Annotated in this window: 59 protein-coding genes and 1 pseudogene (1 of these 60 running past the window's edge); 41 read left to right on the top strand and 19 right to left on the bottom strand. The window is 50.6% G+C overall.

Annotation, left to right across the window (positions count from 1 at the left end; translation table 11 throughout):
* The 4 genes from EDM58_RS15280 to EDM58_RS15265 all read right to left on the bottom strand — a co-directional run.
* A protein-coding gene (locus tag EDM58_RS15280) for an ABC transporter permease (protein ID WP_122914106.1) crosses the window boundary here: on the bottom strand, positions 1-539 show its 5' portion. The gene continues 241 nt to the left of window position 1, outside the view; only the first 539 of its 780 coding nucleotides appear in the window; the start codon lies at positions 537-539; the stop codon falls past the left edge of the window.
* A 1-nt stretch (position 540) separates the two neighbouring features.
* Positions 541-1341 carry an ABC transporter permease gene (locus EDM58_RS15275; RefSeq protein ID WP_246000782.1) on the bottom strand — a complete coding sequence of 267 codons (801 nt, stop codon included), beginning with the start codon at positions 1339-1341 and terminating at the stop codon, positions 541-543.
* Positions 1342-1451: 110 nt separating this feature from the next.
* Entirely contained in the window at positions 1452-2528 is a 1077-nt protein-coding gene (locus EDM58_RS15270; protein WP_122914104.1) for an ABC transporter ATP-binding protein, read from the bottom strand.
* A gap of 138 nt (positions 2529-2666) precedes the next feature.
* A complete protein-coding gene (locus EDM58_RS15265; RefSeq protein ID WP_246000769.1) occupies positions 2667-4493 on the bottom strand; it encodes a sigma-54-dependent Fis family transcriptional regulator in 1827 nt (608 codons plus the stop codon).
* A gap of 298 nt (positions 4494-4791) precedes the next feature.
* Between EDM58_RS15265 and miaB the strand changes: the two genes are divergently transcribed.
* The 9 genes from miaB to hfq all read left to right on the top strand — a co-directional run bounded on the left by miaB (position 4792) and on the right by hfq (position 15609).
* The gene (gene miaB / locus EDM58_RS15260) at positions 4792-6303 is read left to right on the top strand and encodes a tRNA (N6-isopentenyl adenosine(37)-C2)-methylthiotransferase MiaB (RefSeq protein WP_122914102.1); all 1512 of its coding nucleotides are present in this window, start codon (positions 4792-4794) and stop codon (positions 6301-6303) included.
* A 4-nt stretch (positions 6304-6307) separates the two neighbouring features.
* Positions 6308-6751: a YlbF/YmcA family competence regulator gene (locus EDM58_RS15255; protein ID WP_023557056.1), complete on the top strand. Its 444-nt coding sequence runs from the start codon at positions 6308-6310 to the stop codon at positions 6749-6751.
* A 134-nt stretch (positions 6752-6885) separates the two neighbouring features.
* A complete protein-coding gene (gene cotE, locus EDM58_RS15250; RefSeq protein WP_023557055.1) occupies positions 6886-7446 on the top strand; it encodes an outer spore coat protein CotE in 561 nt (186 codons plus the stop codon).
* 138 nt (positions 7447-7584) lie between these two features.
* Complete coding sequence (locus EDM58_RS15245) at positions 7585-8871, top strand: putative amidoligase domain-containing protein (protein ID WP_246000763.1); 1287 nt, start codon at positions 7585-7587, stop codon at positions 8869-8871.
* 79 nt (positions 8872-8950) lie between these two features.
* Positions 8951-11527, top strand: coding sequence for a DNA mismatch repair protein MutS (gene mutS, locus EDM58_RS15240; protein WP_122914101.1), 2577 nt, complete (start codon positions 8951-8953; stop codon positions 11525-11527).
* Between the two features lie 30 nt (positions 11528-11557).
* A complete protein-coding gene (mutL, locus tag EDM58_RS15235; protein ID WP_122914100.1) occupies positions 11558-13549 on the top strand; it encodes a DNA mismatch repair endonuclease MutL in 1992 nt (663 codons plus the stop codon).
* A 49-nt stretch (positions 13550-13598) separates the two neighbouring features.
* Entirely contained in the window at positions 13599-14384 is a 786-nt protein-coding gene (locus tag EDM58_RS15230; protein WP_122914099.1) for a class I SAM-dependent methyltransferase, read from the top strand.
* Positions 14381-15340, top strand: coding sequence for a tRNA (adenosine(37)-N6)-dimethylallyltransferase MiaA (miaA, locus tag EDM58_RS15225; protein WP_031305817.1), 960 nt, complete (start codon positions 14381-14383; stop codon positions 15338-15340). The genes EDM58_RS15230 and miaA overlap by 4 nt, the downstream gene beginning before the upstream one ends.
* Before the next feature lie 29 nt (positions 15341-15369).
* Positions 15370-15609, top strand: coding sequence for an RNA chaperone Hfq (gene hfq / locus EDM58_RS15220; RefSeq protein WP_007719110.1), 240 nt, complete (start codon positions 15370-15372; stop codon positions 15607-15609).
* Between the two features lie 71 nt (positions 15610-15680).
* On the opposite strand, the gene EDM58_RS15215 is transcribed toward hfq, so the two are convergent.
* Positions 15681-16910 (bottom strand): multidrug effflux MFS transporter, encoded by a 1230-nt coding sequence (locus EDM58_RS15215; protein WP_031305815.1) that lies wholly within the window; start codon positions 16908-16910, stop codon positions 15681-15683.
* A 49-nt stretch (positions 16911-16959) separates the two neighbouring features.
* A complete protein-coding gene (locus EDM58_RS15210) occupies positions 16960-17442 on the bottom strand; it encodes a MarR family winged helix-turn-helix transcriptional regulator (protein WP_246000761.1) in 483 nt (160 codons plus the stop codon).
* A 145-nt stretch (positions 17443-17587) separates the two neighbouring features.
* Here EDM58_RS15210 and infC point away from each other — a divergent pair, with 145 nt between their 5' ends.
* From infC to EDM58_RS15165, 9 genes and pseudogenes are all read left to right on the top strand, one after another.
* Positions 17588-18076, top strand: coding sequence for a translation initiation factor IF-3 (gene infC, locus EDM58_RS15205; protein ID WP_122914098.1), 489 nt, complete (start codon positions 17588-17590; stop codon positions 18074-18076).
* A gap of 9 nt (positions 18077-18085) precedes the next feature.
* The gene (locus EDM58_RS15200) at positions 18086-18862 is read left to right on the top strand and encodes a DUF4184 family protein (RefSeq protein ID WP_122914097.1); all 777 of its coding nucleotides are present in this window, start codon (positions 18086-18088) and stop codon (positions 18860-18862) included.
* 40 nt (positions 18863-18902) lie between these two features.
* A complete protein-coding gene (locus EDM58_RS15195) occupies positions 18903-19859 on the top strand; it encodes an AAA family ATPase (RefSeq protein WP_122914096.1) in 957 nt (318 codons plus the stop codon).
* A gap of 50 nt (positions 19860-19909) precedes the next feature.
* Positions 19910-21202, top strand: a complete 1293-nt coding sequence (hflX, locus tag EDM58_RS15190) for a GTPase HflX (RefSeq protein ID WP_122914095.1) — start codon at positions 19910-19912, stop codon at positions 21200-21202.
* 7 nt (positions 21203-21209) lie between these two features.
* On the top strand, positions 21210-22487 hold the full coding sequence (locus EDM58_RS15185) for a methionine gamma-lyase family protein (RefSeq protein ID WP_122914094.1): 1278 nt from the start codon (positions 21210-21212) through the stop codon (positions 22485-22487).
* Positions 22488-22647: 160 nt separating this feature from the next.
* On the top strand, positions 22648-23058 hold the full coding sequence (locus EDM58_RS15180) for a MerR family transcriptional regulator (RefSeq protein WP_023557042.1): 411 nt from the start codon (positions 22648-22650) through the stop codon (positions 23056-23058).
* A gap of 33 nt (positions 23059-23091) precedes the next feature.
* Positions 23092-24426 (top strand): type I glutamate--ammonia ligase, encoded by a 1335-nt coding sequence (gene glnA / locus EDM58_RS15175; protein ID WP_122914093.1) that lies wholly within the window; start codon positions 23092-23094, stop codon positions 24424-24426.
* A gap of 713 nt (positions 24427-25139) precedes the next feature.
* Positions 25140-25637, top strand: coding sequence for an SRPBCC family protein (locus EDM58_RS15170; RefSeq protein WP_122914092.1), 498 nt, complete (start codon positions 25140-25142; stop codon positions 25635-25637).
* Between the two features lie 345 nt (positions 25638-25982).
* A pseudogene (locus EDM58_RS15165) lies at positions 25983-26836 on the top strand (manganese catalase family protein).
* 148 nt (positions 26837-26984) lie between these two features.
* Here the strand turns inward: EDM58_RS15165 and EDM58_RS15160 are convergent.
* On the bottom strand, positions 26985-27620 hold the full coding sequence (locus EDM58_RS15160; RefSeq protein WP_122914091.1) for a LysE family translocator: 636 nt from the start codon (positions 27618-27620) through the stop codon (positions 26985-26987).
* Between the two features lie 202 nt (positions 27621-27822).
* On the opposite strand from EDM58_RS15160, the gene EDM58_RS15155 reads away from it, so the two are divergent.
* Positions 27823-28305: a DUF456 domain-containing protein gene (locus EDM58_RS15155; protein WP_122914090.1), complete on the top strand. Its 483-nt coding sequence runs from the start codon at positions 27823-27825 to the stop codon at positions 28303-28305.
* 70 nt (positions 28306-28375) lie between these two features.
* Here EDM58_RS15155 and lexA read toward each other — a convergent pair whose 3' ends face one another.
* A complete protein-coding gene (lexA, locus tag EDM58_RS15150; protein ID WP_023557036.1) occupies positions 28376-28999 on the bottom strand; it encodes a transcriptional repressor LexA in 624 nt (207 codons plus the stop codon).
* A 176-nt stretch (positions 29000-29175) separates the two neighbouring features.
* Between lexA and yneA the strand changes: the two genes are divergently transcribed.
* The 4 genes from yneA (at position 29176) to EDM58_RS15130 (ending at position 32609) form a co-directional block, all read left to right on the top strand.
* Complete coding sequence (gene yneA / locus EDM58_RS15145; protein ID WP_122914089.1) at positions 29176-29559, top strand: cell division suppressor protein YneA; 384 nt, start codon at positions 29176-29178, stop codon at positions 29557-29559.
* 84 nt (positions 29560-29643) lie between these two features.
* Positions 29644-29841, top strand: a complete 198-nt coding sequence (locus EDM58_RS15140) for a DUF896 domain-containing protein (protein ID WP_023557034.1) — start codon at positions 29644-29646, stop codon at positions 29839-29841.
* Positions 29842-29953: 112 nt separating this feature from the next.
* A complete protein-coding gene (gene crcB, locus EDM58_RS15135; protein WP_246000759.1) occupies positions 29954-30331 on the top strand; it encodes a fluoride efflux transporter CrcB in 378 nt (125 codons plus the stop codon).
* Positions 30332-30374: 43 nt separating this feature from the next.
* Positions 30375-32609, top strand: a complete 2235-nt coding sequence (locus EDM58_RS15130; protein ID WP_122914088.1) for a HelD family protein — start codon at positions 30375-30377, stop codon at positions 32607-32609.
* A 66-nt stretch (positions 32610-32675) separates the two neighbouring features.
* Here the strand turns inward: EDM58_RS15130 and EDM58_RS15125 are convergent, their stop codons facing one another.
* Entirely contained in the window at positions 32676-32978 is a 303-nt protein-coding gene (locus EDM58_RS15125; RefSeq protein ID WP_023557031.1) for a HesB/IscA family protein, read from the bottom strand.
* Positions 32979-33091: 113 nt separating this feature from the next.
* On the opposite strand from EDM58_RS15125, the gene ltaE reads away from it, so the two are divergent.
* Complete coding sequence (gene ltaE, locus EDM58_RS15120; protein WP_122914087.1) at positions 33092-34129, top strand: low-specificity L-threonine aldolase; 1038 nt, start codon at positions 33092-33094, stop codon at positions 34127-34129.
* A 94-nt stretch (positions 34130-34223) separates the two neighbouring features.
* Positions 34224-34415 (top strand): hypothetical protein, encoded by a 192-nt coding sequence (locus EDM58_RS15115; protein WP_122914086.1) that lies wholly within the window; start codon positions 34224-34226, stop codon positions 34413-34415.
* Between the two features lie 8 nt (positions 34416-34423).
* Here the strand turns inward: EDM58_RS15115 and EDM58_RS15110 are convergent, their stop codons facing one another.
* Complete coding sequence (locus EDM58_RS15110; RefSeq protein ID WP_122914085.1) at positions 34424-35158, bottom strand: alpha/beta hydrolase; 735 nt, start codon at positions 35156-35158, stop codon at positions 34424-34426.
* 289 nt (positions 35159-35447) lie between these two features.
* Between EDM58_RS15110 and pdhA the strand changes: the two genes are divergently transcribed.
* The 5 genes from pdhA to EDM58_RS15085 all read left to right on the top strand — a co-directional run bounded on the left by pdhA (position 35448) and on the right by EDM58_RS15085 (position 40743).
* A complete protein-coding gene (pdhA, locus tag EDM58_RS15105; RefSeq protein ID WP_122914084.1) occupies positions 35448-36533 on the top strand; it encodes a pyruvate dehydrogenase (acetyl-transferring) E1 component subunit alpha in 1086 nt (361 codons plus the stop codon).
* Between the two features lie 3 nt (positions 36534-36536).
* Positions 36537-37517: an alpha-ketoacid dehydrogenase subunit beta gene (locus EDM58_RS15100; protein ID WP_122914083.1), complete on the top strand. Its 981-nt coding sequence runs from the start codon at positions 36537-36539 to the stop codon at positions 37515-37517.
* Between the two features lie 104 nt (positions 37518-37621).
* On the top strand, positions 37622-39028 hold the full coding sequence (locus tag EDM58_RS15095) for a dihydrolipoamide acetyltransferase family protein (RefSeq protein ID WP_122914082.1): 1407 nt from the start codon (positions 37622-37624) through the stop codon (positions 39026-39028).
* Positions 39029-39034: 6 nt separating this feature from the next.
* On the top strand, positions 39035-40444 hold the full coding sequence (gene lpdA / locus EDM58_RS15090; protein ID WP_122914081.1) for a dihydrolipoyl dehydrogenase: 1410 nt from the start codon (positions 39035-39037) through the stop codon (positions 40442-40444).
* Positions 40445-40578: 134 nt separating this feature from the next.
* The gene (locus EDM58_RS15085; protein WP_023557023.1) at positions 40579-40743 is read left to right on the top strand and encodes an aspartyl-phosphate phosphatase Spo0E family protein; all 165 of its coding nucleotides are present in this window, start codon (positions 40579-40581) and stop codon (positions 40741-40743) included.
* 26 nt (positions 40744-40769) lie between these two features.
* On the opposite strand, the gene EDM58_RS15080 is transcribed toward EDM58_RS15085, so the two are convergent.
* Together EDM58_RS15080 and EDM58_RS15075 are read right to left on the bottom strand one after the other, a co-directional pair.
* Positions 40770-41495, bottom strand: a complete 726-nt coding sequence (locus tag EDM58_RS15080) for a hypothetical protein (RefSeq protein ID WP_122914080.1) — start codon at positions 41493-41495, stop codon at positions 40770-40772.
* Positions 41496-41636: 141 nt separating this feature from the next.
* Complete coding sequence (locus EDM58_RS15075; protein ID WP_122914079.1) at positions 41637-41786, bottom strand: small acid-soluble spore protein P; 150 nt, start codon at positions 41784-41786, stop codon at positions 41637-41639.
* A 174-nt stretch (positions 41787-41960) separates the two neighbouring features.
* Here EDM58_RS15075 and EDM58_RS15070 point away from each other — a divergent pair, with 174 nt between their 5' ends.
* Both EDM58_RS15070 and EDM58_RS15065 read left to right on the top strand, forming a co-directional pair.
* Complete coding sequence (locus EDM58_RS15070) at positions 41961-42824, top strand: HEPN domain-containing protein (RefSeq protein WP_122914078.1); 864 nt, start codon at positions 41961-41963, stop codon at positions 42822-42824.
* A 25-nt stretch (positions 42825-42849) separates the two neighbouring features.
* Entirely contained in the window at positions 42850-44421 is a 1572-nt protein-coding gene (locus EDM58_RS15065) for an ABC-F family ATP-binding cassette domain-containing protein (RefSeq protein WP_122914077.1), read from the top strand.
* 54 nt (positions 44422-44475) lie between these two features.
* Here EDM58_RS15065 and EDM58_RS15060 read toward each other — a convergent pair whose 3' ends face one another.
* On the bottom strand, positions 44476-45561 hold the full coding sequence (locus EDM58_RS15060) for a phosphodiester glycosidase family protein (protein ID WP_122914208.1): 1086 nt from the start codon (positions 45559-45561) through the stop codon (positions 44476-44478).
* A 129-nt stretch (positions 45562-45690) separates the two neighbouring features.
* Between EDM58_RS15060 and EDM58_RS25755 the strand changes: the two genes are divergently transcribed.
* The 6 genes from EDM58_RS25755 to EDM58_RS15040 all read left to right on the top strand — a co-directional run bounded on the left by EDM58_RS25755 (position 45691) and on the right by EDM58_RS15040 (position 50299).
* Entirely contained in the window at positions 45691-45834 is a 144-nt protein-coding gene (locus EDM58_RS25755; protein WP_183187528.1) for a hypothetical protein, read from the top strand.
* Between the two features lie 114 nt (positions 45835-45948).
* Positions 45949-47229 (top strand): DEAD/DEAH box helicase, encoded by a 1281-nt coding sequence (locus EDM58_RS15055; RefSeq protein WP_122914076.1) that lies wholly within the window; start codon positions 45949-45951, stop codon positions 47227-47229.
* Positions 47230-47287: 58 nt separating this feature from the next.
* Positions 47288-47443, top strand: coding sequence for a hypothetical protein (locus EDM58_RS25750; RefSeq protein WP_183187527.1), 156 nt, complete (start codon positions 47288-47290; stop codon positions 47441-47443).
* Positions 47444-47585: 142 nt separating this feature from the next.
* Positions 47586-48722 carry a DUF3900 domain-containing protein gene (locus EDM58_RS15050; protein ID WP_122914207.1) on the top strand — a complete coding sequence of 379 codons (1137 nt, stop codon included), beginning with the start codon at positions 47586-47588 and terminating at the stop codon, positions 48720-48722.
* A gap of 20 nt (positions 48723-48742) precedes the next feature.
* Complete coding sequence (locus tag EDM58_RS15045) at positions 48743-49345, top strand: DUF1444 family protein (protein ID WP_122914075.1); 603 nt, start codon at positions 48743-48745, stop codon at positions 49343-49345.
* A gap of 27 nt (positions 49346-49372) precedes the next feature.
* The gene (locus tag EDM58_RS15040; protein ID WP_122914074.1) at positions 49373-50299 is read left to right on the top strand and encodes a sugar phosphate isomerase/epimerase; all 927 of its coding nucleotides are present in this window, start codon (positions 49373-49375) and stop codon (positions 50297-50299) included.
* Here EDM58_RS15040 and EDM58_RS15035 read toward each other — a convergent pair.
* Positions 50266-51327, bottom strand: coding sequence for a DUF2515 family protein (locus EDM58_RS15035; RefSeq protein ID WP_122914073.1), 1062 nt, complete (start codon positions 51325-51327; stop codon positions 50266-50268). The genes EDM58_RS15040 and EDM58_RS15035 overlap by 34 nt on opposite strands.
* Before the next feature lie 88 nt (positions 51328-51415).
* Positions 51416-51556 (bottom strand): hypothetical protein, encoded by a 141-nt coding sequence (locus EDM58_RS25745; RefSeq protein ID WP_183187525.1) that lies wholly within the window; start codon positions 51554-51556, stop codon positions 51416-51418.
* A 99-nt stretch (positions 51557-51655) separates the two neighbouring features.
* Between EDM58_RS25745 and EDM58_RS15030 the strand changes: the two genes are divergently transcribed.
* On the top strand, positions 51656-51982 hold the full coding sequence (locus EDM58_RS15030; protein ID WP_122914072.1) for an iron-sulfur cluster biosynthesis family protein: 327 nt from the start codon (positions 51656-51658) through the stop codon (positions 51980-51982).
* Positions 51983-51988: 6 nt separating this feature from the next.
* Here EDM58_RS15030 and EDM58_RS15025 read toward each other — a convergent pair whose 3' ends face one another.
* The 4 genes from EDM58_RS15025 to EDM58_RS15010 all read right to left on the bottom strand — a co-directional run bounded on the left by EDM58_RS15025 (position 51989) and on the right by EDM58_RS15010 (position 54792).
* Positions 51989-52438, bottom strand: coding sequence for a DUF441 domain-containing protein (locus EDM58_RS15025; protein WP_122914071.1), 450 nt, complete (start codon positions 52436-52438; stop codon positions 51989-51991).
* Between the two features lie 129 nt (positions 52439-52567).
* Positions 52568-52876: a YfhH family protein gene (locus tag EDM58_RS15020; protein WP_023557008.1), complete on the bottom strand. Its 309-nt coding sequence runs from the start codon at positions 52874-52876 to the stop codon at positions 52568-52570.
* 399 nt (positions 52877-53275) lie between these two features.
* Positions 53276-53902 (bottom strand): cell wall hydrolase, encoded by a 627-nt coding sequence (locus EDM58_RS15015; RefSeq protein WP_122914070.1) that lies wholly within the window; start codon positions 53900-53902, stop codon positions 53276-53278.
* Between the two features lie 191 nt (positions 53903-54093).
* Complete coding sequence (locus EDM58_RS15010; protein ID WP_122914069.1) at positions 54094-54792, bottom strand: peptidylprolyl isomerase; 699 nt, start codon at positions 54790-54792, stop codon at positions 54094-54096.
* Positions 54793-54935: 143 nt separating this feature from the next.
* Here EDM58_RS15010 and EDM58_RS15005 point away from each other — a divergent pair, with 143 nt between their 5' ends.
* Together EDM58_RS15005 and EDM58_RS15000 are read left to right on the top strand one after the other, a co-directional pair.
* On the top strand, positions 54936-56084 hold the full coding sequence (locus EDM58_RS15005; RefSeq protein ID WP_183187524.1) for a trans-sulfuration enzyme family protein: 1149 nt from the start codon (positions 54936-54938) through the stop codon (positions 56082-56084).
* 124 nt (positions 56085-56208) lie between these two features.
* Entirely contained in the window at positions 56209-56766 is a 558-nt protein-coding gene (locus EDM58_RS15000) for an RNA polymerase sigma factor (protein ID WP_122914067.1), read from the top strand.
* Positions 56767-56843: the final 77 nt, after the last annotated feature.

The following is a 56843-nucleotide window of genomic DNA, read 5'->3' as shown; positions in this document are numbered from 1 at the left end:
GTGACTTTGATGAACGTTCCCCATGGCGTCGCACCGAGATCCATAGCCGCTTCCTCGATGCTCCGGTCAAATCCAGCCATGCGAGCACGCACGACAACCACGACGAAAGGAATGGAAAACGTAATGTGGGCAGCGATCAGCGTAAGATAACCAAGCGGGATCTCGAATTGGGAGAATAACGCGAGCAAGGAAATGCCCATGACGATCTCGGGAATGACGATCGGCAAGTATAGCATGGCATCAAGCGCTGTTTTGCCGCGAAATTGGTATCGATACATCCCTACTGCGGCAAGTGTGCCGATCATAGTGGCCGCAATCGTGCTGATCAGTGCGACGACAAGCGATGTCTTCATCGCCTCAAGCACCTCGGTGTTTTGCATCAGCTTTAGGTACCAATCAAAGGTGAAGCCCGTCCAGACTGCATTGAGCTTGGATTGGTTGAAAGAGTACAAGATCAGGATCGCAATGGGCATATACAGAAACAAATAGATCAGGGACGCATAGAGAAAAGAGAGCTTGTTTGCCAGTGAGAGGCGCATACTATACCAAATCCTTTCCCTGTTTGTCTTTGGTAATCTTGATGTAAACTGCAATAAACACCAGAGTCAGGACCATGAGAATGATCGAGCTGGCAGAACCGAAGGGCCAATCGCGTGCGGTAAGGAATTGGTTTTTGATGTGGTTGCCGATAAGGATGGTTTTGCTTCCTCCCATCAGGTCAGGAATGAAAAACAAGCCCAATGAGGGGATGAAGACCAGCAGAGAACCTGCCAGAATCCCTGGTGTCGTGAGCGGCAGCGTCACTCGCCAAAACGTCTGCCATGGCTTGGCACCCAAATCCTTGGATGCTTCCAGCAAGGAACGATCCAGCTTCTCGATAGAAGCGTATAAAGGCAAAATCATGAAAGGGAGCATGGTATAGATAAGTCCGATCATGACTGCGGACTCGTTGTACAAGAGGGAGAGCGGTTGTTCAATCAGTCCAGACTGCAAAAGAAAGGTATTGATCACGCCTTCTGTCCGTAAAAGTACAATCCAGGCATATGTTCGGATCAGAGAGTTAGTCCAAAATGGCACGATGATGAGGAGTAAAAGGATGTTGCGATACTGCGTCGGGGATCGAGCGATGATGTAGGCGAAGGGATAACCTAGTACGAGACAGCAGATTGTTGTATAAAAGGCGAGAACACAGGATATCCAGATGATTTTTAAGTAGAGGGGATCAAAAAATCGCGAGTAATTTTCCAACGTCAACGGGAATCCAATTCCACCAAAGGAACTCCGTGAAAAAAAGCTGACGGCAAAAACCAAGATCATCGGCAAGAGAAAGAGCAGGATCATCCAGATAAATACTGGCCAAATCGTCCAAGCTTTGCCGTAGTCGATCTGGTACTTGAGCTTGGTCTCATTTTGCAGTTGATTTGCAGGAGCACTGTCAAGTACTGGGGGATTCATCGTGTTACCACCACCCCGTGATTGGGTTGCCAGTGCACAAACAATTCATCGCCGACAGCTGCGGGCAGGAGTTGATCCGTCTTTTCCAGTGCAACGAATGTTTGACCACTATGTAAAGTGACGATGGTACGAGTAGAACCGCCGCAGTAAATCCGTTCGGTCAATCTTCCATTGAGTTGAACGAGCTGCTCATTGCGGGACGGCTCCAAGGATAGAACTGATTTTTCCGGTCTGATGGCGATCGTGACCGATTCATTTTCCGCAACGTTTGCAGAGGGCGCCTTTACCTGCACCCCTTCACATTCGACCAGCAGATGCTGATGATCACGCGTTCTTACTGTTCCGTGCAAGAGATTCGTTTCCCCAATAAAACCTGCTACAAATTTCGTGGTAGGGCGCTCGTAAATTTCAGCCGGGGTACCTACCTGCTCCAGGAATCCTTGGTTCATGACTCCGATGCGGTCCGACATCGTCAGCGCTTCCTCCTGGTCATGCGTGACGAAGACAAAAGTGATGCCAAGCTGTTTTTGCAGGTGCTTTAGCTCGACCTGCATCTGTTTGCGAAGTTTTTGATCCAGGGCGCCAAGCGGTTCATCGAGCAAGAGTACTTTCGGATTATTCACGAGGGCGCGAGCGATGGCGATGCGCTGTCGCTGTCCGCCGCTGAGCTGGTCAGGCTTGCGACGCGCATAATCTTCCAGCTGGACCAGCCGAAGGGCATCATTGACACGCTTCTCGATTTCTTGTTTAGGAACTTTTTTTACGCGAAGACCAAAGGCAACATTGTCATAAGCAGTGAGATGAGGAAAAAGGGCGTAGCTTTGAAAAACCGTATTGACGTTACGTTGGTAGGCGGCAAGATTGTGGACGTATTGACCATCCAGCATGATTTCACCAGAAGTGGGCTGCTCAAAACCGGCGATCATTCGTAGTGTGGTCGTTTTCCCACAGCCGCTGGGTCCTAACAAAGTAAGAAACTCCCCTTTCTCAATATCAAGGGACAGATCTTGGACTACGGTTTGAGTACCAAATTGCTTCACGAGGTGCTGCAGCTTTACCATGAGACCACTCATGAGAATCCTCCCTTACAAATGTCTGAAAATTTAGATTAGCAAGAATGGTGCCAATGGTGAAAGACAAGATACAGTGCTTTTCACCATGCGGGAAAAGGAAACCGGTCTGCCGAGACGGAAATTGTAGATTCCTGAAAACTAGAAAACTTTCTCATCATCGAGAAGTTTATGTCCTTCCAGTTTTCGATACAAAGTTGCGAGACCAATCTCCAGCTTCTCTGCGATGTACTTTTTCGCTTCCAGCGATTGGCCGTGCTGCTGCAGCAGGGAGGAAAGAATTTGGCGCTCGTGACGACGGATGCGTTCTTTAAGCGGGAGCTCGTTTTCGCCTGGAGTGGCTATAGCGCTGATGCTGTGATGCTGTTTGATGCGAGTTGGAATGCTCTCCAGACCGATATAAGGAGAGGTTTCCATATTGACGGCGTATTCGACTGCGTTTTCCAGCTCGCGAACATTGCCGGGCCAGTGGTAATGGCGGAGCACAGCTTTCACCTGAGGTGTAAAGTCAAGAACCGGGTGATTGAAGAGTTGCCTGTACTTGGCTAAAAAGTAATCGAGTAACAGCGGAATGTCATCGGAACGTTCACGCAGAGGGGGCATATGCAAGGGAATGACATTGAGGCGGAAGTACAAATCTTCCCGAAACTCCTTGTCACTGACCATTTGCTCCAGGTTTTTGTTCGTCGCAGAGATCACTCGTATATCGACGGGGCGCAGGTTATTGGAGCCGACGCGCTCTACCTGCTTGGACTGTAGAACGTGCAGCAGCTTCACCTGAAGATGGAGTGGCAGGTCGCCAATCTCATCGAGGAAGATCGTGCCCCCGTCTGCCAACTCGAATTTGCCTGCTTTGCCCTCGCGTTTGGCTCCTGTAAAAGCCCCTGCATCGTAGCCAAACAGTTCGCTTTCGAGCAGGGCTTCCGGGATGGCACCACAGTTGACAATGATAAATGGTCCAGAGCGGCGTGAGCTGGCTGAGTGAATGGCGGCAGCCAGCATTCCTTTGCCTGTGCCGCTTTCTCCTGTGATCAGAATATTGGATGTGCCACGTGCGACCTGTTCAGCTTGCTTAATGACGAGTGCGAGGGCGCGGCTCTTGCCTTGCAATTCCGAGAAGTAGAGGTTCTTATGCTCATTGGTCAGCACATACGCCAGACGACGCATGTCTACCATTCTGCGAAAAGACGCGACAACTCCGGCGATGTGGTTATTGACCCGAATGGGTCGGGCGGTGACGATAAAATGCATGTCGTGATCTTCGAGGGAGTAGATTTCTTCCTGTTCGATGTAGCCGATCCCATTTGTCAGGACGTGCAGCATGGGGGATTGATGCCATATTGCTTGCAAGGGGGTGCCGATCAATTCGGATTTTTGTTTCTTTATGAGCTGCTCAGCTGTCATGTTGCAGGTCGTGATGATGCCGCGTTCATCGATAGCCAGGATGCCTTCGGGGATGGATTCGATGAGCGTTTCCAGCTGAACAAACGTCTTTTTCCATTGATTCCAAGCCTCTTGCTCGGCAATTTTACTTGTCAGAAGCTCGGTCATTCGTTGGAGGAAGGTGAGGTAGGCTAGGCGGTTGTGGATGAGTCTATGCCGCTGTGATTCATTGAACGCGATGAGTCCGATGACGCCAATTACCTGTCCTTTGTACTGGATCGGCGAGCAGAGCTCAGCCAGTTCCTGGGTAACACCCTGAAGTACCGAGGGATCGTACTGTGGATCATTGCGCGCATCCTCGATAAAATAGGGCTGGTTGGTCGTAATAACTCTTCCGTACAAGTACCCGGCATCAATCTGTCCGTTTTCTTCTTTGCTGTTGATCCGTTTTTCGTAAAAACCTGTGCCTGCGATGATCGTCATCTGATCGTCTACGATCTCGGTCTCAATTTGCAATGCCGCAGAAATGGCGACTGCCACCTGTTGAGTGATTTCCTGAAAGTCACTTAATAAGCTCAAGGACATACCCTCCTACGAAAGAAAAGTTGGCACAGGCATCCATGCAAGAAGCAATGTGAGACTCTGCAACAGATTTCCATTTGTGGGAATATTTAAAAAATATCACAGAGGACGAGGGAATGGAAGTAGAGAAAGAAGGCGGAGGCTTTCAAGTTCTGCGGATCCGAGGTAGCTCGGCTTCTTCAGTGGCCTCCTGAGCATTTGTACATATTTTGCCTAATTCTGATTCGCGATGAATCGTCTAAAGTGATATAATTCTGTATTGGCACATGTCTGATAACAATTTCAGTTGAGGTGATACATCATGAAAGAGACGAAAGAGGCGACTGTGGACTTAAAATCCGGCAAGTCACCTAAAACGGCGGCTGATTTCGCCAAGTATTTTCAAGCTCCTTCCCTGAAGGATGCCAAGCAGCGCGGGAAAGAAGAAATCAAGGTTCACTACGACTTCACGATTTCTGATGAGATGCGGGAAATCGGAAAAGGGAAGCGTTATCATGTGCGCACCTATGGCTGTCAGATGAACGAGCATGACTCCGAGACGATTTCCGGCATTTTGGAGCAGATGGGCTATACACCGTCGGAAGAAATCGAAGAGGCTGACGTCATTCTGTTCAATACCTGTGCGATCCGGGAAAATGCGGAGGACAAGGTGTTTGGCGAGCTGGGGCACATGAAGCGGCTGAAGCACAACAACCCCAATCTGATTTTAGGTGTCTGCGGCTGCATGTCACAGGAAGAAAAAGTCGTCAACAAGATCTTGAAAAGCTACCAGCAAGTCGATCTGATTTTTGGTACCCACAACATTCACCGTTTGCCCGAGCTGCTGCGCGACGCCATGTTCAGCAAGGAAATGGTGATCGAGGTTTGGTCCAAGGAAGGCGATATCGTCGAGAATATGCCGAAGCTGCGCGAAGGCAACACCAAGGCGTGGGTCAATATTATGTACGGCTGTGACAAATTCTGCACCTATTGCATCGTTCCTTATACCCGCGGCAAGGAGCGCAGTCGGCGTCCTGAGGATGTGATCGCGGAGGTTCGCGATCTGGCGCGGCAAGGCTTCAAAGAAATCATGCTGCTGGGGCAAAATGTCAACGCGTATGGCAAAGACTTCGAGGACATCAAGTACGGTTTTGGCGACTTGTTGGACGAGGTTCGCAAAATCGACATTCCGCGTGTGCGTTTTACGACTAGCCATCCCCGTGATTTTGACGATCATTTGATCGAGGTGCTGAGCCATGGAGGCAATCTGGTGGAGCAGATCCACTTGCCTGTTCAGTCCGGTTCCAGCGAGGTATTGAAGCGGATGGCGCGCAAATATACCCGTGAACACTATCTGGAGCTGGTGCGTAAAATTAAAGCGGCGATTCCGAACGTCTCCTTGTCCTCTGACATCATCGTAGGTTTCCCTGGAGAGACGGATGAACAATTCGAGGAAACGATCTCGCTGGTGGAAGAAGTGCGGTATGATTTCGCGTACACCTTCATCTATTCTCCACGCGAGGGAACTCCAGCTGCGGTCATGGAAGACAATGTCCCGATGGAAGTCAAGAAAGCGCGCCTCCACCGTCTCAATGAAGTGCTGGCACGAATCGGACTTGAGCAAAACAAAAAGCTGGAAGGCAAGAAACTCGAGGTTCTCGTCGAAGGCGTGTCTCGGACCAACGAAGAAGTGCTGGCTGGACGTACGCGGACAAACAAGCTGGTTCACTTTAAAGGAGATTCTTCCCTGATCGGGCAGTATGTCGATGTACACATTACAGATGCGAAAACGTGGACACTTCACGGAGAAATCGCGACAAAAATAGAGGTGTAAGCAAATGGAGCAGACAAATATGTACACACAAAAAGAAATTCTGGATAAAGCACGCGAACTCGCTACGATGATTTCTCGGACCAATGAGGTTGATTTCTTCAAGCGGGCAGAACTGCAGATCAAGCACCATGACCGTGTTCAGGAGCTCATCGATCAGTTGAAGCAAAAACAAAAACAAATGGTCATGTTTGAGTCCATCAACAAACCAGATCTGGTCAAAAAGCTGGAAGCGGAATTCAATGAGCTGCAGGAAGAACTGGATTCGATTCCGCTTGTAAACGAATTTAAACAATCTCAAGTAGATGTGAATGACTTGCTGCAGATGGTAACCAACGTCATCACGAACACTGTATCCGAGCGCATTATCCTGGATACAGGCGGCAACCCATTGACAGGCGAGACAGGCGGCGGTCCTGAAAAGAAGCATGGCGACCACTGCTGCTCCTAGAATAGAAGAATAGGCGGCTGTAATCACGTCAGTACCCGAACAACTTCTTACGCAAAATGAAGCTGGGTGTTTGCACCCTAGTCGAATGCCCTGCATACAAATGTACAGAAACGTTGTATGGAGGAGGTAACGAAATGTCGGGTTCAGACAAAGATCTACAGTGCCGAGAACTGATCGCGAAAGCTGTTTGCGGCAAAGGCCATAAATTTTCTTCGACTACCCACACTATTATTCCGTCGCAAACTCCTTCGACGATCCTGGGTTGCTGGATTATCAACACCAATTTCCAGGCAGAGAAAGTCGGAGACGCGGTTGAAGTATCTGGAACGTATGACGTCAACCTGTGGTTCTCGTTTGCAAATAACACGCAGACTGAAGTCAAGCGGGAAACTGTCAAGTTCTCCGTACTCGTTCCGCTTACGTTCTTCGACAAGAACTGCAGAGGGGATCTGGAAATCGTAGCTCGCGCAATTGAGCAGCCCAAGTGCGTCAAAGCTGAGTTGAGTGGCGGCGGTACGATCACAGTCCGAGTAGAAAGTGAATTTGCTGTAGAAGTAATTGGAGAAACAAAAGTCTGCGTTGTTGTCTGCAACAATTGCGACGACAAGGACTTCCATCTCTTGGGCGACTTTGAAGAGAACAGCGACGAATTCGACGACTTTGATTCGTCAACACTGCTCGACGAGCTGGACTAAAGAGGAGAGGCATATCTCCTCTTTTTTTTCATTTATGCACGTATTCTTGCTCTGGTCGCTATTCTGAGGCGCATGACGGCCTCACTTTTTCTGGGCGCCAACATAGGCTATAGAATCAACGAATGGAGCGTGAGGGCAATGACCATGCGTGTATCGGCCAGCGATAATCGGCTATCCGTGGTGAACAGGGCTCAGCTCATGACGGCTAATGTCAAGGAAGCAGTGAGTTTCTTACGGCGTCCGCAAGCGGGCAGATGGCTTCTGCACTTGAGCGGCCTTCCGATAACGGCAAGGAAAAAACCCCTTCCCGGGTGGCGTGCTTACCTCGTCAGCTTGTATCAGGATCACATTTTGGAAGTGACTCGCCGAGCCGAGCAGCCGCAATGGCTCCGAGAGACTTGGGAACAGACTGACTCTGAGCCGATTCCCTGGCCCACTCAGGACCCGGAAGTGAACCTGGTCAAAAACCTGGCAACGCGCAGCTTGTATGCCGCAGGGATCGATGCGGGACAGGTGCTCATTTACGCTGCATCCGCTCATCGTGCCAAGGTGGCAAGCATTACTCCTGACTGGCCAGCGGAATCAGCGGATGTTTTTTTGCGGCGCGCCCGAGAATCGTGGCAAAAAAGGCAAGCCATGCACAACCAGGAGCTGCTGTTGCTGGGAGCTGACCCGGAATTTGCATTGAGACGAGAAGACGGGGGGATGGCCCTGGCATCTGATTATCTGAAGATAGCAGGTATCGTAGGCTGTGATACCACTCGCTACCGGGAAGAGCTGGCTATGCATCAGCATCCGGTCGCGGAGCTTCGTCCCGAGCCTCAAGTTCATCCTGACCTGTTGTTCGAGGCTATCGAGAAGGCGCTGAGACTGGCTCACCAAAAAATAACAGAACGCAGCATCCAATGGCTTGCGGGAGGTATGCCATTTGAAGGCTACCCGATAGGGGGACATATCCACTTTAGCGGACTTACTCCTACCTTTGCACTCCGCAGAAAATTGGATGCCTATCTGGCTCTGCCGCTTGTTTTGATAGAAGACGGCGGATGTCTTCGGCGCAGAGAACGCTACGGATTTCTGGGAGATGTGAGAGAGAAAGCGTACGGTTTTGAATACCGGACTTTGCCAAGCTGGCTGGTCCATCCCGTCCTGACACGCGGAATTCTTCATCTGTCGCGTCTGATTGCGACCCATCATGATCGGTTGCGTGCGGCCCCACACGTACAGCCTCAGCTCATCAGAGCCTACTATCGCGGAGAAAAAGAAACCCTAACCTCCTATGTCGGACAGATATGGAGAGAGCTTCGCGCATTACCCGGTTATCGCCCCTCCCAGGTTCATTTGGATCGGTACTTTACGCACCTGCTCTCAGGGGAGACCTGGGCTGCTGATCAAGATTTGCGCATCGCGTGGAAACTGGTCTAGGGTGTGCGGGAATCTTTCAACTTTCCCTCTGAATCATGGTATAATAACAAACGAGATTTTCATGTAGGAGAAGAAACCAATGGCTGAATATACCCCCATGATTCAACAGTATCTGGCGATCAAGAAAGATTATCCGGATACTTTCTTATTTTTCCGATTGGGAGATTTTTACGAACTCTTTTTTGAGGATGCTTTGCTGGCTTCTCGTGAACTGGAGATTACTCTGACCGGACGGGAGGGAGGCGGGGCGGAACGAATCCCTATGTGCGGTGTTCCCCATCATGCAGCAGACGGCTATATCGCCGAGCTGCTGAAAAAGGGGTACAAGGTGGCTGTCTGTGAGCAGGTCGAGGACCCGAAAGAAGCGAAGGGTGTCGTCCGTCGCGAGGTGACCCGGGTCATCACACCGGGGACGATGATGGAAGGCAAATGGCTGACAGACAAAGAGAATAACTATATGGCCGCCATCGCGGAGGTCGAAGGGAGAAGCGGTGTAGCCACCTGCGACATGAGTACAGGGGAGATGTACGTCACTTCCTTGTCGGGCACCGGACAGTTGGTGCTGGATGAAGCATTGCAGTTCCGCCCCAAAGAGCTTGTTTTCTACGGGCTTGCGGAATACCCGAAAACGACGATTCCCACTGCGATGATCGAGAACAGCCAGCTTGATCCTTTTGCTGTCGATACGCAGTATCAGGAACAGGCGAAGGAACTCGACCTGGCGATGCGTACCGCTGTCAATGCCCTTTTGTACTACATAGGAACCACACAGAAACGAAGCCTCGCTCATATGCGTCTTATCAAGCGTTACGATGCGAGACAGTACCTGCAGATGGACGGCTTTTCGCGGCGCAACCTGGAGCTGACCGAAACCATTCGCGACAAGACGAAAAAAGGCTCCCTGCTATGGCTGTTGGATCGAACAGAGACAGCGATGGGCGGACGTCTGCTGCGCCGCTGGATCGAGCGCCCCCTGCGCAATATCCAAGAGCTGACGGCCCGTCTGGAGGCCGTCGAAGCTCTAAAAGGCGATCTGCTTCTGCGTTCGGATTTGCGTACGTGCCTGGATCGCGTCTACGACCTGGAGCGTTTGGCAGGCAGGATCTCGTACGGGAACGCCAATGCGCGCGATCTGGTGCAGCTGCGCCTCTCCCTGGAAGCAGTCCCTCAGCTTAAGCAGCTGTTGCTGCAAACAGATGCGGCTGTGTTGCGCCAAATGGCTGCCGAGATGGATGAGTGCGAGGATCTCGTCGCCGTTTTGCGCAAGGCTTTGGTGGATGATCCGCCGCTATCCGTGCGGGAAGGGGGCATCATCCGCACGGGGTATGATGCTTATCTGGACAAGCTGCACACCGCAAGCAGGGAAGGGAAAACCTGGATCGCCCAGCTGGAGCAGCGCGAACGCGAAGCAACTGGGATTCGTTCCTTGAAAGTCGGTTATAACAAAGTGTTTGGCTATTATATCGAGGTGTCAAAAGCCAACATCCCCCATGTGCCGCCGGGACGCTATGAGCGAAAGCAGACCCTGACCAATGCAGAGCGGTATATCACGCCTGAACTAAAAGAGCAGGAAGCCCTGATTCTCGAAGCAGAAGACAAAATGATCGAGCTGGAGTACCAGCTTTTCTCGGCTGTTCGCAATGAGATGGCCAAACAGATCCCCCGGATACAGGAATTGGCAGAGCGAATCGCAGCAGTGGATGTTCTGCAGGCCTTCGCGACCGTCAGCGATGAGCGCGGGTATGTGCGCCCGCAGTTTTCCGAAAATGGGGAGTACGCCATTGAAGATGGCCGTCATCCGGTGGTGGAAGCCGTCTTGGATCAGGAGAAATACGTTGCCAATGACGTGCAGATGGATCCGCACAAACGCCAAGTCCTTTTGATCACAGGTCCGAATATGGCAGGGAAGAGCACGTATATGCGCCAGATCGCGTTGATTACCGTGATGGCGCAAATTGGCTGCTTCGTTCCTGCCAAGTCGGCAACCTTGACACTGGTCGATCAGATTTTTACCCGGATTGGTGCGGCAGATGATCTCGCAGGGGGACATAGCACCTTTATGGTGGAGATGCTGGAGACAAAGCACGCGCTGCAAAAAGCAACTGCACAAAGCTTGATCCTGCTCGATGAGATCGGACGGGGAACCTCGACCTATGACGGGATGGCTCTGGCCCAGGCAGTAATCGAGTACATTTGTGAAAAAATTGGTGCCAAGACGCTTTTTTCTACGCATTATCATGAGCTGACCGGATTGGCTGACATCCTGAAAGGTGTTGTCAATGTAAACGCTCGATGTGAAGAGCGGGAAGGAAAGCTGTTGTTTTTGCACCGGATCGAAGAGGGAAGGGCCGATAAAAGCTACGGAATTCACGTAGCCGAACTAGCCAAGATGCCGGAATGGGTGATTGATCGCGCCCGCAAGATTCTGGAAGGACTGGAGGCAGGTGCTGCAACATCTGCGTCCGACGTGCAAATGTCGTTTGAGTCCATGTGGAGCGCACCTGTCGCAGCAGTGCGCGAAGAAGCTCCTCCAGCACCAGCACTGCCGCCGGAAGAACAGGAAATCATGGCAGAGCTGCGTGAATTGGACTTGAACCAAACGACTCCGATGGATGCAATGCTAAAGCTGTTTGAGTGGAAAAAACGTCTGAAATAAGTCAGGCCGGAGCGAGAAAGGAGGAGCGGCATGGGTGTAATCAAGCTATTGGATGAGCATTTGGCTAATATGATCGCAGCGGGTGAAGTCGTAGAACGGCCGGCTTCAGTCGTAAAAGAGCTGGTGGAAAATGCGATCGATGCGGGGGCGCGCCATATCGAAGTCCATGTGGAGGAAGGCGGTCTGGAGCTGATCCGCATTGTGGACGACGGGCAAGGGATGGACAGAGAGGACTGCCGACTCGCATTTGAGAGACATGCGACCAGCAAAATTGGCTCTACGCGGGATTTGTTCCGGATTCGTACGCTTGGCTTTCGCGGTGAGGCGATGCCCAGTATCGCCGCTGTCTCGCGCGTCGAACTGACCAGCAGCCCTTCCAGCAGTCAGGTGGGAACCTTGCTTCGGATCGAAGGCGGACAGATTGTGGAGGAGAAGGATGTCGCCACGGTCAAAGGGACAGAAGTATGTGTACGCAGCCTGTTTTACAATACGCCAGCCCGCCTGAAATACATGAAATCAATCGCGACAGAGGTTAGTCACATCTCGGATTTTGTCAACAGGCTTGCCTTGACGCATCCCTCTATCGCGTTTACCTTTACGCATAATCAAAAGACTCTGCTGCAAACCTCGGGCGATGGAAAGCTGCTGCATGTGATGGCAGCGATCTACGGAGTGCAAATCGCCAAGCTGCTGCTCCCCATCTCGGGGGAGACGCTGGATTTTCGTTGGAGCGGCTTCATCTCCAAAACCGAGGTGACGCGAGCGAATCGTTCGTATCTGTCGACCCTCGTCAATGGGCGCTATGTGCGCAGTCTGTCATTGAACCATGCGATTTTGCGCGGTTATCACACCTTATTGCCGATCGGACGCTATCCAATCGTCGCCATGCAAATTGAGATGGACCCGACATTGGTCGATGTAAACGTCCATCCGGCAAAGCTGGAGGCTCGCTTCAGCAAGGAAGAGGAACTGTGCAACGCGATTGAACAATCGGTGAAGGAAACCTTGCGCCAAGGTTTGGGGATTGTCCGTCCCATGGGGACCCAACCTAAGGCGAAAGTCGTGACTCAAGTCGAGCAGCCGCAGTTTGAGTTGCAGTTTGCCCCTCAAGCTGTCACACTGGCAAAAGAACGGGATGTCGTCACGCCAAGCAATTCTGACATGTCAAAAAGGCAGCCGTATGTGAGTCGAGAATTCTTCGAAGAGCTGACGACGAGCGCAGTGCAAGCCCCTGCAGCAATGACCACAACAACCATGGCAGAAGAGCCGTCTGCACCCGCGATCAAAGAATCGGGTTCAGGGTACAATGAATCGCCAAAAGCAGCTAGTGTAGCAAACGTCAAGGAGCAGGAACCGCCTATGCCGGAGCCAGTTGCGCTGCAAGTGTCGATGGCCTCCGCCGAAGAGGCGGAGGGGGAACCGGATGAATCGGCAGTCCCCGTTCTTTATCCCGTCGGGCAGGTTCACGGCACGTATATCGTTGCACAGAACGACACCGGAATGTACCTGATCGACCAGCACGCTGCGCAGGAACGGATTTTTTATGAGTACTTCATGGAAAAGCTGCGGCAGGAAAGCGTGGCCAGCCAGCTCATGCTCTTTCCCCACACAGTGGAGTGTACGGCTGCGGAAGCGGTGCGGCTGGAAAAACGGTTGCCGCTGCTGCAATCTTTTGGACTCGAGATCGAGACCTTTGGCAGCAGAACTTTTCTCGTACGTGCCCATCCCCACTGGTTTCCGGAAGGCGCGGAGCTTGAGGTCATCGAGGAATTGATCCAGTTTGTTTTGGAGGCTGGAGAGCATGTCCAGGCTGACGTAGCTTTGATGCGGGAGAAGGCAGCCATTATGATGTCGTGCAAGGCTTCAATCAAGGCAAACCGCTTTTTGACGCATGCCGAGATGGAAAGCCTGCTCCAACAATTGCGGACGACTACCAGTCCCTTTACTTGCCCCCATGGCAGACCGATCATCATTCATTTTTCCGGTTATGATCTGGAAAAGATGTTCAAGCGAGTCATGTAAATCAGGCAGTACGGGTAACAGACGCAACAGGCAGGAGTGGAACACAGCAATGATTATAACCACCGGACTTGAACCTGACCAAAACACCCTGAATCACGCAGACCAGTTGGCGGAGCGCTTCGGATTGCGTGTGCAGAAGCGGGGAGATCTGTCCTTGCAGGAACTGCGAAGACGTCATGGTGAGGATGAACTTCTCGTTGTCTCTGCACGGGGAGCGAGGTTGGAGGTACCGGGCAAAAAGCCATTCTTTTTTCATCCTAATACGGCTGCTTTTCGTATAAAGCGCCTTGTGCGCGGTGATACTGATACTATGCTTGCTGCTTGCCAAATTCATCCAGGCGATCACATTTTGGATACTACGATGGGTTTGGGCGCGGACGCTATTGTATTTGCCCATGCTGCAGGAGCAGCGGGACGAGTCGTCGGTATTGAATCGCAGCCGTTGATCGCGATCCTGGTCGAAGACGGGTTGAAGAGGTGGACCTCTGAAGCAGTCGAGTTGTGTGAAGCCATGCGGCGGGTGGAGGTTCGCTGCGGCAATCATCTGGAGCTGTTGCAAGACATGCCGGATGATTCCTTTGATGTCGTGTACTTCGATCCGATGTTTGAAACGACCGTGGAAAGCTCGACGGGGATCGCAGGAATTCGCGAGCACGCCAATACGGACTCGTTACACGAGAATGCGATTCATGAAGCTTTGCGGGTCGCAAGAAAACGGGTCGTAATCAAGGAAGGCAAAACGAGCCGCCTGCACGAAAAGTTCGGATTTACGCCTGTTCGCGTTCGTGGTCAGCATGTCGTGTACAGTTACAAAGAGATAGATGGAGGGGAGTGACTTTGCAACGAAAAGAAAAGCTTGTCGTGATCGTAGGCCCGACAGCAGTAGGGAAGACAGACCTCAGTCTGGAGTTGGCTGAACAGTTCGATGGAGAAGTCATTTCGGGAGATTCCATGCAGGTATACCGCGGCATGGATATTGGCACGGCGAAAGCGTCGCCGCAGGATTTGGCCCGCGTTCCCCATCATCTGATCGATATTATCGAACCGTCAGAGGAGTACTCTGTAGCGCAGTTTCAAGAGAGCGCCACAAGACTCATCACACAGATCAACCAGCGAGGACACCTTCCTTTTATCGTCGGCGGTACGGGCCTCTACATAGAATCCGTTACACATCGTTTTCAATTCTCGCAATCACCCCAAGACCCGGAATTGCGTGATCGTCTGCAGCGCCTGGCGGACACGGAAGGGGTAGAAGCCCTGCATGCGCGTCTGGCGAATATCGATCCCATTACGGCGGAGCGCCTGCATCCCAATGATGTCAAGCGTGTCATCCGGGCTCTGGAGGTCTTTGAGAGCAGCGGGTATAAGATGTCCGATTTTCAGCTTCGAGCCAAGCAATCTCCTTATGATCTCGTGATGATCGGTCTGACGATGGAACGCGAAAAATTGTATGAGCGGATTAATCATCGGGTCGATCTGATGATAGAGGCGGGTCTCGTGGAGGAAGTGCGCCGATTGCTGGATCAGGGGTTGGATGCCTCTCTCGTGTCCATGCAGGGATTGGGGTATAAAGAAGTGATCCCCTATCTGTATGGAGAAATTACACTGGAGAAAGCCGTGAATGACATTAAACAGCGAACGCGTCACTTTGCCAAACGCCAATTATCCTGGTTCAGGCGAATGAGTGAAATCGAGTGGTTTGACATGACGGATCCAGCCGATAAGCCGCAAGTCGAACAAACTATCAAGCATATATTGGCAGGAAAGTTTCAACAATTGCCGAATATATAACATACAAGTCCTTTTAGGGGGTAGTGTCCATGAAACAGACGATCAATATTCAAGATACGTTTTTGAATCATTTGCGGAAAGAAAACATCGCGGTCACCATCTATTTGGTGAACGGATTTCAATTGCGTGGCTACATTAAAGCATTCGATAATTTCACGATTGTGATTGATAGCGAAGGCAAGCAGCAACTCGTATACAAGCATGCGATCTCCACGTTCACCCCGCAACGGCCAGTATCGCTGATGTCACAGGAAAACAACCAGCAGTAACCAGGATTGCCCCGGAAAAAAGAGCCCAGAAAAAAGACAAGGAAGCTGCAACGAGCATCCTTGTCTTTTTTTCAAGCGTTTTTTCGAGAACGAATCAAAAAGGTATTCACGAGCACCGCGCAAATAGTCGTAGCCGCAATGACGATCCCCATCGGTACAGCCGTCGAGCTTCCCCCGATACCGACAAGAGGAGCCACCAGTCCGCCGCTGATGAAGGAGATCAAGCCTTGCAAGGCTGATGCGCTTCCCGCCGCTTGGCTCTGGTTTTGCATGGCGAGGGAAAATCCCGTAGCTCCCACAATCCCGACACTGGAAACCACGAAAAACAATGGAACGAGAAGTGCGAACAGATTGCCTTGCAACAAGATCATTGCGAGCAGAACCAGACCGCTGACGGTAGCTAGTGAAATGCCGAAAATGAACAGCTTCAGTTCTGTCACCTTCCCGGCCAGACGGCCTGTAATCTGGCTGGCGAGAATGATGCCCAAGCCATTGACAGCAAAAATGACGCTGAACATCGCGGGTGATACGCCATAAATCTCTTGAAACACGAAGGGAGAACCCGATATATAGGCGAACATCGCGGCAGTCACGAGTCCTTGGGCAAGGGCATAGCCCATAAAGTTGCGATCTTTGACGAGACGAGCAAAGGTGGATAGCGTGTTGGATAATCCAGCTTTTGAGCGCCTCTCGGTGGGCAGCGTTTCTGGAAGTCCAAACATGACTACCACAAACATGAGCACGCCGATTAGACTGAGGACGATGAAAACCCCTTCCCAGGAGGTAAAGTGAAGCAGTTGTCCGCCAAAAATCGGAGCGGCGATGGGCGCTACCCCATTGACGAGCATCAGGAGGGCAAAAAACTTGGTCAACTCACTTCCCTCATACATGTCTCGGACCATTGCACGGGCGATTACAATACCTGCTGCTCCGGCCAAGCCTTGAATGAAACGGAGCAAGACGAAGGTCCAGATGGATGGCGCTACTGCACAGAGAATCGAAGAGATGGCATAAATAATGAGTCCGACCAACAGAGGGCCTCTACGGCCACGTACGTCACTGATGGGTCCGGCGAAAAGCTGGCCTACGGAGAGTCCGATCAGGCATGCCGTCAGACTGAGCTGAACCATGGAGGTACTGCTCTGCATGTTCTCCGCGATGATGGGCAGCGCAGGCAGGTACATATCCAGGGAGAGTGGACCGAATGCTACCAATGATCCTAAAACAATTGCCATCCATAATCGGCGTGACCGATTAGCCGAAAGCTCGGGAGCTTCCAATTTTTTGGCAGTTTCCGTCATTTTGAATGTCAAACCTTTCTCTTTAAAGTGTGCATGGGGGCAAGGAGCTTTATTCCTCCTCCGAATCCAAGAGCAGATGCAAGGAGCGGTGTTCCTCATAGAAATCATTCATCTCTGATTGGACTTGCAACAGCATGCGTCCGAACTGCTCCTTTTCCTCCTTGCTGAATGTTTGAAAACACCGGGACTCCAACTCGCGCATTACTTCCTTGACGCAGCTGGCAGCATGGCGCCCTTTTTCCGTCAAGTAAACCCGCGAGATCCGATGGTCGTTCGGATCCGTCTGTCGCTTGACGAGACCGTTTTTTTCCATCCGGGTCAGCATGCTGGTGACGGTAGCCGGTTTGCTGTGAATATGCGCAGCCAAATCCTTCTGAATCAGTCCGTCGGTCTTGGCCAATCGCAGCAAAATCGGTGGTTGCCCAGGAAAAACCTCGTATTTTTGTATGAGCAAATCGACATTTTGCCGATGTTGCTTCAGCACTCGTTTCATCAAAACCGTAAGCGACTCCGAGTGATCATAATCCTCCACGATGTTCCCTCCAATTAGTTAGCATGCTAATTAATCGCAACTATAGCGGATGAACGGGAAAGTGTCAATACGCAGGTTGCAAGGTTGGCGCTTCTGATTCATACTTCAGAATAGCAAGTTATGATAATCGCAAGGAGCATTTGCCATGATGAAGAATGAACAGATCAAAGCAAGTGAAGTGCAATTGATTGGGATAGACGGGGAAGAACGGGGGATCGTGGAGACCAAAGAAGCGTTGCGCATTGCCCGTGAGTTGGGAGTGGATTTGGTCTGCCTGTCATTTGCGAGCAGTCCTCCGCCTTGCCAGCTTGTACGCCATGCTGATTTCAAAGCGAAAGCCGACAAGGAAAAAGCAAAGAACCGAAAGCAGGAAAAGGGTGCCAAGGTGAAAGAAATTCGCTTGAGCGCTTTCATCGAAGATCATGATTACGATACCAAGAAGCGGCAAGCGGAGCGAATTTTGACCTCCGGTGACATCGTGCAATTGTTGGTACGACTGGAGAAAAAAGAAAGCCAGGAGGCCAAGCAGATCATCGAGCAGTTGGTCCGGGATCTGGCTCACTTAGGAAGACAGGAAAAGGGAATTCAGGTGAGCGGCAAACAGGTGATGGCCGTCATGAAGCCTTTGGATTGAGGCTGGATTATGCCGTTTACGTTCGCTCATCCCGCCATTGTATTGCCATTTTACAAGAATCGCTGGTTTTCCTTTTCTGCCTTGGTATTCGGGAGCATGTCCCCCGATTTTGAGTACTTTCTGCGCATGCAGCCATACAGTGTTTACAGCCATACGATTGCAGGCTTGTTTTTCTTCAATCTGCCTCTTGTCATTGTCATTTCCTTTTTATTCCATGAGGTGGTGAAAGGGCCTATGCTCGCTAGTATGCCGGAATGGTGCCGAAAAGGCTTGTTGCCGCTGGCGATGACAGCGTGGCGCCCCACATCATGGAGATCGATCGTGATTTTTGTTTATTCTGCTCTTTTGGGAAGCCTGAGCCATATGGTCTGGGACTCCTTTACCCATCAGGGGGCCTATTTCGTAGACAGGCTTCCCTTCCTCCAGGAAACCCTACACGTAATGGGCAGAGAGGTTCCGATGTTCAAGCTCTTTCAGCATGGGAGTACTTTGCTGGGTCTGGGGGCCATTGCGCTCCTTCTCATTCGCCTGTGCTTCGTGAACAGGAGGCTGTCCTTCCAGCGGGTCTGCACATCCTTGCAAAAATGGCTTTACTGGATAAGTGTTGGCTTCTTCGGCATGGCCTCGGCATGCATTCATTCCCTGGTCAAAAAGGGAGTGCTGCAGTTTTCTGATCTTCTGTCGAGCATTGTTCCATTATTGTCTGGATGCTTGCTTGGCTTGCTCGTTGTTTCATGGCTGTGGGACAGGTGGGTGTCAAAAAATAGGGCAGGTTTGCCTCTTTGATGAGTATACTATGGTATGACCAAGAGGCAGGTGATCCCAGGTGAAACCGACCGGCTATCAACCTTCAACCGAAACCTACGATGAGAAAGTTCCGCATCGCATCCAGGTGGTATTTCACCGACCAGAGCGGGTCAAACAACCAGAAACGTTGGTGGATCGGGTTCGGACGACGGCTCCCGGCAATGTGGCGGCCGCCTTTGATGATTTGGAACGTCTGATTGGACTTACGGAAGCCAAAAAGCTGATGTATGAAATCCATGCGCTTCTGCGGATGAACAAGGAACGCGAAAAACATCAATTGAAGCTGGAAAAGCAAGTATTTCACATGGTGTTCAAGGGAAATCCGGGAACGGGAAAAACGACCGTCGCCCGCATTTTCGGACGGATTTTCCGCGAGATGGGGATTTTGAGCAAAGGACATCTCATAGAGGTCGAGCGGGCTGATCTCGTGGGGGAATTTATCGGACATACGGCTCAAAAGACGCGAGATTTGGTCAAAAAGGCATTGGGAGGCATCCTTTTTATAGATGAGGCATATTCATTGGCGCGTGGCGGAGAAAAAGATTTTGGCAAAGAGGCCATCGATTGTTTGACGAAGGCCCTGGAGGATCACGGAAATGACTTCGTCTGCATATTAGCTGGATATACAGATGAGATGGATTCTTTTCTGGAATTGAATCCGGGCATGCCCTCCCGTTTTCCGATCCATTTGAAATTCGCAGATTATACGGTAGACGAACTGATGAAAATCGCAGACTCCATGTTGGAGTCAAAGGAGTATAAGCTGTCTCCCGGGGCGAAGGAAAAGCTGAAGCAGCATGTCAAGGCCAAGCAAAATGACATATTCGAGACCAATTTCAGCAACGCCCGCTATGTGCGCAATGCGCTGGAGCAGGCGATCCGCAAACAGGCAATTCGCCTTTTGGCTGTTCAGGATTTGACGCGGGAAGACATTATGACCTTGGTGCCGGAGGATTTTGTCTGGACGACATCGTAGCGTACACCCAGGATGTGGTATGATAAGGGGTGTAGAAAGGACGGGGTTTCGTGAGCGAAATGATTAAAACGCAAGAGACAGCCATCCTGGTTGGCTGTCTCCTGGATAACCGCGATGTAGAGCGGATGCGTCTATCCATGGAAGAGCTTCATGAATTGGCAGATACAGCAGGAGTAGAGGTGCTGGATGTCATCACGCAAAATCGCGACCGCGTGGACTCCGCTTGGTATCTGGGTTCCGGGAAAATCGAGGAGATCGCTCATCGCGCACAGGAGCTGGATGTCGACGTGATCATCTTCAACGATGAGTTGTCTCCAAGTCAGACCCGCAATCTTGATCGGGTATTTGACTGTAAAGTGATCGACCGCACACAGCTGATACTGGACATCTTCGCAGGCCGGGCACAATCCCGGGAAGGGAAGATCCAGGTCGAGCTGGCCCAGTACAATTACCTGCTGCCCCGACTCGCCGGGCAAGGAAAGCAGCTGTCCCGGCTCGGAGGCGGGATTGGGACGCGCGGTCCGGGGGAGACCAAGCTGGAGAGCGACAGAAGGCATATTCGCAAGCGGATCAGCGAGCTGAAGCAGCAGTTGGCGGATACGGTCAGGACGCGTCAGCTGCATCGCGAGCGGCGCAAGAAAAACAGCGTTTTTCAAATCGCCCTGGTCGGGTATACCAATGCCGGGAAGTCTACCCTGCTCAACCAATTGACCACAGCTGAAACGCTGCAAGAAGACAAGCTGTTTGCGACGCTTGATCCTACGACGCGCCAGTTGCAGCTGCCAAATGGGATGGAGGTGCTGCTCACGGATACGGTAGGATTTATTCAGGATTTGCCGACTACGCTGGTAGCGGCTTTCCGTTCCACATTGGAAGGGGTTAAGGAAGCGGACCTCATCCTGCACGTAGTGGACAGCAGCCATCCGGATCTGGAGATTCACATGGAGGTTGTGAATCGGATCTTGAAAGAGCTGAAGGCAGAGCAGATTCCGGAATTGGTCGTATTCAATAAAGCGGATCTCGTGCGGGAAGGCACTTATTTGCCGCCTGCTGAAGAGTCCATTCTGGTATCCGCATTGCGCAAGGAAGATCAGCGGAGGTTGTTGGAACGAATTGAGTCCTTCGTCATGGCTTCCTTTGATCAATTCACCTTAAAAATACCGGTAGAACGCGGCGATATCTTATCCCTGCTTCATCGTGAAGGTGTGGAGATGGAGCAGCAGTTCGAGGAAGAGGAGGAGTCCTACCGGGTAAAGGTGCGTGTCAACCGGGATCACCCGATCTACGGACGAATCGCGCCGTTTCTCCTGGACCCTCCAGAGACTGTAGAAGAGAGTTGGTAAGAAAGGTATGTTTCAATATTTTTCTCATGGGGAGCAGCTTCGCCCCCTCGTAACAGAAGTAGAAGCAATGATTGCAGGCCGTCATCAGGAGATTGCCGATGTGGTCGACGCCAATCAATTGAAAGTCCTGCGTTCTTTTCAAAAACACGGGGTGAACGAATTTCACTTCGCCCCGTCTACAGGCTACGGATACGATGATTCGGGCCGTTCGACTCTGGAGTCCATCTATGCGGACGTATTCGGAGGCGAATCGGCCCTCGTCCGTCCGCATATTATTTCCGGGACCCATGCGATCGCGATCTCGCTTTTTGGCGTGCTGCGTCCTGGTGACGACCTTTTGTACATCACCGGAAAGCCCTATGACACATTAGAAGAGGTCGTCGGGGTGCGCGGCGAGGGACAAGGCTCCCTCAAGGATTACGGAATTGGGTACAGCTACGTGCCTCTTCAAGCGGATGGCGGGATTGATTTCGATGCTGTCAGTCGCGCGATTACCCCGAAAACCAAGGTAATCGGAATTCAGCGATCTCGGGGATACGCGGATCGCCCATCCTTTACCATCGCCAAGATTGAGGAAATGATCCGCTACGTAAAGGAGATCAATCCTGCATTGATCGTGTTCGTGGACAACTGCTACGGCGAGTTTACAGAGCTGCAAGAACCCCTCCAGGTAGGTGCGGACATCATGGCGGGTTCGCTGATCAAAAACCCGGGCGGTGGACTGGTAAAAACTGGGGGTTACATCGTCGGGAGAGAGGACTTGGTCCGGCTGGCGTCTTTCCGCATGGCGGCTCCGGGAATCGGCGCGGAAGGAGGGGCTTCCCTCTATTCGCTACTGGAGATGTACCAGGGCTTTTTCCTTGCTCCCCATGTCGTCGGGGAAGCGTTGAAAGGGGCAGTCTTCTCTTCGGCACTGCTGGAACGTTTGGGTTTTCAGACCAATCCTCTATGGCATGAACCGCGTACGGACTTGATCCAATCGGTTGCTTTTGGCACTGCAGAAAGGCTGATTACGTTTTGCCAGGGCATACAAAAAGCAGCTCCAGTGGATGCGCATGTGACGCCTTACCCCAGCGAAATGCCGGGTTATGCAGATCCGGTCATCATGGCAGCGGGTACCTTTATCCAAGGTGCAAGCATCGAGTTCTCCGCAGATGGACCCATCCGTCCCCCTTACCTGGGATTCGTACAGGGCGGCTTGACCTATTCCCATGTAAAAGTGGGAATACTCACCGCGATCGATGGAATGCTGGAGAAAGGGCTGCTTGAACTGCCGGGGGCCTAATCAGGATACACACAGGCAGCGATAGCCTCATCGAGGGGCTGCCGCTGCTTTTTGTGTGTCCTGTGAAATTTTTTGTGTAATCTTTTCTGACATACGTTGACAGGATTTATCTGATTGCATAGAATAGGGGAGAAGAAATACCATAGAGGAGGGACAAGTCATGAGTGATGACATTCGCCGGAATATGGCCCTCTTTCCCATTGGGATCGTCATGAAGCTGACGGATCTGACAGCGAGGCAAATCCGCTACTACGAGCAAAACGACCTCATCAAACCTGCCCGCACCGAAGGGAAACAGCGCCTCTTTTCTTTCAACGATGTGGATCGGCTGTTGGAAATCAAGGCACTGATTGAAAAGGGACTCAACATTGCAGGGATCAAACAAGTTCTGCAGATGCATGAACCCGTACAGGAACAGACGAAGGTCACGGCAGAGTCCGAGTCCAAGCGCAAAGAGATGACCGACAAGGAGCTGCGTCAGTTGCTCAAACAACAAATCATGTATCGCAATGCTGCCCGCCCCGGCGAGGACGCATTGATACGTGGAGAGCTTTCACGCTTTTTCCACTGATATAAGTTGTACTAGAGACAGGAGGAGAGAAATGTGAGCAAGTATTCAAAAGAAGACATCATGCGTTTTGCCAAAGAAGAGGATGTCCGATACATCCGTCTTCAATTTACTGACCTGATGGGGATGATCAAGAACGTAGAAATCCCTCTGTCTCAACTGCCGAAAGCTCTCGACAACAAAATGATGTTCGACGGTTCTTCCATCGAAGGCTTCGTCCGCATCGAAGAATCCGACATGTACCTGGTACCGGATCTGGACACTTGGGTGGTGTTCCCTTGGGGGAATGAGCATGGCAAGGTAGCTCGTCTCATCTGTGACGTCTACAACCCAGATGGCACTCCTTTTGCAGGAGACCCGCGCTACATTCTGAAGCGCGCCTTGAAAGAAGCGGAAGAAATGGGCTTCACCGCGTTCAATGTCGGTCCAGAACCTGAATTCTTCTTGTTCAAACTGGATGAAAAAGGCGAACCGACGCTGGATCTGAATGACCAGGGAGGATACTTCGACTTTGCACCACTCGACACCGGTGAAAACTGCCGTCGCGATATCGTGTTGACTCTGGAGAAAATGGGATTTGAAGTAGAAGCGTCCCATCACGAAGTAGCTCCAGGTCAACACGAGATCGATTTCAAATACGCGAATGCCCTGAAGGCTGCAGACCAGATCCTGACCTTCAAGCTGGTTGTCAAAACCATCGCTCAAAAACACGGTCTGCACGCGACATTCATGCCAAAACCGCTCTACGGTGTAGCAGGTTCCGGTATGCACGCCAACCAGTCTCTCTTCCGCGGCAAGGAAAATGTATTCTACGATGAGAAGGACGAGCTGGGCTTGAGCGACACGGCCAAGCACTATCTGGCGGGTATCCTTAAGCACGCACGCGGTTTTACCGCGATCACAAACCCGCTGGTGAACTCTTACAAGCGTCTTGTTCCAGGTTACGAAGCACCTTGCTATGTTGCCTGGTCTGCTAAAAACCGTTCTCCGCTGATTCGCATTCCGTCCTCTCGCGGAGTCAGCACACGTATCGAGGTGCGCAGTCCAGACCCAGCTACGAACCCTTATCTGGCTCTGGCCGTGATGCTCAAAGCAGGGTTGGACGGCATCAAGAACAAATTGGCGGCGCCTCCTGCTGTTGACCGCAACATCTACGTGATGAACGAAGAAGAGCGCGAAGAAAACGGCATTTCCAACCTGCCGGCAACCCTGAAAGAGGCGATCGAATGCCTCAAGGCTGACCCGGTCATCTGCGATGCTCTTGGCGAACATGCGCTGATTCACTTCGTGGAAGCGAAAGAAATCGAATGGGATATGTTCCGCACGCGCGTCCATGAGTGGGAGCGCACGCAGTACATGACTCTGTATTAATGGGAGATAACCCTCGCGCCAGTAGGTGTGAGGGTTATTTTTTGTTGGTGGGTGAAGGAGGTGTTTTCTAACCTCTGGTTGTCCACCTACAAAACACCTCTTTGGTTATCAAGTGTTATACCATAGAAATGAGCCATTTCGGAGAGTAGACAGTAAATATAAGATTGTAATGGGTCCGGAAACAGGTAAACAATCATTAAAATAGAGAAGAGAAACCATAAATAATTACCTTTATTACTAGTACAAACCCAACGGTAATAACATATTCAATTGCTAAATGTGTTATTTTAAGTGGTTTATTTTGCTTAGTGAAACTATATTTAAAAACCATAAAAAAAGCGATTCCGATAATTATTGATAACATATCATTCAAATTACTTACTCCTCTCTCATCATTCATAAAGGGATGCGCCTGCTGTTGGCAAGTTTGCCGGACGAGCGTCCCGGTTGGGAACTATACGCATCGATGAGGTCTCGGGCTATTACGGCCCGTCTGCAGGCGAACTCGATAGGTAGAGATCTGTATAAACAGGCCCGTCGGAATAGTCAGGCGGGCTTGCATTATTTTGTATCGATTATGAAAGAATTGGGTAATTCAAGAGCGCAATCGGAAAGAACTCGATGCATGATTCATTTGCTATGATTGGTAAGGAGTTGATAGCTGCATAGAGGTATAGATTCCAACAAGTCAAAGCCATTTTGGAGGGAAGAATATGAACCAAAACAACGCAACAAACAATAACGCAGCACAAGTAGGGGAACGGGAGATTGTGATCACCCGCGTATTTGAGGCTCCACGCGATCTTGTATTTGATGCTTGGACAAAGGAGGAGCACCTGTCGAAGTGGTGGGGACCTCAAGGCTTTACGACGACGATTCAGAAGTTTGAAATGAAACCGGGCGGTACATGGCAGTTTATCATGCACAGTCCGGATGGCGTTGATTTTCCGAACACCAATATCTTTGTCGAGGTCGTTAAACCTGAGCGAATCGTCATCAAACATGATGTGTTTCCCCACTTTCTGGCAACAACAGTGTTTGAAGATCTGAATGGCATGACCAAACTTACTTATAGAACCGTTTTTGAAGAAACTGACGCCGTATTCGATAAGGTAAAAACATATGCCGTGCCAGGTGCTGAACAGACCATGGATCGTCTTGAGGAGCATCTTGCAAGTATGACTCAAAAGGAAAGGACTTCCACGGAATGATTCGCATCGTATAGCTAACCCCCTCGTGCCGCCAGGTGCGAGGGGTCGTTTATATTGGTGCTATCATATCGACTTTTTGGCAACATAGGCGTTACGCATTCCGATGACATTTCGCGTTGAAACAGAAGCAGTTCTTACAAACGATTGGTCAACCAAAAAATAAGGATAATTTTAACACAAAATGGGTCCAAGCTTGATTGAAGCTTTTCATTGTTGCTTTCCTTGCGTGTATTGCCACGGCACTCGTGATGATCTGAGTGCCTTTTTATCTTCGTAAGGATTAAGAACAATAATCTGTTCCACACTAAGGCGTAACCCAAAAATCAAAAATAAGGAGGTAACGATATGTATTTCTATAAAGAAGACTTAATCAACATCATAGTCCCAGATAAACCTGATCCGGCAGCTGCTAAGGTTATTCAAGAAACGCTTGGTGGACGCTTTGGTGAAATGCGAACAATGATGCAGTTTTTTTTCAAAGTAACAACTTTAGAGGAAAAGCAACGCAATATCGAGACTTGATCCGTGGAATATTTTTGGAAGAAATCAGTCATGTCGAATTAGTTCAACACACAATCAATCAATTGCTTACCGGGAGCGGAGAGGAGATGCCAGGTAACGCAGGGATTGATCATGCGCCATTGGATGAGGCTGTGAAGCATGCAAATCCTCATCATTTTATAATGGGTGCTCAGGCCTCATTACCGGTTGATGCAGCAGGTAATCCGTGGATGGGGAATTACGTTTACAGTCATGGGAACCTGATTAGCGACCTCTTAGACAATCTGGTGCTTGAATCAACCGGAGTTCTTCAAAAGTCCCGCATCTATGAAATGAGCAATAATAAAACGTTTAGAGAAACATTGGCATTTTTAATCGTTCGCGACAACGCTCATCAGAATGCTTTCGCGAAAGCACTGGAGACGTTAGGGGTAGATTGGGGCAAACTGTTCCCTGTTCCCAATTACGATATCAATAAGTATCCAGAGTGCCGCAAATATGTAGATATGGGTTTTCACAATGCCCAGTTCAATTTCCGATTGGATCAAACGAGAATTGGTGAAATCTTTAACGGGCAATCACCAAGCCGAAATGGAGGCGCCTTGGAGGTCGTTCCACCGCCTGAAGGATTCCCTCTTCCTATGTTGCCCGAGTTGCCAAATGAGCACAGCCCGGGCTTGTATGATTTGAATGCGTAGTGGATGCCCTTGAAGGTTCCTTTCCATTCAGGGGGAGCGATTACTGCCAACTGGGGAAGGTCTTATTCGTACGTTGACCCTTCGAGAACAGGAAAAAACCAGCTAAGCCCTTATGGGTTAGCTGGTTTTTCCTATTTTTGCTGCATATTCACTTCGAATCCAAGGCAACCTTCAATCCTAAACTGAAATAAATCAGACCCACGATTTTGTTTTTCCAAGGATCGATCCACGCGATCTTTTTGACCAGAATGCTGAGTGGACGTATGCTCAGTACGATAGCGGTAGTATAAAGAGCCCCGAGTACGACAAAGATCAGACCAAGGACCATGAATTGGGTAAACGAAGCTCCGTTCTCAGGATGGACAAACTGCGGGAGAAAGGCGAGAAAAAAGAGCGCAGTCTTGGGATTGAGCACTTCCGCCATGATTGCCTGCCAGTAGGAACGCCACGCGGATTCCTTCGGTGCCTCCTGTACTTGTTTTTCTTCCGATTCCTGCGGCTTTTCCAGTAAAGCGCGAACACCGAGGTAGAGGAGATAGACAACCCCCGCGTACTTGACGATGTTGAAAGCGAGTGAAGAATGCATCAAAATGGCGGAAAGGCCCAAAGCGGCAAATAAAGTATGAATGAAGTCTCCGGTGGCAATTCCAAGCCCTGCGAGAATTCCGCCTTTTCGTCCCGCCTGAATGGTGCGGGTGATGGTCAGGAGGACGGCGGGGCCGGGGATCAGGAAGAGCCCGATCACAAATGCGATAAACGTCCCCAAGGTAGCGAGATCAAACATTTGTTTCCCTCCACATCTGTTCTTTGGTCGTGTATCTTCGCTATTCTATCATGAATGGCATCTTGAATTAAGATCCACTTGAGCTAATTATCGAAGACCATTTACGCGGCATTGGCGATGAGTTGAAATCTCATCGATGAGATTTGCATGCAACAAAAGAACGGCTTGTTTCGTATACCCATTGTAGAAAGGAGTGCAAAACATGGAGATACTGCTGTGGATTGTCATCGTAGCGCTATTTATCCTGAGTATTGTCGGCATCTTTATGCCTGTGCTGCCTGATACCCTGTTGTTATGGGGAGGCTTTTTGCTCTACCATTTTGTTCTCGCCAGTCCAGGGGAAGGGCTTCCCGCTTCGTTCTGGTGGGGGATGGTGGCATTAAGCATCTTGATGTACGGCGCAGATTTACTGACGAATATGTACTTTGTCAAAAGGTATGGCGGGTCGAAGTGGTCCTCGTTTGCGGCGGTTGTGGGCATTATCGTGGGGCTGTTCGTCTTTCCGCCGTTTGGCATTTTGATCATGCCGTTCATCTTGGTTGTGGTCGTCGAGCTGTTGCAAAATCAACCGTTTGAGCGTGCTTTAAAGGCGGGGCTGGGCTCGTTGATCGGCTTTCTAAGCAGCGCAGTTGTCAAGGTCGTGATCCAGATTGCCATGATCATTTGGTTTTTCCTGGCGATCTAGCATAAAGGGGAATGTGTAGCAGTACAAAAAAGACAGCCGCGGCTGTCTTTTTTGTGATTGGCATGATCCTTTAGTGAATCAGACGGTAAACGCCAATCACTTTTCCCAAAATGGTCACGTTGTCCAAAATGATCGGTTCCATCGTAGCATTTTCCGGTTGGAGTCGGAAGTGGTTCTTTTCTTTGAAGAAACGCTTGACTGTAGCTTCGTCTTCTTCGGTCATGGCGACGACAATATCGCCGTTGTTCGCTACATTCTGTTGGCGAACGATCACATAGTCGCCATCGAGAATCCCGGCTTCGATCATACTATTGCCGGATACGCGAAGCATGTACACCTTGTCCGAAGTAACGATGTTCTCCGGCAGCGGGAAGTACTCTTCGACGTCTTCGACTGCGGTGATCGGTTGGCCGGCTGTTACCTTCCCGACGACAGGCACGCGAACCACATAGTCTTCGAAATTGTCCTGAAAGCGATCCTCTTCGGACAATAATTCGATGGCCCGAGGTTTGGTAGGGTCGCGGCGAATCAGGCCCTTCTTTTCCAGGCGTGCCAGATGACCGTGAACAGTGGAGCTTGAAGCGAGTCCGACGGCTTCGCCGATCTCGCGGACGGAGGGAGGATACCCCTTGTCCCGAACTTCCTTGCGAATGAAGTCGATAATGGCTTGCTGCCGATTGGATAATTTAGACATGAAAACACCTCTGTTTTCTCGATCATGTTTTCAATATTATACCATGGGATCTTGCGTTCGACAAACATAAGTTCGTTTTTTTTGATTTTTGTCGTGTTTTCGCTTGACATGAACGTATGTTCGCATTTATGATGAGAACAGGAAAAGGAACATACGTTTGCAGGAGGAGATTACAGATGCACGTCACACATACATATCATAATCGTTTCGCGAAGAAAGAGACCCGCCCTGTTCGCTTCGGGATTACGCGTGGACAAGCCTTGCTCTTTATCATTACATTCTCTCTCTTTTTTTACATGCTAAGCGAACTGGTGTTTGCTTCCGAAGCACATGGCTCTGCAAGCTCGCCGGACCAAAGGATCGTATCTGTTCAAACTGTCGCTCCCGTGATCCAAGAGGTGACTGTACGCGAAGGAGACAGCTTGTGGAAGCTGGCGTCGCGATATCAGGATGAAACAAGCATGGATGTGAACCAATTGATTCAAGAGATCAAAGTTCTCAATCAACTGGAAAGTCCGATCATCTATCCTGGACAGAGCCTGCTCATTCCCATGTCGTAATCGCTGCACTCAGCTTGCTTTGCTCAATTTCGGCTGTGTGATATAATAAAAGCCGCATGACGACAGAGTAGGAGGAACCAGCCAGTGGTCAGTGACGCGGAAATCAAACGAATTAACGAACTTGTGAAAAAATCGCGCGAGGAAGGTTTGACCGAGGAAGAAAAACTCGAGCAAAAAGCGCTTCGCCAAAAGTATATTGATGCTGTAAAACTATCTTTGAAGGCGAATCTGGATTCGATTCGTTACGTGGAAGACCTTGAAGAAAACGGTCCGAAACAGTAAGATAACAGATACGCATACAAAAAAGACATCCACGCACGAGGCTTGGATGTCTTTCTTGTTCTGAAAAAACGGATATATGATAGTCGAAGCATGCTTCGAAAGGAGGTTCAGCATGATAAGCTGGGTTGCCGTAGCTGTAGGCGGTGCGATCGGATCGCTGTTTCGTTATGGCCTCTCCTTGCTCGCCAATCAACCAGGTTGGCCATTGGGGACATGGCTGGCAAATGTACTCGGTTCCTTTTGTATCGGCATGTTCGCAGTCTGGGGCAAGGAACGTGGACTACTCTCGCCCGAATGGTATCTTCTTTTTGCTACCGGGGTGATGGGCGGCTTTACGACTTTTTCCACCTTCTCGCTCGAGGTTGTCGGTTTTTGGGGAGAGGGGCACTATTGGAGAGGGATCATGTACCTGTCAGCGAGCGTCATTGCAGGGCTGTTGTCATGTGGTGCGGGTATTTGGTTGGCTCGTCAAGTTTCTGGAACAGCATAGTGAGGGACAAGGCTTCCGCCATGAAAGGAGGAGAATCGATCACATGAGACACCCGGATTACGAACAGGAGCAGAGAAAGCTGGAAGAAACAATCGACCAAATCGAGCACGAGATTTCAGCGTTGCGAGAAGACATCCGAGAAGCCACGGACGACTACGTAAAGCAGGTTGTCAATTTTTCCAAAGCAAAAGAACTTCGGTATCTGGAGGATCATGGCCGTGAGAAGCCGTATTTTGGCCGCGTAGATTTTATCAAAGACGAAGTGTATGAACGGGATTCGGTATACATAGGAAAGCGCGGAGTGGTTCGAAGCGACACATTTGACTCTATCGTGGTGGACTGGCGGGCACCGATTGCCAGTCTTTACTACTCGGGTGAGAGCAAGGACGCATTTTACCGAATGGGCAGGGAGATCGTGCGCGGCGAGGTTACCTTGAAGCGAAATTTTGCCATTGAAAATGGGAAGATTACGGGAATTTACGACGGTGCGGTCAAGGAAACGATCAATCGGGAAATGAGCCATCCGGATGATTTCTTGCAGGAAGGCTTCATCGACGAGTTTTTGGCGGCCAATCTGAACGAGACAAATGACAGCCGCTTAAAGGATATTGTCGCGACCATTCAGTCGGAGCAGAATGACATCATCCGCGCTGAAAAGGATCGCCCGATCGTCGTACAGGGTGTAGCAGGAAGCGGGAAGACAACGATTGCCTTGCATCGGCTCTCTTATCTGATCTACAACTACCAGGATTCAATGCAGTCAAAGAAGTTCATGGTATTCGCTCCCAACCGGATGTTCCTGACCTATATTTCCGAGGTACTGCCCGAGCTGGGTGTCGATGATGTGATGCAGTCCACCTTTGTGGATTGGGCGGCGAAACGGGTCAAACTCATGCTGCCGAAGGGATGGCGCATCACGAGTCCGGATAAGCCGCTGGTATTGTTTTTTGACGAAGAGCAAGACCCGCGTGAGAAGAAGGCGGCTGCGAATCGGCTTCGCTTCAAAGGATCGTTGGCGTGCAAGCAAGCCTTGGAACAGTACATCCACTATATTATGGATACGCGGATTCCCTTCAAAAAGCTTAGTTTTGTCTTCTCGCGAACCAAGCAGGTTTTTGCGATAGACGGCGACTTCATCAAGAAGAGCTTTAAGGAGCTGTTTTCCCATCTTCCGTACCATCGACGGGTGGATGCGCTGCGCAAGCATTTGAAGCAGGAGATGAACAAGCATTTTTATGCGCATTTGCGAGAACTGAAGATAGATTTGGACAAACAGGGCTTGGCTAAATATGAAAAAATGCTGGATCAGATCCTCGACACTTACATGGTCTCCTTTCCGCGCCTGGATGTATTCGCCTCCTATCGAGAGCTGATGTCTGAGCCATCTCTGTTGCGCAGACTAGCCCCGACGGAAATCAGCGATGATGTAATCGAGGACACCTGCAGCTCCTCCCACGCCTTGTTCGCACAGGAAAGAATCGAGGTCGAGGACATCGCTGCTTTGCTGTATCTGCATCATCTGGTTGAGGGGATGGACGGCGCTGGACAGTTCGACCACACCGTCATTGACGAAGCGCAAGATCTGAGTGCGCTGGAGATTGCCGTCATTGCGCTGGCGACAAAGGCGAACTCACTGACAATCGTCGGAGATATTGCCCAAGGGATACACGCCTATCGCGGAATACATTCCTGGGATGATCTGACCCAAGGCGTTTTTTTGCAGCCGAGGGCAAGCATGTATACATTGTCGCAAAGCTATCGCTCTACGGTCGAGATCATGCGCTGTGCCAATGAGATCCTGAAGCAGATTGATCTGCCCATCACCGTACTTGCCAAGCCTGTGCTGCGCTATGGAGAACGGCCAGAAATGCTCCTCCAGTCGTCCCGCAACGACATGTGGGAGCAGATTGCCAGCCGTGTCAAACAATATATGGATGAAGGCTTCCGCTCCATTGCTATCGTGACCAAGACCATCGCCGGAAGCAAGCGGGCGCACAAATCGCTCAAGGCGCAGATCCCATCCCTGACCTTGTTAAGCAGCAAAGACAAGCATTTTCCGGGAGGCATTACGGTCATGCCTGCTTTTCTGACAAAGGGATTGCAGTTTGATGTCGTCATTCTGGTGGATGTGGAACAATACGAACGCAATGAATGGGATGCGAAGCTGTTGTACGTAGCGATGACTCGTCCCGTACACCGGCTGGTCGTGACGGGCAACCCAGATCAACCCGGGCCATTATGGACTCGCATGCCACAAGAGCTGTATACGACAACATAGGCAAAAGCCCCCAGCTGCGGCATAAAAACGTTTGCTGGGGGTCTTCTCGTGTTGTCTGCCAAAATCTTAGTGATCGCCGTGATTTCCTTTGGAAGGGTTGGTAATCACATAGCCTTCTTGCGGCAGGTAGAGATAATCAATCACGATTCCGTCCAAAAGAGGTTCATCCTTCTTCAGAATCACATCGATTTCTTTATCCGTAGACACGACTGCATCGTCGTCTCCAGCTTTGTCCAAAGCGAGGCCGTAATGCGCATGATCGCCGTGGGAATGCGTTATGTAGACACGCAGCTTCAATTCCTTGTCTTCTTCCTGTTCCAATACGGTGTTCAGTTGCTTGGCTGCATTACGGGTAATTTTTACCTTCATGGGGCAAGTCTCCTAACTGGAATAAAGTCTCTTCTCCATATTAGCAAAGAGGGAATTGCAGATGCAATGTGGAAAGTTTACTCGTACTGTCTGATAGAGGAGGACTTCTAGAGATGAAGATCGATTTGCGCAGTGATACGGTGACGAAACCAACCGAAGAAATGATACTCGCGATGGCACAGGCTGAAGTAGGAGACGATGTGTATCAGGAGGACCCTACTGTCAATCGTTTGGAGGAGATCGCGGCAGACCTTTTGGGAAAGGAAGCTGCCTTATTTGTGACGAGCGGCACGCAGGGGAATCAAGTGGCAGTCTTGACCCACTGTGTCAATGGTGATGAGGTAATTCTGGAAGCCGAATCCCATCTGTTTTACTATGAGAGCGGAGCGATGGCGGCTTTGGCAGGCGTCCAGACGCGAACATTGCCGGGCGAGCGCGGCGCGATGAAGGCTGCCGATGTGGAAAAGGCCATTCGCGGGAACAATATTCATTTTCCGAGAACAAAGCTGATCTGCATGGAAAATACGCATAACCGTGCGGGAGGAGCCATTCTGTCACCGGAGCAGATGAAAGAAGTGTACGATGTGGCACGGAAGCATCAGATCCAGGTGCACCTCGATGGAGCCCGGTTATTTAACGCAGCCGCGGCACTGAGCATCGATGTCCGGGAGTTGACGAAGTACACGGATACGGTTCAGGTCTGCTTGTCCAAAGGCTTGAGTGCCCCTGTTGGTTCGATTTTGGCAGGAGACCGGGATTTTATTGCAGAAGCGAGATGGTGGCGCAAAAAGCTGGGAGGCGGTATGCGCCAGGCAGGTTATTTGGCGGCGCCGGGGATCATTGCGCTCACACAGATGACAGGACGTCTGACAGAAGACCACCTCAATGCCCAGAAGCTAGCAAAAGGCTTGCGTGACCTTGAGCTCGATGTAGCGCAGGCAGATACCAATATCGTACTGGTCGATACAGCTTCCCGACAATTGACAGCCGTGGATTTTATCTCGCGTTTGCGGGATAAAGGGGTCCTGGCAAGCGATTTTGATGAGTATGTGACCCGATTTACAACGCATCGCCATATTAGTGAGAGCGATATTTCCCTTGTTCTGGACATCATCACGAGTGTATTGGAAGAATGCCCCCTCCATCTGTAAGGGGGCTTCTATTATTGTCCGGGCTGTTGTGTAAATCACAGCCGCCTATGAAATACTAGGGATAACCCAATCATTTGGAAATGGAGGGAAGGGAATGATCTCTGCAAGGGATCGAGAACGAATTCAAAACCAAATGCACCGCGACGAGAGCAAGATCGTCAATATCGTCTTGAACAATGACACACAAGTAGCTGGAGAAATCGAACAAGCCACCCACCAGGGGATCTATCTGGCAGATGGCAGGTACTATGACTATGAGCAGATTCAGGAAATCAACGGCTTGTAAAAGCGCTACTACAGAAGAGGAGCAGGAAAAAAGTGGCGCAGGCCATCAGGCAGTTCTTTTTGCCACAGTCCCCAGACGTGATCTCCCGGCTTCTCGCGATAGGAGACAGCCGCTCCTTTTTGTTCCAGGATTTGCTTGGCTTCACGATTCCAGTAGATAAAATCAAAAGTCCCGCTATGTGTCTCCACTGCCGTCTCATCCAGACCGACGACCATCCAGATGTCCAGCCATTTCAAGCTCTCCTTCTTGGCCAAAGCGTCCAACGTAGGCTGGAAGTAAGCGCCGGACAAGGATAGCACCTTCGGAAACAGATCGGGCCGATCCAGCGCGAGATGAAGGGATACGGTCCCGCCCAAAGAATCGCCTGCCAAGACACGTGATGAAGGATCGCGGCGGACAGGATAGCGCTCCTCGATATAGGGGAGCAATTCGTCTGTAAAAAAGCGTTTGTAGGCTTCCGTGCGGGAACCATTGGCAGCATACTCGCTGGTGCGCTTGCTTCGTTCGACAGAGACGCCAACGATCATAAACGGCTCGATGCCTTCTTCGAGGATCAATTGATTGGCGATGGTCGCGATTCTGCCCATCGTGAAAAAATCATTTCCATCCTGGCAATAGACCACTGGGTAAGAGAGAAGTTCGTTATATCCTGGGGGAGCATACACTTTGACCAGGCGAGGAGCATCCACGTATTGGCTAGGGACTTCTTCCTTGAAAATCGTGCGTTTTACATAATCTGACACGTTTTACGGCCTCCTACTTTTTCCACGAAATAAACTTAAGGCTTGAAAAAAAATGATACAGCTTTTATAGTAAATGATAACAGGAAGGAAATAAACCCTGTAATATCAATGCTATAACACATTAAACAGACTTTCTCCTGAGGTATAACAGGGTAGTGTAACAGCTACAACAATCAGCAAAGGAAGCTGGCGTGATTCCCTAACGAGTGACGACTGAGCAATCGCTTGGTTGCTGTAAGCGTTTCGGGTATCACAAGAGCCCCTTAATCTAGTGACGAGGTGAAATGTGATGAGCGTATCCACTGCTGTTGAACAAACAGGCAATAACACCCCGCTGCAAATTCTTGCACCGGATGGGACGGTAGTTCGTCCTGACTTGATGCCAAAGCTCTCCGATGATGAATTGCGCGAACTGATGCGTAAAATGGTCTTTACCCGCGTGTGGGACCAACGTGCGATCAGTCTGAACCGTCAAGGACGTCTCGGCTTCTACGCTCCTGTAGCAGGACAAGAAGCGAGCATGATCGGTTCCGAGGCAGCTCTTTCCAAAGAAGACTTTATCCTGCCAAGCTACCGCGACATTCCGCAAATGGTGTGGCACGGATACCCGATGCATAAAGCATTTCTCTACTCCCGCGGTCATATCGAGGGCGGTCGCATTCCTGAAGACGTCAATGTCCTGATGCCGCAAATCATCATTGCAGCACAATGTACACAAGCGACAGGTGTAGCAATGGGCTTCAAGCTGCGCGGCGAAAAACGCGTGGCAATCAACTATTTCGGTGATGGCGCGACATCCCAAGGTGACTTCTACGAGGGCATGAACTTCGCGGGTGTGTACAAGTTGCCTGTCATTTTCTTCTCGCAAAACAACGGCTATGCGATCTCCCTTCCGTTCGAAAAGCAAACCGCTTCTGAAAACATCGCGGTTAAAGCGGTTGCAGCAGGTATCGCAAGCGAGCGCGTAGATGGAATGGACATCATGGCAGTATACTACGCCGTGCAAAAAGCAAAAGAGCGTGGCGTAAACGGCGAAGGCGCGACTCTGATCGAAGCCTTGACCTATCGTTATGGCCCGCACACGATGGCAGGGGATGACCCGACTCGCTATCGTACAGGTGAAGAGCAAAGCGAGTGGGAGTTGAACGACCCGCTGATCCGCTTCCGCAAATTCCTGGAAAGCAAAGGCCTGTGGAGCGAAAAAGACGAAGAAGCTGTTATCGAAGAAGCAAAACAAGCAGTAGCAGATGCAATCAAAAAAGCGGATGAAACGCCAAAAATGAAAGTATCTGAACTGATCGATGTAATGTTCGAGACACTGCCACCAGCATTGGAAGAACAAAAGGCAGAATACCTGGCGAAGGAGTCGAAGTAAGCCATGGCACAAATGACAATGGTTCAAGCCATTACGGATGCGATGCGCGTTGAACTGAAACGCGATGAAACCGTACTCGTCTTTGGGGAAGACGTAGGGAAAAACGGCGGGGTGTTCCGCGCTACCGAAGGCCTGCAATCCGAATTCGGAGAGCAGCGCGTATTTGATACACCACTCGCAGAGTCTGGGATTGGCGGACTGGCTGTAGGTCTGTCCATCAATGGCTTCCGTCCTGTAGCAGAAATCCAGTTCTTCGGGTTTGTCTTTGAAACCTTTGACGCGATTGCTTCCCAAGCAACGCGCATGCGCTACCGTTCCGGCGGGCGTTTTTCCAGCCCAGTTACCTTCCGCTCTCCTTTTGGAGGCGGGGTAAAAACGCCTGAGCTGCACGCAGACTCCCTCGAAGGTCTGATGCTGCAAACCCCTGGTCTGAAGGTCGTCATTCCTTCCAATCCATATGATGCCAAAGGTTTGCTGATCTCCGCGATCCGCGATAATGATCCGGTCGTGTTCCTGGAGCACATGAAGCTGTACCGCTCCTTCCGTCAAGAGGTTCCAGAAGGTGAATACACCATTCCGCTCGGAAAAGCGAACATCGTGAAAGAAGGAAGCGACGTTACCATTATTACGTACGGCGCGATGGTTCATACCAGCCTGAAAGCAGCGGAAGAAATCGAGAAAGCACGCGGAGCGAAGGTAGAAGTCATCGACCTGCGCACCATCAGCCCGCTCGATATCGATACCATCGTCGAATCCGTGAAGAAGACCAATCGTGCCATCGTGGTACAAGAGGCTCAAAGAACTTCCGGTGTAGCAGCAGAAATCATTGCGCAAATCAATGAGCGCGCCATTCTTCATCTGGAAGCACCAGTCCTGCGCGTGACAGCTCCTGATACCGTATATCCTTTTGCTCAGGCAGAAGATGTATGGCTCCCTGACGTGAAACGCGTCGTGGATGGACTGACCCAAGTGCTCGACTTCTAATGAAGGTTCAAGGAGATAATTGGCGGAAAAGTTGAGAGCTTTCCGCCTTCTTTTGGCACAAACCTGTTTTCATTACGGAAGTGTTTATGAAGGAGGAGAATAGCGTGAGTCGTTTTACATTCAGACTCCCGGAGCTGGGCGAGGGCATCCATGAAGGCGAAATCGTCAAGTGGCACGTACAGCCAGGAGATAGCGTAGAAGAAGACCAAGTAATCATGGAAGTGCAAAATGATAAGGCAGTGGTTGAGGTTCCATCCCCTGTAAAGGGTAAAGTCATCGAATTGAAGGTGACAGAAGGAACTGTCAGTGTAGTTGGAGATCCACTGATCGAGTTTGAAGTAGAAGGGGAAATCCCGAACTTGCCGGACCACGGTCATGGTGACGCTCCTGCAGCAGAAGCGGCTCCGGCACCTGCAGCATCCGCTGACAAAATGGAGCCAGGCTGCGATATCGGCTCCCAAGTGAGCGCTAATGCAAATCAGGCTTTGGAAACACCGATGGCTCAGGCAACGGCTACTGCAACAGCAGCGCCAATTGACCGCAAGCACGTACTGGCGACGCCATCCGTTCGCAAATACGCACGTGAAAAAGGCGTAGCTCTGGCGACCATTCCTGGAACAGGCAAATTGGGTCGCATCACACGCGAGGACGTGGACCGCTTCGTCGCGGGCGGAGCCGTAGCGGCGGCAGCTCCAGCAGCACAAGCGGAGGCAGCAGCGGTTGCACCGGCGGCAGAAGCACCTGCAGCGACAGGCGTATCGCAAGCAGCAGCTACACCAACTGTTCACTACACACCTGCAGCAGGTGGAGAAGTCGAAGAACGCGTACCGCTCAAAGGAATGCGCAAGGCGATTGCCAAAGCAATGGTCAAATCGGCTTATACCGCACCGCATGTTACGATCTTCGATGAGGTAGACGTAACGGCATTGGTGGAAATGCGCAAAGAGGCGAAACCGCTCGCAGAAGAGCGCGGTGTCAAATTGACGTATCTGCCGATGATCGTAAAAGCGGTCGTAGCGGGTCTGAAGAAGTTCCCAGAATTGAACGCTTCTATCGATGATGAAAAACAAGAGATCATCTACAAGAAGTACTATAACATCGGAATCGCAACCTCGACCGAAGACGGATTGCTGGTCCCTGTCGTCAAGGCGGCAAACAGCAAGTCGATTTTCCAAATCGCAGGCGAGATCGGCGAGTTGGCGAAAAAAGCCCGAGAACGCAAGGCAACTGTAGATGAGTTGAAGGGCTCTACCTTCAGCATCACCAATATCGGCTCTGCTGGCGGCATGTTCTTCACACCGATCATCAATCACCCTGATGTAGCGATCCTGGGGGTAGGCCGCATCAGTGAAAAACCAGTAGTGAAAAACGGAGAAATCGTAGTAGGTCAAGTACTGTCCCTCTCGCTCAGCTTCGACCATCGTCTGGTGGATGGCGAGCCTGCACAGCGCTTCATCAACTACGTGAAGCAGCTTCTGGAGAACCCTACGCTGCTCGTCATGGAGGGATAAACAACTATGGTAGTAGGTGAATTTACAACAGAGGTGGACGTCCTTGTCATCGGTGCAGGTCCCGGCGGATATGTAGCAGCCATCCGTGCGGCTCAACTGGGTAAAACCGTTGCCGTCGTGGAAAAGGCAGATTTGGGCGGTGTGTGCCTGAACGTGGGTTGCATTCCTTCCAAGGCTATGATCCACGCTGCACATACCTATGAGCATACACAGCATACCGCAGACATGGGAATTACCATGGATAACGTACGAGTGGATTTTGCCAAAGTTCAAGAGTGGAAAAGCGGTATCGTCAAACAATTGACCGGTGGCGTTGCGTCCCTCTTCAAAGGGCATAAAATTCAAGTGATCCCTGGAGAAGCACTTTTCGTGACTGAAAATGAAGTGCGCGTTTTCCACGGCTACGATGTGAACCGCTATCGCTTTGAGCATTGCATCATCGCGACCGGTTCCCGTCCGATCGAATTGCCGGCATTCCCATTCGGCAAACGGGTACTGTCTTCCACGGAAGCACTTTCCCTTACAGAACTGCCAAAAAGCCTCGTGATCATCGGCGGCGGTTATATTGGCATCGAGCTGGGTACCGTTTTTGCGAAGTTCGGAACCAAAGTCACCATTCTGGAAGGCTCTGATCAGATCCTGCCGGGCTTCGAGCCTGACATGCCGCGATTGGTTGAGCGCAAGCTGAAAAAGCTGGGCGTCGAGATCAAGACCAAAGCATTGGCACAAGGCATGGAAGAGACTGAGAACGGTGTAATCGTCAAAGCGGAAGTGAAGGGCGAACAACAGCAAATCGAAGCTGAATACGTCCTCGTCACCGTAGGCCGCCGTCCGAATACAGATGAGCTCGGCTTGCGTGAAGTAGGAATCAACCTGACAGACAGAGGTTTGGTTGTCGTCGATAAGCAAGGCCGCACCAATATCCCGAACGTGTACGCGATTGGGGATATCGTGGCAGGACCTGCGCTCGCACACAAAGCATCCTATGAAGCGAAAGTGGCTGCCGAAGCAATCGCAGGCAAACCTTCCGAAGTAGATTACAAAGCGATCCCTGCTGTTGTATTCTGCGATCCGGAAATCGCCAGCGTCGGCATCAACGAGCGGGAAGCAAAAGAACAAGGCCTCGATTATGTAGTCGGCCGGTTCCCGTTTGCTGCCAATGGACGTGCTCTTTCCGTCAATGCTGGCGAAGGCTATGTGAAGCTGATCGCCGACAAGGAAACCAAGCTGGTTCTCGGAGCACAAATCGTAGGGCCGGAAGCATCCAATATTATCGCGGAAGTTGGATTGGCGATCGAAATGGGCGCGACACTGGAAGACATCGAATTGACCATTCATGCCCATCCGACCTTGGGTGAAGTGACCATGGAAGCGGCTGAGCTCGCCTTGGGCCACCCCATCCATGTCATGAAATAAGTCTTCCATTGAGAGGACGAAGTAGCCTTGTACCAAAATGGTGCAAGGCTACTTTTTACCACATATTACCCTTTCCAGCATCTCTTATTTATTGTAAAATAGTGGGAGATATAGTGCGGGTGGGGGTCGGCAGCATGGAGATTACGAGTAAAATGATTGATGACTTGCGCCAAAAGCTGGAGAGTGCCGCGAAAAATGCAGGCTACAATTTTCTGGACCCAGAAATTGTAAGGATTAGCCAACAACTTGATAAACTTATTGTTGCGCATATGCGCCAATACGAAAAACGCCCTTCGTAGGGCGTTTTTATTGGATAGAGGGAGGATTATCCCAGGGTGTATTGGACATGCACGCCTGATCCTTTTTGGAATAAGAAAGGTGTCGAGCGAAAAAAATGACTGGGATACAATAGGATATGCTCCGTTTTTTGTGCTGAATCAGAAATAGGGATGGCGAACTGGAGCTGATCATCTAGATAGATGAGCGATGGACAGACGTCTTGCAGGAAGGCTGCCAAGGCTGGAATGTCGCGGCAGGCTGCCTGCAGCTTCTCCGCCTCTTGGTCAAACAACGGAGCGATTCGGTCCCAGATGGCTGCGAAAAGCAGCTGCCAATAAGAAGAAAGAAAGAGGCTGAAACGCCCTTTGACATAATCAGGATCTGTATGTACATCCTCTGCAATGGGAGGCTTTTCATGATGCTGCGACCAGCTTTGAAGCAGGGGTGCCAGACTGTTCTGAAACTCTCTTGTCTCCAGATGGACGATGTAGGAGTATAAGTCCGTGTCGGAATGGAGAGCATGTTTTTGGACCGGGTCGAAAATTCCGGGAATTCCGTACCGAAAAACCGGTTTGAAATATTCCCATTCCTTGATCAGCCGTTCTGAGTGAAATTTCGCAATGATCTCTTCCACCCACTCTGCAAATGGCTCGGGTGTTGAAGTCTGCGCCAGGGCGTGGAGGCTTGCCGTCATTTCATACAAGGGGGAGACGTGAAAACTTACAATTCGGGAAAGCGGACTGTTGCTGCCTTTTAGTGGAATGAGGATCATCGTACGTAACCTCCAAAGAAAATGGTAAATCCATCATAGAACAATCATGTGGGACAATTCAATAACTTTTATTGTAAATAAATGGAAATTGAAAAGCCCGGCATCGTGTGCCGGGCATGAGTTGTGTTCGGTGGCGGAGCCTTACCCTTCTCTGGTTCGAATTTGACGCGAATGATTTTCCTGCTTGACCTTTTTGGAACCAGGCATTGGTTCCCCAGTTTGCTCGAGAGGTCTCGCTTCATTATTATAGGCTTCGTGCGGGTTTTGATCGAGATGCAAATCCTTTTCCATTCTCATCACTCCTTCCAGATTAGTGTGATGCAAGTGAATGATGACGAAACATAGGAAATGCTGGTATTCTATAGAGAAGCATGTCCGCTTCACGACTATGCAACATAATATTTATTATGTTAACTTAAAGGGAGAACAATATCGTGCCTGTTAGCCTTTGAAAGGAGCGATCACATGCCGCTTTTAATCGCACCGGTTTTTAATTCCATAGCACCCAAACCGTTTCGGATGGAGCTGCCGAATTCCTACTACCTTGTAGCGGGGGCGGAAAAACCATACGAGTTGGCTTCCAAGTACCTGCGCAATGAAATGGACGAAAACAAACGATTGTTTGATAAACGGGTTGATCCCATGAGCCTGTTTCTCGTCGCGGATACCCCCGATATGAGAATCAAGGATGATCAGGATTGGATCGAAGAAATTGAAGGCAAATTGAACATGTCTGTAATGAATGGAATCTGTTCGATCCCTTATGTGGTTACGATTCAACCCGATATGTTCGGAATCAATTATCTGAAACGCTCTCTCGACGGCAGCAGGTTCGTTTTTGATTCCGATGCCCAGGACATTTTCGTCTCACTGCTGGATCAAAAGCTGCCCTCGCTGGCTTTTCGCAGATATACACTGTCGCTCGAAAAAAAGAGAACAGAAGACCAATTGCTCGATTTATGGATTGCCTTGGAGTCCCTGTTTGCCCCTGACGGGAAAAAAGGGGAAATCACCTATAAATTGCGCCTGCGCATGGCTTATTATTTTGGGTCTACGTTTGAAGAGCGGGAAAGGATTGCCGAGTTTATCAAAAAATCGTATAATCAGCGCTCAGAGATTGTTCACAGCGGAAAGATATTTGGCCAAAAAATCAGCAATGAAGTGAACCTGCTGCGGTTGATGGCACGATCGGCCATTTTAAATACGGCGATGGAAGGAATCACCGTGCAGGAGCTGCGCGTTCGCTTGGACCATTTGATTATGGCTGGCGAGGACTATGTGAAGCGCTACTCTCCCAAACGTTTTGAAAGAATTACGCTAAACGCCTAAGTGAGGTTACAATCAGGAGGAATTTATGAGTGTCTTGATAGTGGAAAACTTGTCCCATGGATTTGGGGACCGCATTTTGTTTCGCGATGTATCCTTTCGTTTGCAGCCCGGAGACCGGGTAGGTCTGGTCGGGGCAAATGGAACCGGAAAATCGACGATGATGGGGATTTTAACGGGTCAAAACATGGCTGACCACGGCCGTATCGAATGGATGCCGAAAGTCCAGTATGGCTATCTGGATCAGCATACCAAGCTGGAAGCGGGAAAAACCATCCGCGATGTGCTGAAGGATGCCTTTGCGCCATTGCTCGAGCAAGAAAAGGAATTGATGGAGATCGGGGAAAAAATGGCGGATGCCTCTCCCGAGGAGTTGGAAGAGCTGCTGGAGCGCATGGGAGAGATTCAGGATCGTCTGGAGACAAGCGGTTTTTACCTGATCGATGCCAAGGTGGAGGAGATCGCTAACGCGCTGGGACTGAGCGCGATCGGGCTGGATCGAGATGTCGCTTCATTGTCAGGGGGACAGCGCACCAAGGTACTGTTGGCCAAATTGCTTCTGGAACAGCCGACTGTGCTCTTGCTTGATGAGCCGACGAACTACCTGGACGAGGAGCATATCGTCTGGCTGAAGAATTACCTCAAAGAATATCCGTATGCATTCATGCTGATTTCTCACGATACGTCCTTTATGAACGAGGTCGTCAACGTGATCTATCATTTGGAATTTACGAAGCTGAACCGCTATACAGGGAACTATGAATCATTCCTGGCCCAGTCTGAGATGAAGCGAAGCCAGCATATCGACGCGTTTGAGCGGCAGCAGGAAGAGATTGCGAAAATGGAGGATTTCATTGCTCGCAACAAGGCACGCGCCTCCACGACAGGCCGGGCAAAAAGCCGCCAGAAGCAGCTGGACCGCATGGAGCGCATCGACAAGCCGGAATCAGCTGCGAAACCGACCTTTATTTTCAAAGAATCCCGTGCGAGCAGCCGTTTCGTCGTCGAGACAGAGGATCTGGAGATCGGGTATTCCCACACCTTGCTGCCCAAGCTGAGCGTCAAGCTGGAGCGAGGCGAGAAAGTCGCGATTGTCGGGATGAACGGTGTCGGTAAATCCACCCTGCTCAAAACCTTGTTGGGCATCATTCCTCCGCTCGGCGGCAAGCTGGAGCGCGGCGATTTCCTGCATCCTGCTTACTTTGAACAGGAAGTAAAGGCAAAACCGATCACAGCGCTTGACGAGGTATGGAATGAATTCCCGTCCATGACCAATCATGAAGTTCGCGGCGCATTGGCTCGATGCGGTTTGAAAAACGAGCATATCAACCGCAACATGAACGCCTTGTCGGGGGGCGAGCAGGCGAAGGTGCGTCTATGCAAGCTGCTCCAGCGCGAGAGCAACTGGCTGGTATTTGACGAGCCGACGAACCACTTGGATGTGGTCGCCAAGGAAGAATTGAAACGTTCATTAAAAGAATTCAAAGGTACCGTCCTATTGGTCTGCCACGAACCGGAATTCTATGAAGACTGGGTAACGCAGGTATGGAATGTAGAAGAGTGGAGCCTGGCACAGAGCAAGGCACCCATTAAATTGTAAGCATGAACAAAAACAGGCAGCCCCAGCATCTGGGACTGCCTGTTTTACATATGTTTATTCAGCGCTCTCCGGCATCACGGCCCATGCGTTGGGCAAATACCGCCCGCGATGATAAGGGGAAGAAGTACTGGTGATTGCCTCACCGTTATACAGCATCATCGAGCTGGAACCGCCATCCATCGCCATCGCGGTCACGACGCCGCGCTGCTCCAAAAGCTCGGCCATGTCATTCATGCTGGCGCCGATGGAGTGGCTGGGCTGGCGGCCGTCAATAACAGCGAAAACGATGGTCCCATCTTCTTTTTGTCCGATAGCCGTCCGCGGTTGAATGCCCCAGCTTTTGGCAGGCTTGTCTGCGAACAGATTCTTGCCGTTTACGATTAATTGCGGACGGAAGCTCATGGCATCGCGAACGCCCATTTTGACCAGCTGTTCGGCACTGTAGCTGCCTGTCACCAGCTTTCCATCGTATGTGATGCCAAGGGCGGTCTCTCCTGATCTGGGATTGTAGCCCTGCAGGATTTTCCCATCCTTGATCACGACTCCGTAGGCAGTAGCGCCTTTTCCGTAGCCGTCTGGATCATGGAATCCGCTCGCATTGACGATCCCGATCGCATTTGTTTTTTTCACGAACTCGTCCAGCAGATCCCCACGGTCCTTGCGATTGGTCACTAGTAGATGAACCCGATTGGGATCGCTGATGTACATGATCTTGCCTCTGAAAAAATAACTGCCCTTGGATACGTATATATCTTCGATTTCAATCAACTCACGCGGTTTTTCCGGTTCAGGGATTGGTGCAGGCAACGGTCCGTAGATGACATCGTTTTGAAGATCTGGATCCGACTCCGGTACCGAATTGATCACCTCTGGATTCGTTATTTGCTGTTTCAGAGCCTGCAGCTTCTCTTCAGGCAAAAATGTGTACGGAGCCCAGTAATCATGCTGCGTGGTCAGCAAGGTCCCGGCAGCCCATTCGCGAAGTTCTACCCCTGTCTTGGTTCCAAAAAGAAAAAGAAGACCCAAAGAGGCACAGGTGGTAAAGCAGAGGGTAGAAACAAGAAAGAAACGCTTTACCCAGCGCATAGGTCTTCGCCGAGCGGCTTTTTTGCGCGTACGGGTCCGCGACAGGGTATGGATCGTGTCACTCATGACATTCCTACTTTCTCGGATAACTTTCTACTACAATAGGACGAAAAAACGGGTAAAAAGTTACAAGGAATGAAGAAAAGTGGCTGTCGGGAAAGCTAATGGCAGGAGGTGAGGGTTGTGAGAGGATTCGACAAGGAGTTTCAGAAGGAAGTAGAGGAGTACCAAAATAGTGATAAGGGGACCCGGAATCAGACAACAAGCCGGGATCGACACGACCTGCAGGAGAAGCAGGAGACCCGTATGGATTCCAATAACGGCTAGGGATGAACGGGCGAGGTCCTAAAAGGATTTCGCCTGATTGCGTGACCTCTGTTTTCTCCGGGCAAAGTGTGGTAAGCTTACCCAATGCAAGATTTTCATGCCAGGAGGGTTCTTGTGAGTACCACGTTTGCTGATTTACATGTCGCTGCACCGCTTGTTGAACGATTGCGTGAACAAAAAATGGAGACGCCGACCCCTGTGCAGGCCGAGGCGATTCCTGTCATATGGGAAGGAAAAGACGCCTTCGTCGAATCGCCGACCGGAACAGGCAAAACCTATGCCTATCTGCTGCCGATTCTGTCCAAGGCGGATATCGATAAAAAGGATGTACAGGCCATCGTACTGGCTCCGACACATGAGTTGGTCATGCAGATCGCCCGCGTGGCTGAGGGTTTGCTCCCTGGGCAAGATGCTGCCGTTCTCCCACTGATCGGGGGAGTGGATGTGAAGCGCCAGATCGAGAGGTTGAAGAAAAAGCCGATGCTTATCGTCGCCACGCCAGGCAGGCTGCTGGAATTGATCGAGCAGCGCAAAGTCAAGCTGCATGAAGTGAAAACGGTCGTAGTCGACGAAGCTGACCGCATGCTGGATGCAGGCTTCGGCAAGCCTGTGTTCGATGTGATGAAGCGTACCTTGCGCGACACCCAGCGGCTGTTTTTCTCTGCGACGATTCCAGAGGCGGTCATCGATCAGGCTTCTGCGGTCACCAGAGACGAGGTTGTCATCCGCGCTGAGGCTCCTGAGGGAGCGCAAGGAGTCGCCCACATGTATTTGCTGACCGATCCGCGCAAAAAGGTGGATACGTTGCGCCGACTGCTGCGTCTCGTGAATGTCCGTTCGTCGATTGTATTCGTCAACCAGATCGACAAGGTGGATGAAATCGTCTCCAAATTGAATTACCATCATTTGCCATGCCGGCTGCTGCACCGGGAGGCGACGAAAGAAGAGCGGGCACGTACAATCCAACAATTCCGCGACGGTGTCTTTCCGGTTCTGATCACGACAGATGTCTCCGCAAGAGGGATCGATATTCCGGGTGTAGAGTGTGTCGTACACTACGATCCGGCACCTGACGCAGATACGTATGTGCACCGCAGCGGGCGTACAGGTCGTATGGGACGAGCTGGACTGGTGTTTTCCGTGATCAGTTCCCAGGAGCTGTTTATCATTCGCAAATTTGCCAAACAGACGGGATTGACCATCACGGAAAAAATCATGGCGCACGGGGCTTTGCAAGACCCGGGAGAAAGCCGTGGCGCAAAGCCGATGGGCAAGAAGATGGACACGCGGCAAACCCCAGCAAAAACTGGCAAAGCGAAGCCCGCCGGCTCCAAAGCGGGACCGACCCGGACTACAGGAACGAAAAACGGAAAAATCGGCAAGCCGCGTACATAGAAAGCGCATCAATGGAACAAAGTAGAACAGACATTACTCTTGTCTGTTGGAGGGAACCATGCGCAAAGATCGTTTGGCTGAAGAAGACTTGCTGGTAAACGGTCCTGTCGGCGGTGAGGTGTTGACGAAGCAGGAGCGTCAGACGCTTCGTGGCGAAGCCAGTGAACTCAAGGACATGATGGAGAAGGCCAAACAAGAGCCGATCTCGGAGTAGCTATTTGGTAAAAAGCGGAGCGATGCGGTGAAGCGATCACGGCAGACGCGCTCCGCTCTTTTCTTTGTCTGAAAAGGCCTGACCGCATGCGCGCCTTTTGATATAATCATTTCGTTGCAGTAAAGACGGGAGCGAAATGATGATGAAATTTCAAATAGATTGGTTGTCCTTTTATTTGATCGAACAGCCGGAGAGTGAAGACTCTCCCAAGCTCGTAAGAATGACCCGGCATCTGAATCACGATGAGTACGAGAAGAGCGAACTTCGCGACTTTTTGGACGGAGAATTTGCCCGAATCGCCAAGAGAAAAGTGGAAGAGAATCCGCGCAGCGACGGCACCCCGACTAAACTGGGGCGATTCGTCCTCGAGCCGGGCCATCCGCTCGATTCCAACCCCAACTACGCGCTGCTTTCACGGCTGGTGCAGGCCGAAACGTCAGCAGAGAGCAAAGAGCCTTGCCAGGAGCTGGTTCAGTCGTATTTGCGCACCTCCCAGGTGAGGGGCGGCGTGCTGATCGTCGTGCGGACGCGTCTGGAGCTGCTGGACGAACGGTATGTGTTTATCCTCAAATGCGATTTTGAACAAAAAACAGCGGTAATTACAGACGAAAAAAGTCTGATTGCCAATGTGCAAATGGCGATCAACGCGAAAAACATGAAATCGATCATGTATCCGTATATGATTGAATCAGGGATGAATGACCCCTATCATGTGAAGATTCATCAGTTTTCTCACGCGCGTTACTTCGAGGAGTTTTTGCGCTTCATTGAATACCCGCAATCTGTGCCGCAGCTTGTCTCCGAAGAAGTGATCTCCCTGGCGAGACAGCATATTGCCTTCACCTATCCGGAAGAGACAGAGGAACGGCTGCGCGAGGAAGAAGCCATCGAGCTGATTGCGGCCAGTCCCAAGCGAGAGCTGGCGGAAAAATGGGAGCATGAGACGGTGATGGAAGCCATGCAGATCATCACGGATCGCCAGCCGGAAGTAGAACTGAAATTCAAGCTGGATCATATGCAGATTCGCACCATGCTTGCAGATTATGGATCGAGCTTGCACATCGCCAAGGTTAACGGCCGTTATCTGGTGTTGCTGGAGGGAGAAATGCTGCAGTTCGAGCGAGGGGTTTCTCCGGTGGAGTTCGTCAAACCGAAAGAATTGGCTGAGATTGTGCGGGAGATTGAATCCCGTGGGAGCCGGACTGGCGGTGGGCAGACGGTTCATGCAGTTCCCGCATCGGGTCAGGGCGAGGATACAGACAAGCCGCCTTGGGAGTAAGAAAGGAGGATGGCAGCGAAATGAGCAAAAAGCAGGACCATAGCAGCAAACAAAAGAAGAGCCCCGTGACCGTAAGCGGGCAACAAAATCGCGTCTATCCCGTTATTCGTCATGCAAGCCTGGTACAAAAGCAGCCACAGCGCTGGGTGTCCAAGCCGCATACGGCCGATACAGCTATCCTGTACGCGTTGGATATGGGCGAGGGCTATATGCTGATCGAGCCTCACATGCTGACGGAAGCCGGATGGACCCCGGAGGAATTGCATCACCACGCGATGGAAAATCTGAAGAAACTACCTTTTTCTGTAAAAAGCCAATCGGTGGGGGATAACCTCATCCATTTTATCAGCCCGACGGATGGCTACGCGGCGAGCCGGATCTTGCTGGACGATCTGCTGCGCGATTTTGACGCGAAAAAAACGGGAGATTCCCTGGGGGTCTCGATCCCACACCAGGATGTTCTCATTGTCGCCGATATGGTTGGGGAGACAGGAGCCCATCTGTTAGCCAGGCTGACGTATGATTTTGCTTCAAAGGGAGAGGTCCCGATCTCTTTATTGCCGTTCTACTGGGAAGATGGAGAGCTGACGCCTTTTCTCGTCGTTTCCCATGATGGGAAGTAAAAGGGGCAGGATGAAAGGCGGGAGGTCATGAAGCGTTTTTTAATCGGTCAGTACGGTGGTTTTGATTGGCAGAAATATGAGCGGGATTTCAAAACCGGCTTTTATGGCATCGAAGCCTGCCTGTTTGCTGACGAGGCAGGAATTCGCACATTGGTGAAGGAAGCACAAACCAACAATTTTGCCATCGGGATTCACTACCCGCTGCGGGCGAAGCAGGGGATGCTTCGTGACGCTCTCTTCATGGATTTGGATGAGCAGGCCAGACAGCAAGCTTATGCAGAGATTGCGCAAGAGCTGGAATACCTGCGGTCGGTGAAGCCCTCCTACGTTTTGTTCCACTATCCCAAGCCGGTCATTCTGGATAACAGGGTCAAGTGGGACAGATGGCGCTTCGCGGATCAACGGGATTACGTCTATGAGAGCGACTATCCCCTGGAGGCATTTATCGAGAAAAGCGAGGAGCTGTTTTCCTGGCTGTCCAGGCAGAGCGAGGCTTTTCACTTCACTCCCGTGCTTGAATTCGATGCCTGCAATCGCTATGTGTATGACACGACGATTGTGGAAAAGCTGCTGCAAAAGTATCCGCGCATACGCCTTTGTCTGGATACGGGAAGACTGTACGTCCAGGAGCGAATCGACCCGTATTTTGATGCCCGAAAAGTGCTGAAGAAGTTCGCCAAATATGCGGAAACGATTCACCTTTGGACGATGCAGGTCCAGGGAGAAGAGATGAAGCACAACCACTATCCCGCCCTGCCGCAATGCCTGCCGGAAGAGGGCTGGGCTCCTATCGAGAGCTACCTCAACATCATCCGGGATGAAAATCCGCACGTAAAAATCGTCTTTGAGCATCGCTCCGAGCTGATTCGCGATGAAGAGCTGGAGCGATGCTACCAATGGGTGGAGCGGATCTTGTTCGGTCAGGAAAAAAGCGAGACGATCTTGACTCCATAATCGATCCACTGGAGCGCCCGTGCGTACTCTTCCGTGGCAATGCTCGGCAGTTCGATCGGTTCGTCGACTACGGAGAGCCAACGCGGATCGCGATACCAGTCGACTCCGTCCGCCGGATCGTGCGAGGTATCCGGCCAAGCCTTGTGCAAAAAAGGACTGTATAGTTTGGGAGCTCCTTCCCGCAGTGAATCCTTGTGCAGCCGAAGCGAGTAGGCATTGTTGTCAGATAGCGAAGCCTCTCGTTGTGCTAGCTCGACCGGAGTAAACAGATGCGGCCAATAATCCGCCCTGGAGCCGGTATGTGGAATGCGAAAGGCAAATTCCCGGATGGAATCGAGCCTTTTTTTGTCTTCGTACAACAGCTTGTACAAGGCTTTGCCAATCGCAATGCGCTGGTTGATCTCGGGAAAATCATGCACGTTCATCCCGACAAGCTGAAATCTGCGATCGGTCGGATGCGCTTTATAGGGAAAAAGAGTCTGGTTTAGGGAAAGCTGAGACTGGGCGAAAAAGGCGAGCGTGGAGAAGATTCGATGATACGTGAAGGATTTTCGAACCACACGCTGTTCGATATATTGCTGCTCATTGACGATTAAGGCCCGTGTCAGTCTCGCACTGTCCCCAGACGTCAAAAAGTCCTGCCAGAAGCCTTGCATAAAAGAGGATACATGCAAGGAAGGGAGCAGGTTGGTCAAATCTCTTCCGCATCGTTTCATTTCCGCATAGAGCAGAAGCTGGGCGTACGCATCATGAAAGATCAGCCAATTGCATCGTTCCAAAAACCAAAAGTAGGCGTTGCGGGAAGCGGGATCCATGATCCGGGGGAGCCACTCTCCCTGCAGGTCTGTCATATTCCACCCGCCATTTCGCGAGACGAGATGAGCAAGCAGTGCCCAGTGAACCTCCTCGTGTTCGCGGTAAAACGCAAGGTATGCTTGTGTACGGGTGACGTTGTTGCGGTTCGCCAAAGCGGTTTGCCGTCTGATCTCGGCCGCCAGTGCTTGTCCATCGAGAGTGGTTACAGACATGATCGTGAAGTCGCACCTCGCCATCTGAGTTAGCTTGATCGGTAAGGGTGAAAAAAAGCAGGTCCTGGTTATGACCCGCCTTTCTATGTTAACCAATCATCTCAAGTACAAGTAAGCGAACCAGTAGTTTTTCCTTGGCCTCTTCCCACGTGCTGCCAAAGATTACGACATGTTCGGATTGGTATTCGGTTTCGGCGATGTAGATGCCGTCTTGTTCGTAGATATGCATAGAAAATCGTCCTTTCTGCTGCCTTTCAAGCATTGTATGCGAAGTTGAAACAGATGATGCATCCCATTTTTAAAATGTGTTAGCGAAAGGAGTAAAGACATGGAAATAACGGTGACAACGGAGGCCATGGAGCGTTTGCAGACTATATCCGAAGGGTCAGATCAGACGATCCGAATCAATGGGGAGCTGGTGGGTGGCTGCGGCATGAATGTGGAATATTTTCTCTGGTGGGACGAGGTATTGCCAGATGATCTTCTCCTGCATGTCGATTCCTTTACGTTCGTGATGGACAAAGAAACCCTTGGCTACATCGGCTCTACTCAACTAAAAGTGGATTACCGACCGCAGCAAGGGTTTCGTTTGGTTACCCCCGAGCAGATTCTCGCCTACGGCTTGCAGGTGAAAGAACGCTGGGGTGTATCATAGACAGAATCACTTTGGGAAAAACTGTAAAACAAAAGCCAGTATCCCGGCAGCTACGAGGGGACCTACTGGTATCCCTCTGAAAAAAGTGACGCCGATGATCGTCCCGAAAAGCAATCCGGTGACGATCAGAGGATTGGCGGTCATAAGGGATGTTCCTTTGCCGGCCAAATAAGCGACGACGATGCCGACAACGACGGCCAGGATCGATTGCCAATGCGTGAAGAGGGAGAGGAAGCTCTCCGGCTTCATTTTGCCGCTGGCCAGCGGTGAAAGCACACCGATTGTTAAAATGATGATGCCGATTTGCAATCCGTACTGTTCGAGAATGGGAAAAGCTTTTTCCAAATTCAACAATCTGCACAGGAGCAGGACGGCGACAGCAATGGACACGGTTGTGTTATTTCCTACGACCCCGAATGCGAGCAGGACAAGTAGGACGAGATTGATGAGATCCATGGGCAAGAAGCCTGCTTTCTGTTTTTTTATAGTATATCCATTCGCCCCCTTGCCTTGAAGGAAAAGGGCGGAAGGATATCCGAACCAAAAAACCGGCCCGCAGTTGGGTCGGTTGCTTTTTTCGAAGGGCTAGTGCCATTCTTCCAGCATGCCTACAGGGAAACCGGTCTGTTCGTCGGAATCGGGGAAACGCCCCCAGGCGAATACGCCATTAAAATAATCAATGGTAAAGGGCTGGTCATGGTCAGCAACGCTGTATGTACCCCCAATACGGAATTCGTCAGTTCCTAGATAATACGATTTAGCCATGAAATACTTTTGCTGGATAATGGCGAACTGTGACTCGTCGCCTGCCTTTTTCTTCTCTGCCGCTTGTTGGCGGAGGAGTTCCATTTCCTCCTGCAGCTCTGCCAGGGTCATTTGACTGTAAAGACGCAATGTATAAACCTCCCTTCCACAGCTTATATTGTAGCAAAAGACAAGGGAAAAGGCGACGGATTGCCAAACGCGCCGTCGATGGCGGATGTCAGCATACCATTTGCAGCATAAAAAAAGTGGCCTTCCTGTTAGGAAGGCCAGAGTCAATTGGGGGCGATTGAGAAAAAATCTGATGCGATGACAATGGTTTTGCTCTCACCCAAAACCAATGCCAATCGAGACCTCATCACCGTATGCATACACAGAATGCCAAGCATCTACTCATGCATACGGTAATGATTCATGTTGGCCGAAACCAGACATCAAACGTTTTCTCAATGCGTTGAAAAAGAGCTTATGGTGAAATCATAACAGAGAAAAGTAAAACATGCATTAAAATAAAATAAAGTATTGTTAAATTTATTTAGCAAATATATGGTTGGCAATTCTCACCGTTTGGGTGCGAGACCATATCCAATCCGATGTAGCCGTATTCGGATTGAAGAAATACAGAGAGCCATTGGTAGGGTCTGCACCTGCTACTGCCTCACGCGCAGCCTTTCGTGTACTCTCATTCGCTTTGAACGGCAATCTCCCGCCTTGTACGGGAGAGAATGCGCGGGGAGCGAAAATAACCTCCTGAACCGTGTCAGGAAATTGAGGGGACGATACCCGATTCAGTACAACTGCGGCAATTGCCACTTGTCCCTCGTACGGTTCTCCCCGGCCTTCCGCATAGACCAACCGGGCAAGCAGTTCCATTTCACGCTCCGAAATCCTGCCATGCCCATGTGGATTCACTGTACGTGTACGGGAATCTCCGCGGCTGACCTGGACAGCTTTTCGCTCTGGTTTGGAGGCGTGAAGGGTCGTAGAATTGGTTTTGGGTGTTTTCAAAGAATCCATGTTCGCTGGATAACTAGGTCCTGCTACAGACAAGGCCTTCGGTGCTTGTGCACTTGTCGGTGTAACAAACAGGCATAAGAGCAATAAACCAATACTGTTGATATAGAAGAAAAAGCGCATTTGCGCCTCGCGTGGAAACATCTAGGAACCACTCCTTTTCGCTTTTTGCTTATACATGCGGAAGCGAATCGGGTCATTGGCTAGTGTAGTGGGAAAAAAGTAGCGACGCAATAGGGAATTGGTTCCAAAGAACTATTTACAAGTAAATCGCATCCTTTTTTGACAAAAAAAGAGAAACACCACAAGCCAGCGGTGTTTCTCTTGGGTAAAGATTATTTTTCGATAATGGTGATCGACTTGATTGTAACAGGTTGTTCCGGAAGGCTTTTCTCACCTTGCGCATTCGGTTTTACGGGAACAGCAGCGATTTTTTGGACGACATCAAGGCCTTCAATTACTTTTCCGAAGATTGTGTAGTTAGGTGAGAACTCAAGTCCTTCTACATCCTTGCCAGAACCGATAAAGAACTGGCTGCCGTTGGTGTTGGCGCCAGCATTTGCCATTGCGACAACCCCGACCTCGTACTTGTGGCCGTTATTCAGCTCATCCTCGAAGTTGTACCCCGGACCGCCGATCCCTGTTCCGAGGGGATCTCCTGTCTGGATCATGAAGTCCTTCAAAATACGGTGGAACGTCAGGTTGTCGTAGAACTTGTCTTTCGCCAGAAAAACGAAGTTATTGACTGTGATGGGAGCGTCCTTTTCAAACAGGTCGATAGTGAAGTCCCCCATGCTTGTCGAAATGGTTGCTTGGTAGTCTTTATTTTTGTCAATTTGCATTTCTGGCGCTTTGTCATACTTCTTCTCACCTGTCGGTCCTGGCGGCTGTGCCGGCTCTTTGGAAACAGGTTCCTTCGCAATCGGAGCAGGTGGAGGGGTAGGTTGGCCCTCTTCACTGCTGCTGCTGGAGCAGCCTGTTACCAGGGCAATCGCCGTCACACACGCAAGAATAGCAGGAAACAGTTTTTTCATCTCATGCACCTTCCTTTTGCCTATTTGCTATGAGGGAGCTACGGTTTTGAATTATAGCAAATCTATTTTAAAAATGCCAATCATCTATTTTCCTGTTTTGATTTCGTGATATGATGTAAGGAAAAGTGACAGAGGTGAACGCCATGAGTGAAAGATTCGAGACAAAAACGGTACATATCGGACATCAGCCTTTGCGGCATGCCCAAAGCAAAACGACCCCGATCTACCAAACCTCTGTTTTTGCCTTCAACGGGCTGGAGGAGGTCGAACAGTATTATGCTGGCGAGGGCGAGTATTTGTATACGCGCAATGGCAATCCCAACCCGACCGAGCTGGCTGATGCGATCGCAAAGCTGGAGGCGGCGGAGGAAGGAGTCAGCGCGGCATCCGGCATGGGAGCGATCATGGCGGGTCTATTGGCCGTACTGAAGCCAGGCGACCATATGCTGGCATCCCACGAGATTTACGGGGGGACCTACGCACTGATGAGCAAGGAGCTCTCCCGAATGGGGATTGAGCTGGAATGCATCAATTTGAACGAGCTGACTTCGCTTGAACCATTTATTCGCCCCAACACGAGGATGTTTTTCCTGGAAACCATCACGAACCCGTTGCTGCGCGTTGTGGATATGCCGTTCTGGATCAAACAGGCCAAGCAATTCGGCTTGTCAGTCATGGTGGATAATACGTTTGCGACGCCGTATCTCGTCCAGCCTTTTTTGCTTGGTGCAGACCTTGTCGTGCATAGCGCCACCAAATACATCGGGGGTCATAGCGACGTGACATCCGGTGTGCTTGTCGGCAGAAAAGACCTTGTCACCAGGGCCAGGGAAATCGTCGTCAATTACGGCGCGTCCCTAAGCCCATTCGAGGCTTGGCTGACATCCCGCGGCCTCAAGACGCTTGCTCTGCGGATGGAGCGGCAATGCGACAACGCGAGTCAGGTAGCCGCCTTTTTAAAAGGGCATCCGGCAGTTTCTACCGTTTATTACCCGAGCGAGGCGGACACCCGTTTCTTTACCCGCAACAAACAAGGGGCGATGGTCTCTTTCTGCCTGCAGGATGAAAGCAAGATCTACTCCTTTTACCGCAACCTGGATTGGATTCCGTTTGCTCCCTCGCTGGCCGGAGTCGAAACCTCTGTCTCCCATCCAGTGACGACCTCCCACAGGGCGTTTTCCGAGGAGCAGCGACAAGCGACAGGGATTACCATGGGACTGGTTCGTCTGTCGGTAGGGATTGAAGCGGCGGAAGACATCATTGCGGAGCTCGATAAGGCTCTGAAAAAATAAAGAATAATTATATTTTGTAAAATCTGTTACCTTTTCCGCTCCCAATCGTAGAACCAAGTTATAGTAGAAATAGTAGATTTTTCATACTTGGCGAATGAAATTTTGGGAGTTGGAGGAAACCGTGATGGGTTATGCAATACAGTCTTCTGCCCGCCCATCGGCAACCGCGAGTTTGGTCTCAGATTATTACGAAGCCCGTTCATTTTGTGAACTGTACGATGCGTTTTTCAGCCGGATCAATCACTACTTGCTTTCTCGTGTCCGAAATCCGTGGGATGCAGATGATCTGACGACGGTCGTCTTTATGAAAGCATGGGAAAAGTTCGGGCAATACAGCCGGACGTATCCGTTTGCCTCCTGGATTTTTCGCATCGCCCACAACACGTATATCGATTATCTTCGCAAAAAAAGGGATATTCCCGTCGATCTCGATGATTGGCTGGATGTAGAAACAGATGAGACCTGGCAGCCGGAACAGCAGGTTTTGACGAGTGAAGAGATGAGCTGTCTGCGCGAACGGATCGACTTGCTGTCCTGCAGCCAAAAAGACGTCCTTCTCTTGCGCTATTACGCCGGGCTTAAAATCAGTCAGGTTGCTGATGTATTGGGAAAAACAGAATCAAGCGTGAAAATGATTTCGCATCGTGGCTTGCGCCGACTAAAAACGATGTATGAACGGTGAAGTCCAAGCTAGGAAGTAGGGGCTTGATCGTGTAAAATGGGGAAAGTGCGTACAAGGGAGCCATTCCTGTAATGAAT

The sequence above is a fragment of the Brevibacillus panacihumi genome (genome assembly GCF_003710985.1).
Lineage (GTDB): Bacteria > Bacillota > Bacilli > Brevibacillales > Brevibacillaceae > Brevibacillus > Brevibacillus panacihumi.
This window is presented reverse-complemented; position numbering and strand designations above follow the sequence as displayed.

Bases quoted from the DNA above. Each gene is read 5' to 3' on its own strand.
- EDM58_RS15275 (WP_246000782.1), bottom strand. From the start codon at position 1,341: ATGATCCTGCTCTTTCTCTTGCCGATGATCTTGGTTTTTGCCGTCAGC.
- EDM58_RS15270 (WP_122914104.1), bottom strand. From the start codon at position 2,528: ATGAGTGGTCTCATGGTAAAGCTGCAGCACCTCGTGAAGCAATTTGGT.
- EDM58_RS15265 (WP_246000769.1), bottom strand. From the start codon at position 4,493: ATGTCCTTGAGCTTATTAAGTGACTTTCAGGAAATCACTCAACAGGTG.
- miaB (WP_122914102.1), top strand. From the start codon at position 4,792: ATGAAAGAGACGAAAGAGGCGACTGTGGACTTAAAATCCGGCAAGTCA.
- EDM58_RS15255 (WP_023557056.1), top strand. From the start codon at position 6,308: ATGGAGCAGACAAATATGTACACACAAAAAGAAATTCTGGATAAAGCA.
- cotE (WP_023557055.1), top strand. From the start codon at position 6,886: ATGTCGGGTTCAGACAAAGATCTACAGTGCCGAGAACTGATCGCGAAA.
- EDM58_RS15245 (WP_246000763.1), top strand. From the start codon at position 7,585: ATGACCATGCGTGTATCGGCCAGCGATAATCGGCTATCCGTGGTGAAC.
- mutS (WP_122914101.1), top strand. From the start codon at position 8,951: ATGGCTGAATATACCCCCATGATTCAACAGTATCTGGCGATCAAGAAA.
- mutL (WP_122914100.1), top strand. From the start codon at position 11,558: ATGGGTGTAATCAAGCTATTGGATGAGCATTTGGCTAATATGATCGCA.
- EDM58_RS15230 (WP_122914099.1), top strand. From the start codon at position 13,599: ATGATTATAACCACCGGACTTGAACCTGACCAAAACACCCTGAATCAC.
- hfq (WP_007719110.1), top strand. From the start codon at position 15,370: ATGAAACAGACGATCAATATTCAAGATACGTTTTTGAATCATTTGCGG.
- EDM58_RS15215 (WP_031305815.1), bottom strand. From the start codon at position 16,910: ATGACGGAAACTGCCAAAAAATTGGAAGCTCCCGAGCTTTCGGCTAAT.
- infC (WP_122914098.1), top strand. From the start codon at position 17,588: ATGATGAAGAATGAACAGATCAAAGCAAGTGAAGTGCAATTGATTGGG.
- EDM58_RS15200 (WP_122914097.1), top strand. From the start codon at position 18,086: ATGCCGTTTACGTTCGCTCATCCCGCCATTGTATTGCCATTTTACAAG.
- EDM58_RS15185 (WP_122914094.1), top strand. From the start codon at position 21,210: ATGTTTCAATATTTTTCTCATGGGGAGCAGCTTCGCCCCCTCGTAACA.
- EDM58_RS15180 (WP_023557042.1), top strand. From the start codon at position 22,648: ATGAGTGATGACATTCGCCGGAATATGGCCCTCTTTCCCATTGGGATC.
- EDM58_RS15170 (WP_122914092.1), top strand. From the start codon at position 25,140: ATGAACCAAAACAACGCAACAAACAATAACGCAGCACAAGTAGGGGAA.
- EDM58_RS15160 (WP_122914091.1), bottom strand. From the start codon at position 27,620: ATGTTTGATCTCGCTACCTTGGGGACGTTTATCGCATTTGTGATCGGG.
- EDM58_RS15155 (WP_122914090.1), top strand. From the start codon at position 27,823: ATGGAGATACTGCTGTGGATTGTCATCGTAGCGCTATTTATCCTGAGT.
- lexA (WP_023557036.1), bottom strand. From the start codon at position 28,999: ATGTCTAAATTATCCAATCGGCAGCAAGCCATTATCGACTTCATTCGC.
- yneA (WP_122914089.1), top strand. From the start codon at position 29,176: ATGCACGTCACACATACATATCATAATCGTTTCGCGAAGAAAGAGACC.
- crcB (WP_246000759.1), top strand. From the start codon at position 29,954: ATGATAAGCTGGGTTGCCGTAGCTGTAGGCGGTGCGATCGGATCGCTG.
- EDM58_RS15130 (WP_122914088.1), top strand. From the start codon at position 30,375: ATGAGACACCCGGATTACGAACAGGAGCAGAGAAAGCTGGAAGAAACA.
- EDM58_RS15125 (WP_023557031.1), bottom strand. From the start codon at position 32,978: ATGAAGGTAAAAATTACCCGTAATGCAGCCAAGCAACTGAACACCGTA.
- ltaE (WP_122914087.1), top strand. From the start codon at position 33,092: ATGAAGATCGATTTGCGCAGTGATACGGTGACGAAACCAACCGAAGAA.
- EDM58_RS15115 (WP_122914086.1), top strand. From the start codon at position 34,224: ATGATCTCTGCAAGGGATCGAGAACGAATTCAAAACCAAATGCACCGC.
- pdhA (WP_122914084.1), top strand. From the start codon at position 35,448: ATGAGCGTATCCACTGCTGTTGAACAAACAGGCAATAACACCCCGCTG.
- EDM58_RS15100 (WP_122914083.1), top strand. From the start codon at position 36,537: ATGGCACAAATGACAATGGTTCAAGCCATTACGGATGCGATGCGCGTT.
- lpdA (WP_122914081.1), top strand. From the start codon at position 39,035: ATGGTAGTAGGTGAATTTACAACAGAGGTGGACGTCCTTGTCATCGGT.
- EDM58_RS15085 (WP_023557023.1), top strand. From the start codon at position 40,579: ATGGAGATTACGAGTAAAATGATTGATGACTTGCGCCAAAAGCTGGAG.
- EDM58_RS15080 (WP_122914080.1), bottom strand. From the start codon at position 41,495: ATGATCCTCATTCCACTAAAAGGCAGCAACAGTCCGCTTTCCCGAATT.
- EDM58_RS15075 (WP_122914079.1), bottom strand. From the start codon at position 41,786: ATGGAAAAGGATTTGCATCTCGATCAAAACCCGCACGAAGCCTATAAT.
- EDM58_RS15070 (WP_122914078.1), top strand. From the start codon at position 41,961: ATGCCGCTTTTAATCGCACCGGTTTTTAATTCCATAGCACCCAAACCG.
- EDM58_RS15065 (WP_122914077.1), top strand. From the start codon at position 42,850: ATGAGTGTCTTGATAGTGGAAAACTTGTCCCATGGATTTGGGGACCGC.
- EDM58_RS25750 (WP_183187527.1), top strand. From the start codon at position 47,288: ATGCGCAAAGATCGTTTGGCTGAAGAAGACTTGCTGGTAAACGGTCCT.
- EDM58_RS15050 (WP_122914207.1), top strand. From the start codon at position 47,586: ATGAAATTTCAAATAGATTGGTTGTCCTTTTATTTGATCGAACAGCCG.
- EDM58_RS15045 (WP_122914075.1), top strand. From the start codon at position 48,743: ATGAGCAAAAAGCAGGACCATAGCAGCAAACAAAAGAAGAGCCCCGTG.
- EDM58_RS15040 (WP_122914074.1), top strand. From the start codon at position 49,373: ATGAAGCGTTTTTTAATCGGTCAGTACGGTGGTTTTGATTGGCAGAAA.
- EDM58_RS15035 (WP_122914073.1), bottom strand. From the start codon at position 51,327: ATGTCTGTAACCACTCTCGATGGACAAGCACTGGCGGCCGAGATCAGA.
- EDM58_RS25745 (WP_183187525.1), bottom strand. From the start codon at position 51,556: ATGCATATCTACGAACAAGACGGCATCTACATCGCCGAAACCGAATAC.
- EDM58_RS15030 (WP_122914072.1), top strand. From the start codon at position 51,656: ATGGAAATAACGGTGACAACGGAGGCCATGGAGCGTTTGCAGACTATA.
- EDM58_RS15025 (WP_122914071.1), bottom strand. From the start codon at position 52,438: ATGGATCTCATCAATCTCGTCCTACTTGTCCTGCTCGCATTCGGGGTC.
- EDM58_RS15015 (WP_122914070.1), bottom strand. From the start codon at position 53,902: ATGTTTCCACGCGAGGCGCAAATGCGCTTTTTCTTCTATATCAACAGT.
- EDM58_RS15010 (WP_122914069.1), bottom strand. From the start codon at position 54,792: ATGAAAAAACTGTTTCCTGCTATTCTTGCGTGTGTGACGGCGATTGCC.
- EDM58_RS15005 (WP_183187524.1), top strand. From the start codon at position 54,936: ATGAGTGAAAGATTCGAGACAAAAACGGTACATATCGGACATCAGCCT.
- EDM58_RS15000 (WP_122914067.1), top strand. From the start codon at position 56,209: ATGGGTTATGCAATACAGTCTTCTGCCCGCCCATCGGCAACCGCGAGT.